The sequence below is a fragment of the Plantibacter cousiniae (nom. nud.) genome (assembly GCF_977070315.1).
In genome coordinates this window covers 1-57,671 of record NZ_CDRVEU010000003.1, presented here as the reverse complement: position 1 = coordinate 57,671, position 57,671 = coordinate 1, and the positions used below count along the sequence as shown (strand labels likewise).

General features: G+C 59.5%; 49 protein-coding genes (1 of these 49 running past the window's edge). 28 read left to right on the top strand and 21 right to left on the bottom strand.

Going from position 1 to position 57,671, the window contains the following annotated elements; all coding sequences use genetic code 11:
* The 3 genes from ACW55A_RS07040 to mnmC all read right to left on the bottom strand — a co-directional run.
* On the bottom strand, positions 1-478 hold the beginning of the coding sequence (locus ACW55A_RS07040; RefSeq protein WP_498810951.1) for an FtsX-like permease family protein. Its footprint begins 1,994 nt before the window's first position; only the first 478 of its 2,472 coding nucleotides appear in the window; its start codon is at positions 476-478; its stop codon lies off the left edge, out of view.
* A complete protein-coding gene (locus tag ACW55A_RS07035) occupies positions 478-1,146 on the bottom strand; it encodes an ABC transporter ATP-binding protein (RefSeq protein ID WP_044309787.1) in 669 nt (222 codons plus the stop codon). The genes ACW55A_RS07040 and ACW55A_RS07035 overlap by 1 nt, the downstream gene beginning before the upstream one ends.
* Before the next feature lie 174 nt (positions 1,147-1,320).
* Positions 1,321-3,303 carry a bifunctional tRNA (5-methylaminomethyl-2-thiouridine)(34)-methyltransferase MnmC2/FAD-dependent 5-carboxymethylaminomethyl-2-thiouridine(34) oxidoreductase MnmC1 gene (gene mnmC / locus ACW55A_RS07030; protein WP_455809500.1) on the bottom strand — a complete coding sequence of 661 codons (1,983 nt, stop codon included), beginning with the start codon at positions 3,301-3,303 and terminating at the stop codon, positions 1,321-1,323.
* Between the two features lie 148 nt (positions 3,304-3,451).
* Here mnmC and pap point away from each other — a divergent pair, with 148 nt between their 5' ends.
* Positions 3,452-4,948 carry a polyphosphate:AMP phosphotransferase gene (gene pap / locus ACW55A_RS07025; RefSeq protein WP_003434319.1) on the top strand — a complete coding sequence of 499 codons (1,497 nt, stop codon included), beginning with the start codon at positions 3,452-3,454 and terminating at the stop codon, positions 4,946-4,948.
* A 38-nt stretch (positions 4,949-4,986) separates the two neighbouring features.
* Here the strand turns inward: pap and ACW55A_RS07020 are convergent, their stop codons facing one another.
* Both ACW55A_RS07020 and ACW55A_RS07015 read right to left on the bottom strand, forming a co-directional pair.
* The gene (locus ACW55A_RS07020) at positions 4,987-5,400 is read right to left on the bottom strand and encodes a YbaN family protein (RefSeq protein WP_455809499.1); all 414 of its coding nucleotides are present in this window, start codon (positions 5,398-5,400) and stop codon (positions 4,987-4,989) included.
* Between the two features lie 10 nt (positions 5,401-5,410).
* Positions 5,411-5,998 carry a UPF0149 family protein gene (locus ACW55A_RS07015; RefSeq protein WP_003314545.1) on the bottom strand — a complete coding sequence of 196 codons (588 nt, stop codon included), beginning with the start codon at positions 5,996-5,998 and terminating at the stop codon, positions 5,411-5,413.
* A gap of 177 nt (positions 5,999-6,175) precedes the next feature.
* Between ACW55A_RS07015 and recQ the strand changes: the two genes are divergently transcribed.
* The 3 genes from recQ (at position 6,176) to ACW55A_RS07000 (ending at position 11,139) form a co-directional block, all read left to right on the top strand.
* Entirely contained in the window at positions 6,176-8,305 is a 2,130-nt protein-coding gene (gene recQ, locus ACW55A_RS07010) for a DNA helicase RecQ (protein ID WP_003363290.1), read from the top strand.
* A 93-nt stretch (positions 8,306-8,398) separates the two neighbouring features.
* The gene (locus tag ACW55A_RS07005; protein WP_003363288.1) at positions 8,399-8,833 is read left to right on the top strand and encodes a MarR family transcriptional regulator; all 435 of its coding nucleotides are present in this window, start codon (positions 8,399-8,401) and stop codon (positions 8,831-8,833) included.
* 95 nt (positions 8,834-8,928) lie between these two features.
* The gene (locus ACW55A_RS07000) at positions 8,929-11,139 is read left to right on the top strand and encodes a motility hub landmark protein FimV (RefSeq protein ID WP_455809497.1); all 2,211 of its coding nucleotides are present in this window, start codon (positions 8,929-8,931) and stop codon (positions 11,137-11,139) included.
* A 32-nt stretch (positions 11,140-11,171) separates the two neighbouring features.
* Here the strand turns inward: ACW55A_RS07000 and ACW55A_RS06995 are convergent, their stop codons facing one another.
* Positions 11,172-11,519 carry a topoisomerase DNA-binding C4 zinc finger domain-containing protein gene (locus ACW55A_RS06995; RefSeq protein WP_003434325.1) on the bottom strand — a complete coding sequence of 116 codons (348 nt, stop codon included), beginning with the start codon at positions 11,517-11,519 and terminating at the stop codon, positions 11,172-11,174.
* 255 nt (positions 11,520-11,774) lie between these two features.
* Between ACW55A_RS06995 and ACW55A_RS06990 the strand changes: the two genes are divergently transcribed.
* The 9 genes from ACW55A_RS06990 (at position 11,775) to ACW55A_RS06950 (ending at position 24,948) form a co-directional block, all read left to right on the top strand.
* Positions 11,775-13,328, top strand: coding sequence for a methyl-accepting chemotaxis protein (locus tag ACW55A_RS06990; protein WP_498810952.1), 1,554 nt, complete (start codon positions 11,775-11,777; stop codon positions 13,326-13,328).
* Positions 13,329-13,868: 540 nt separating this feature from the next.
* A complete protein-coding gene (eprS, locus tag ACW55A_RS06985; protein WP_498810953.1) occupies positions 13,869-16,874 on the top strand; it encodes an autotransporter serine peptidase EprS in 3,006 nt (1,001 codons plus the stop codon).
* 90 nt (positions 16,875-16,964) lie between these two features.
* Positions 16,965-20,081 carry an autotransporter domain-containing protein gene (locus ACW55A_RS06980; RefSeq protein ID WP_455809493.1) on the top strand — a complete coding sequence of 1,039 codons (3,117 nt, stop codon included), beginning with the start codon at positions 16,965-16,967 and terminating at the stop codon, positions 20,079-20,081.
* A gap of 566 nt (positions 20,082-20,647) precedes the next feature.
* Complete coding sequence (locus ACW55A_RS06975) at positions 20,648-21,967, top strand: DUF6861 domain-containing protein (RefSeq protein WP_255301149.1); 1,320 nt, start codon at positions 20,648-20,650, stop codon at positions 21,965-21,967.
* Positions 21,967-22,647 carry a hypothetical protein gene (locus ACW55A_RS06970; RefSeq protein WP_032703092.1) on the top strand — a complete coding sequence of 227 codons (681 nt, stop codon included), beginning with the start codon at positions 21,967-21,969 and terminating at the stop codon, positions 22,645-22,647. Before ACW55A_RS06975 ends, ACW55A_RS06970 begins: the two co-directional genes overlap by 1 nt.
* Before the next feature lie 3 nt (positions 22,648-22,650).
* Positions 22,651-22,980, top strand: a complete 330-nt coding sequence (locus ACW55A_RS06965) for a hypothetical protein (RefSeq protein WP_032703091.1) — start codon at positions 22,651-22,653, stop codon at positions 22,978-22,980.
* Between the two features lie 117 nt (positions 22,981-23,097).
* Positions 23,098-23,388, top strand: coding sequence for a hypothetical protein (locus ACW55A_RS06960; protein WP_410110746.1), 291 nt, complete (start codon positions 23,098-23,100; stop codon positions 23,386-23,388).
* A 526-nt stretch (positions 23,389-23,914) separates the two neighbouring features.
* Positions 23,915-24,235: a hypothetical protein gene (locus ACW55A_RS06955; protein WP_080052612.1), complete on the top strand. Its 321-nt coding sequence runs from the start codon at positions 23,915-23,917 to the stop codon at positions 24,233-24,235.
* Positions 24,236-24,657: 422 nt separating this feature from the next.
* Positions 24,658-24,948, top strand: a complete 291-nt coding sequence (locus ACW55A_RS06950; protein WP_003418233.1) for a hypothetical protein — start codon at positions 24,658-24,660, stop codon at positions 24,946-24,948.
* A gap of 52 nt (positions 24,949-25,000) precedes the next feature.
* On the opposite strand, the gene ACW55A_RS06945 is transcribed toward ACW55A_RS06950, so the two are convergent.
* From ACW55A_RS06945 to ACW55A_RS06930, 4 genes are all read right to left on the bottom strand, one after another.
* Positions 25,001-25,576 (bottom strand): BRO-N domain-containing protein, encoded by a 576-nt coding sequence (locus ACW55A_RS06945; RefSeq protein ID WP_455809491.1) that lies wholly within the window; start codon positions 25,574-25,576, stop codon positions 25,001-25,003.
* A 417-nt stretch (positions 25,577-25,993) separates the two neighbouring features.
* Positions 25,994-27,112 carry an HNH endonuclease gene (locus ACW55A_RS06940; protein WP_498810954.1) on the bottom strand — a complete coding sequence of 373 codons (1,119 nt, stop codon included), beginning with the start codon at positions 27,110-27,112 and terminating at the stop codon, positions 25,994-25,996.
* Between the two features lie 166 nt (positions 27,113-27,278).
* A complete protein-coding gene (locus ACW55A_RS06935; RefSeq protein ID WP_002554639.1) occupies positions 27,279-28,526 on the bottom strand; it encodes a ribonucleotide-diphosphate reductase subunit beta in 1,248 nt (415 codons plus the stop codon).
* Between the two features lie 225 nt (positions 28,527-28,751).
* On the bottom strand, positions 28,752-31,664 hold the full coding sequence (locus ACW55A_RS06930) for a ribonucleoside-diphosphate reductase subunit alpha (protein WP_003363268.1): 2,913 nt from the start codon (positions 31,662-31,664) through the stop codon (positions 28,752-28,754).
* Positions 31,665-32,378: 714 nt separating this feature from the next.
* On the opposite strand from ACW55A_RS06930, the gene ACW55A_RS06925 reads away from it, so the two are divergent.
* The 3 genes from ACW55A_RS06925 to fhuF are packed head-to-tail and all read left to right on the top strand — an operon-like array spanning position 32,379 to position 35,435.
* Positions 32,379-33,116 (top strand): response regulator, encoded by a 738-nt coding sequence (locus ACW55A_RS06925; protein WP_498810955.1) that lies wholly within the window; start codon positions 32,379-32,381, stop codon positions 33,114-33,116.
* A gap of 4 nt (positions 33,117-33,120) precedes the next feature.
* Positions 33,121-34,731, top strand: coding sequence for an ATP-binding protein (locus ACW55A_RS06920; protein WP_498810956.1), 1,611 nt, complete (start codon positions 33,121-33,123; stop codon positions 34,729-34,731).
* Positions 34,689-35,435: a siderophore-iron reductase FhuF gene (gene fhuF, locus ACW55A_RS06915; RefSeq protein ID WP_455809488.1), complete on the top strand. Its 747-nt coding sequence runs from the start codon at positions 34,689-34,691 to the stop codon at positions 35,433-35,435. The genes ACW55A_RS06920 and fhuF overlap by 43 nt, the downstream gene beginning before the upstream one ends.
* On the opposite strand, the gene ACW55A_RS06910 is transcribed toward fhuF, so the two are convergent.
* Positions 35,436-36,161, bottom strand: coding sequence for a 4'-phosphopantetheinyl transferase family protein (locus ACW55A_RS06910; RefSeq protein ID WP_198288192.1), 726 nt, complete (start codon positions 36,159-36,161; stop codon positions 35,436-35,438). It lies immediately after the preceding gene.
* An 837-nt stretch (positions 36,162-36,998) separates the two neighbouring features.
* On the opposite strand from ACW55A_RS06910, the gene ACW55A_RS06905 reads away from it, so the two are divergent.
* Positions 36,999-37,532: an REP-associated tyrosine transposase gene (locus tag ACW55A_RS06905; protein WP_058417403.1), complete on the top strand. Its 534-nt coding sequence runs from the start codon at positions 36,999-37,001 to the stop codon at positions 37,530-37,532.
* Positions 37,533-37,646: 114 nt separating this feature from the next.
* Here ACW55A_RS06905 and ACW55A_RS06900 read toward each other — a convergent pair whose 3' ends face one another.
* Positions 37,647-38,435, bottom strand: a complete 789-nt coding sequence (locus tag ACW55A_RS06900) for a dienelactone hydrolase family protein (RefSeq protein WP_003363262.1) — start codon at positions 38,433-38,435, stop codon at positions 37,647-37,649.
* A 173-nt stretch (positions 38,436-38,608) separates the two neighbouring features.
* On the opposite strand from ACW55A_RS06900, the gene ACW55A_RS06895 reads away from it, so the two are divergent.
* The 3 genes from ACW55A_RS06895 to ACW55A_RS06885 are packed head-to-tail and all read left to right on the top strand — an operon-like array spanning position 38,609 to position 41,007.
* Complete coding sequence (locus ACW55A_RS06895) at positions 38,609-38,959, top strand: hypothetical protein (RefSeq protein ID WP_455809486.1); 351 nt, start codon at positions 38,609-38,611, stop codon at positions 38,957-38,959.
* A 27-nt stretch (positions 38,960-38,986) separates the two neighbouring features.
* Entirely contained in the window at positions 38,987-39,664 is a 678-nt protein-coding gene (locus tag ACW55A_RS06890) for a response regulator (RefSeq protein WP_003407750.1), read from the top strand.
* The gene (locus ACW55A_RS06885) at positions 39,661-41,007 is read left to right on the top strand and encodes an ATP-binding protein (protein WP_003434355.1); all 1,347 of its coding nucleotides are present in this window, start codon (positions 39,661-39,663) and stop codon (positions 41,005-41,007) included. Before ACW55A_RS06890 ends, ACW55A_RS06885 begins: the two co-directional genes overlap by 4 nt.
* An 80-nt stretch (positions 41,008-41,087) precedes the next feature.
* Here ACW55A_RS06885 and ACW55A_RS06880 read toward each other — a convergent pair whose 3' ends face one another.
* Entirely contained in the window at positions 41,088-41,219 is a 132-nt protein-coding gene (locus tag ACW55A_RS06880) for a hypothetical protein (protein WP_269458020.1), read from the bottom strand.
* 249 nt (positions 41,220-41,468) lie between these two features.
* Between ACW55A_RS06880 and ACW55A_RS06875 the strand changes: the two genes are divergently transcribed.
* Positions 41,469-42,821, top strand: a complete 1,353-nt coding sequence (locus ACW55A_RS06875; protein ID WP_455809484.1) for a dicarboxylate/amino acid:cation symporter — start codon at positions 41,469-41,471, stop codon at positions 42,819-42,821.
* Between the two features lie 66 nt (positions 42,822-42,887).
* Here ACW55A_RS06875 and ACW55A_RS06870 read toward each other — a convergent pair whose 3' ends face one another.
* Positions 42,888-43,382: a SprT family zinc-dependent metalloprotease gene (locus tag ACW55A_RS06870; protein WP_003434357.1), complete on the bottom strand. Its 495-nt coding sequence runs from the start codon at positions 43,380-43,382 to the stop codon at positions 42,888-42,890.
* A gap of 194 nt (positions 43,383-43,576) precedes the next feature.
* Here ACW55A_RS06870 and ttcA point away from each other — a divergent pair, with 194 nt between their 5' ends.
* The gene (gene ttcA / locus ACW55A_RS06865) at positions 43,577-44,401 is read left to right on the top strand and encodes a tRNA 2-thiocytidine(32) synthetase TtcA (protein ID WP_003363253.1); all 825 of its coding nucleotides are present in this window, start codon (positions 43,577-43,579) and stop codon (positions 44,399-44,401) included.
* A 6-nt stretch (positions 44,402-44,407) separates the two neighbouring features.
* On the opposite strand, the gene ACW55A_RS06860 is transcribed toward ttcA, so the two are convergent.
* From ACW55A_RS06860 to arsC, 3 genes are all read right to left on the bottom strand, one after another.
* The gene (locus ACW55A_RS06860) at positions 44,408-45,079 is read right to left on the bottom strand and encodes a DNA-3-methyladenine glycosylase I (RefSeq protein WP_455809483.1); all 672 of its coding nucleotides are present in this window, start codon (positions 45,077-45,079) and stop codon (positions 44,408-44,410) included.
* Between the two features lie 99 nt (positions 45,080-45,178).
* Positions 45,179-45,784, bottom strand: a complete 606-nt coding sequence (wrbA, locus tag ACW55A_RS06855; protein ID WP_003434363.1) for an NAD(P)H:quinone oxidoreductase — start codon at positions 45,782-45,784, stop codon at positions 45,179-45,181.
* Complete coding sequence (gene arsC, locus ACW55A_RS06850) at positions 45,781-46,134, bottom strand: arsenate reductase (glutaredoxin) (protein ID WP_003314592.1); 354 nt, start codon at positions 46,132-46,134, stop codon at positions 45,781-45,783. Before arsC ends, wrbA begins: the two co-directional genes overlap by 4 nt.
* A gap of 192 nt (positions 46,135-46,326) precedes the next feature.
* Between arsC and ACW55A_RS06845 the strand changes: the two genes are divergently transcribed.
* Positions 46,327-46,731, top strand: coding sequence for a TlpA disulfide reductase family protein (locus ACW55A_RS06845; protein WP_003434365.1), 405 nt, complete (start codon positions 46,327-46,329; stop codon positions 46,729-46,731).
* Positions 46,732-46,899: 168 nt separating this feature from the next.
* Here ACW55A_RS06845 and ACW55A_RS06840 read toward each other — a convergent pair whose 3' ends face one another.
* The 3 genes from ACW55A_RS06840 to ACW55A_RS06830 form a co-directional block, all read right to left on the bottom strand.
* Positions 46,900-47,307 (bottom strand): META domain-containing protein, encoded by a 408-nt coding sequence (locus tag ACW55A_RS06840; RefSeq protein ID WP_003363249.1) that lies wholly within the window; start codon positions 47,305-47,307, stop codon positions 46,900-46,902.
* Positions 47,304-47,741 carry a hypothetical protein gene (locus tag ACW55A_RS06835; protein WP_024661367.1) on the bottom strand — a complete coding sequence of 146 codons (438 nt, stop codon included), beginning with the start codon at positions 47,739-47,741 and terminating at the stop codon, positions 47,304-47,306. Before ACW55A_RS06835 ends, ACW55A_RS06840 begins: the two co-directional genes overlap by 4 nt.
* 80 nt (positions 47,742-47,821) lie before the next feature.
* On the bottom strand, positions 47,822-50,575 hold the full coding sequence (locus ACW55A_RS06830; RefSeq protein ID WP_498810957.1) for a response regulator: 2,754 nt from the start codon (positions 50,573-50,575) through the stop codon (positions 47,822-47,824).
* Positions 50,576-50,786: 211 nt separating this feature from the next.
* Here ACW55A_RS06830 and cysM point away from each other — a divergent pair, with 211 nt between their 5' ends.
* The 5 genes from cysM to ACW55A_RS06805 all read left to right on the top strand — a co-directional run bounded on the left by cysM (position 50,787) and on the right by ACW55A_RS06805 (position 56,914).
* On the top strand, positions 50,787-51,728 hold the full coding sequence (gene cysM / locus ACW55A_RS06825; RefSeq protein ID WP_499140261.1) for a cysteine synthase CysM: 942 nt from the start codon (positions 50,787-50,789) through the stop codon (positions 51,726-51,728).
* Positions 51,728-53,083: a 23S rRNA (uracil(1939)-C(5))-methyltransferase RlmD gene (gene rlmD / locus ACW55A_RS06820; RefSeq protein WP_054080840.1), complete on the top strand. Its 1,356-nt coding sequence runs from the start codon at positions 51,728-51,730 to the stop codon at positions 53,081-53,083. The genes cysM and rlmD overlap by 1 nt, the downstream gene beginning before the upstream one ends.
* A 156-nt stretch (positions 53,084-53,239) precedes the next feature.
* On the top strand, positions 53,240-55,483 hold the full coding sequence (relA, locus tag ACW55A_RS06815) for a GTP diphosphokinase (RefSeq protein WP_248680919.1): 2,244 nt from the start codon (positions 53,240-53,242) through the stop codon (positions 55,481-55,483).
* Positions 55,484-55,510: 27 nt separating this feature from the next.
* Positions 55,511-56,344, top strand: a complete 834-nt coding sequence (mazG, locus tag ACW55A_RS06810; RefSeq protein WP_003349676.1) for a nucleoside triphosphate pyrophosphohydrolase — start codon at positions 55,511-55,513, stop codon at positions 56,342-56,344.
* 30 nt (positions 56,345-56,374) lie between these two features.
* Positions 56,375-56,914 (top strand): DUF2058 domain-containing protein, encoded by a 540-nt coding sequence (locus ACW55A_RS06805; RefSeq protein WP_003349677.1) that lies wholly within the window; start codon positions 56,375-56,377, stop codon positions 56,912-56,914.
* 78 nt (positions 56,915-56,992) lie between these two features.
* On the opposite strand, the gene ACW55A_RS06800 is transcribed toward ACW55A_RS06805, so the two are convergent.
* Complete coding sequence (locus tag ACW55A_RS06800; RefSeq protein ID WP_002554613.1) at positions 56,993-57,172, bottom strand: hypothetical protein; 180 nt, start codon at positions 57,170-57,172, stop codon at positions 56,993-56,995.
* Between the last annotated feature and the right edge of the window lie 499 nt (positions 57,173-57,671).

Sequence of the window (57,671 nt, the reverse complement as noted above, 5' to 3'; positions counted from 1 at the left end):
GCTGCTGGCCTTCTTCGAGCCCCAGCGCTTGCAGGGTCTGCGGTGCAATCCAGGTCATGCCCGGCGGCGTGAGGAAGTCCACGACCTGTTCGGCGTTCAGCGTCTGCCCGGCCAGTGCCGAGCCGGTCGGCAAGGTCACCGGCTCGATACCCATCAGTTGCAGGCGACGGTCTTCGCGCCCTTGAAGCACGATACGGCCTTGCAGCATGGGCGATACGGGCCAGCCTTCGCGGCGCAACTCGATAAACAATGCCTGCGGGAACAGTCCGCCGCTGCTGGCGGCGATACGGGTCTGCGGCTCGCCGCCAATCAGCTGGCTGGCGCGCTGGTAGCTTTCCCGAGCCTGGCTATTGAGCGCCTGCACACCGGTAAGCAGCGCGGTGGCCAGCCACAAGCCGGTCAGCACACTGAAAAACTGCACCGGATGACGGCGCCAATGGCTCAGTAGGGCGCGCAGCGTCCAATAGAAAACCCGCATCAGCGTTCGCCTTCGTCAGCCAGACGCCCCATATGCAGTACCACTTTACGCGACAGGCGCTGCGCGACGCGCGGGCTGTGGGTGACCATCAGCAGGCTGGTGGGGCTGTCGGCGAGAATATCCAGCAGCAGTTGCAGCACCTCGTCGCTGGTGGCTTCGTCGAGATTGCCGGTGGGTTCGTCAGCCAGCAGCAGGCCGGGTCGAGAGGCGAGGGCGCGGCCTATTGCCACTCGTTGCTGCTGTCCGCCGGAGAGCTGTTCGGGATAGCGATCCAGCAGTGCGGCCAGACCCAGGCGCTCGATCAAATGCGCCTGCCAAGCTGCATCTACGCGCCCGGCCAGTCGTGCCTGAAACGCCAGGTTGTCGGCTATCTTCAGGCTGCCGATCAGGTTGAACTGCTGAAACACCAGACCGATCTCGGTACGCCGCCAGTTGGCCAGCTGGCTTTCGTTCATCAGGTCCAGACGCTGGCCTGTTACCTCGATGCTGCCATCGTCGACCTGATCCAGGCCCGCGACCAAATGCAGCAAGGTGCTCTTGCCACTGCCGGACTCCCCCATCAACGCCAGGCTTTCGCCCTGTGCCAGATGCAGATCGACACCACGCAAGACATCCAGCGGCCCCTGTGCCGTGGTGTAGCGCTTGAATACGTTTCGCACTTGCAGCATGAGCGGCTCTATATGCTTGACTGAGTTCAAAGAGTAGCGCCTGAGCGCAAGCGCGTCGCGACCAGATATCAGCTATCGTGCGACGCTCCGCGTCGTCATGCCGTTCAGGACGCTCTGCGTCCTCTTTGCTACGCAGAGCGTCGCGACCAGCATTCCCGAACGACAATCATAAAGCTACTTCCCGCCGCCGCGAATCAGCCCGCGCAGGGCAAAGCGGTTGGGGTGACAGGCCTCGGCCACGCTGCGTGGCAAAGGCAGTGGTTCGTTGTCGAGCCAGGCGGCGATCAGTTCGCCACACAGCGGCGCGGTGATCAGCCCGCGCGAACCGTGGCCGCTGTTGACGTACAGGCCGTCCAGCCACGGGCAGGCGATGTCCGGCACCTGACGTGCGTCCTTGCCCAGCGCGGCATAGGCCTGCATGAACGCCTTGCGGTCGGCCAGTGGGCCGACGATGGGCAGGTAATCCGGGCTGGTGCAGCGAAACGCCGCGCGCCCCTGCAATTGCTCGTGCGCCAAATCGGCGGCCCCAAGGCGCGAACTGAGGTCTTCCGAGATCTCCCGCAACAGCCCCAGATTGTCCAGATGATCGGCCAGGTTCGGCGTCAGGTCAGTGCTGTTGAAATCGAAACTGGCCCCCAGCGTATGTTCGCCCAGACGCGCCGGAGCCACATAACCCTCGGCGCACACCACGCTGCGCAATGCCGTGCTGGCCTGAGTCTGCGGCAAACGGGTGATCTGCCCGCGGATGCGTTTGAGCGGTAAGTCGGCACTCTGCGAAAACTGCTGGATATCAGCTGCCCCGGCCAGCACCACGACCGGAGCACTGTCGATCAACTGTTCGTCACTCCAGACCTGCCACTGATCATCGACGCGTCTCAGCTCCAATGCCTGCTGATGAGCGATCAGACGGATATTGGCGTGCGAGGCCTGTGCGTGACACAGCGCAGGCGGATGAACCCAGCCGCCTTCGGGGTAAAACAGCCCGCCACTGTTCAGCGCAACGCCGCTCTGCGCTTCGGCCGCAGGCTGGTCCAGCAGGTGCAGGAGTGATTCGGGGAAGGCATCGGCCAGCTGTTTCTGACGCAGCGCTTCCTTGTCATCGAAGGTCAGTTGCAGCACCCCGCAAGCGTCCCAGTCGACTCCGCGCTGCAAGCGTTCAAGCAGCCTTCGCGTATGACCGAAACCACTGAGGATCAACTGTGACAGCGCTGTACCGTGCGCCGACAGTTTCAGGTACAGCACGCCCTGCGGGTTGCCGGATGCTTCCAGTGCCGGTGCGGCGTGGCGCTCCAGCAGGCTGACCTGCCAACCGCGTTGCGCCAGACTCTGAGCCGTAGCGCAGCCGGCCAGCCCCGCGCCGATCACCAGCGCTTTGCGCTCGCCGTCAATCGGCGCGGGGCGGGCGAACCAGGGCTTGGCGGCAGGCGGGTGCGCCACGTCCTCTGGCCAGGCGATAAAAGTGCCGCGCAGCACTTCCCATTTATGGCCGATGCCCGGCACGCGCTTCATCTTGAAACCTGCCGCATTCAGCGAGCGGCGCACCCAGCCGGTGCTGGTGAAGGTGCCAATTGTGGTGCTCGATGTGGACAGGCGCGCCAGTTCGGCAAACAGCTCGGGGGTCCACATTTCCGGGTTTTTCGCTGGCGCAAAACCGTCGAGAAACCAGGCGTCGATCTGCCCGTCCAGTTGCGGCAACATCTGCAGCGCATCGCCAATCAGCAGCGTCAGGGTTACACGGCCGCCAGCGAACACCAGACGCTGAAAGCCTTCATGCACAGCCACATATTGATCGAGCAATTGACCCGCGAACGGCGACAGCTCTGGCCATAACGCCAGGGCACGCTGCAGGTCGGCGCGGCTCAGCGGGTATTTCTCGACGCTGACGAACTGTAGGCGCGCATTGGCGGGCGCGCACTCGTCGAACAACTGCCAGGCACAGAGGAAATTCAGCCCGGTGCCGAAGCCGGTTTCACCAATGATCAGCCTGCCGTCGTCCGGCAATTCGGTGAAGCGTCGGCGCAGGTCGTTCTGCACCAGAAACACGTGGCGCGTCTCGTCCAGACCGGACTCGGTGGAAAAGTACACGTCGGAAAATTCGCGGGAACGCGGGTTGCCGTGTTCGTCCCAGTCGATCTGGGCGTGGCGGGTAATGGTCATGTCGGGCTCGGCAGAGGCAGTGGCGGCATTTTAGCCGTCTGCGCAGAGAAAAGTGCTATCAAGGGCGTGCGGATTGACCGATGCCTGCAATCAATGGTCACAATCTCCATCAGGCGTTCTCTGAGCCAACATCAATCAGGAGCTGTGCATGTTTGAATCCGCTGAAATCGGTCATGCCATTGACGATGAGACGTACGAGGCAGCGTTGCCGCAACTGCGTGAAGCGTTGCTGGAAGCGCAGATAGACCTGCACGAGCAGGCCGGTCGACAGATCATCGTATTGATCAACGGCATAGAGGGCGCAGGCAAGGGCGAGACCGTCAAACTGCTCAGCGAATGGATGGACCCGCGCCTGATCGAGGTGCGCACCTTCGATCAGCAGACCGACGAAGAACTCGCTCACCCGCCCGTCTGGCGTTACTGGCGGCAATTGCCGGCCAAGGGCCGCATGGGTATTTTCTTCGGCAACTGGTACAGCCAGATGCTCCAGGACCGGGTTCACGGTCGCTTCAAGGACGCGGTACTCGATCAGGCCATCAGCGGTGCCGAGCGATTGGAAAAGATGCTCTGCGATGAAGGCGCGCTGATCTTCAAGTTCTGGTTTCACCTGTCCAAAAAACAGATGAAGCTGCGCCTCAAGACCCTCAAGGATGATCCGCTGCACAGCTGGCGCATCAGCCCGCTGGACTGGCAGCAGTCCAAGACCTACGACAAGTTCGTGCGCTTCGGCGAACGGGTCCTGCGTCGCACCAGCCGCGAATACGCCCCTTGGCATGTGATCGAGGGTGTGGACGCCAACTACCGTAGCCTGACCGTCGGCCGCCTGTTGCTGGAAGGCATGCAGGCCGCGCTGAACAAGGCCGAGCCCGAGACCGCTGCGCTGACGGTCGGGCCGCTCGCGATTCATAGTAACGAGCTGACGCTGCTCGACAGCCTCGACCTGAGCCTGAACCTGAGCAAGGACGACTATCAGCAGCAGTTGATTGCCGAGCAGGCGCGGCTGTCCGGCAACATGCGCGACAAGCGCATGAAAAGCCACGCGCTGCTGGCAGTGTTCGAAGGCAACGATGCGGCAGGCAAGGGCGGTGCGATCCGTCGCGTTGCGGCGGCACTGGACCCGCGCCAATACGCCATCGTACCGATCGCCGCGCCGACCCAGGACGAGCGCGCGCAACCGTATCTGTGGCGTTTCTGGCGGCAGATACCGGCGCGCGGCAAATTCACTATTTTTGACCGTTCATGGTACGGCCGTGTGCTGGTCGAGCGCGTCGAGGGCTTTTGCAGCGAGTCGGACTGGAAGCGCGCCTACTCGGAAATCAATGACTTCGAAGAGCAGCTCACCGACGCAGGCGTTGTGGTGGTCAAGTTCTGGTTGGCCATCGATCAGCAGACCCAGCTGGAACGCTTCAAGGAGCGCGAAAAGATCCCTTTCAAGCGCTACAAGATCACCGAGGACGACTGGCGCAACCGCAAGAAATGGCCTGACTACCGCCAGGCAGTCGGCGACATGGTGGATCGCACCAGCACCGAAATCGCGCCGTGGACATTGATTGAGGCCAACGACAAGCGCTGGGCCAGGGTCAAGGTGTTACGCACCCTCAACGAAGCGCTGGAAGCGGCCTTCGACAAGGACAAGAAGAAGTGATGGTCTGAGTGTTGCGGTGGCGTCGGCTTTGCTCGGCGCTACCTCTTGCAACTGCCCGGTGCTCGCGTCTTCTGCCTGAGGATATAGATCGTCACCAGCACTGCGCTGGTCAGCATGAAGACTCGTGCCCAGGGTGATGGAACCAGGTAGCAGGACAGGCTGATGCTGAGCCACATCAGACCGATGGCGTACACCTTGCCCTTGAGCGGGATGCCGTTGCCTTCGAGGTAATCACGAATCCACGGACCGAGCTGCGGGTGGTTGACCAGCCAGTCGTAGACGCGCGGAGAGCTGCGCGCGAAGCAGGCAGCTGCCAGCAGCAGAAAGGGCGTGGTGGGCAGCACCGGCAGGAAAATACCGACGACGCCCAGTACCACGCTCAGCCAGCCTACCGCTACAAGCAGATAGCGCACCGCTCTGTGACGGCTGGTGCGCGGTGAGCCTTGCGCCATAGGCGCCGACTCAGTGATGGCGGGGCTTGAGGATCGCCGGCTTTTCGTCGGGTGCCTGGCAGAGCAGGTACAGGGCGGTCAGCGCTTCGGGGATCTGCACGATCATGTCGTCCATCAGGTTGGCGTCCTGGGCGATGTCGGCGAACTCCGGCTGCTCGTCGAACAGACCCGAACCGACCATGATCGGCAGGAGCATTTCGCTGACTTCTTCCTCAGCACTTTCGAACCAAGCGTTTTCACGCAGGAACACGCCTTCCATGAAGCCGATGCACCAGCCGCGCAGATCGGAATCATCCGGGTCGTCGCCCAGATCCAGATCGCACGGCAGCTCGAACTCTTCGTCCGAAGCCAGCTGGCGGGCAATGTGTGCCTTGAGGGCAATCAGCGTCGCTTCGACTTCTGTCTGTTGCGCTTCGCTGGAGTACTGCGGCGGCTCGGAGAACAGTGCGTCGATCCACTCGCGCTCCGGCACCTCTTCAGCGCAGATGGACAAGGCGGTCAGGTAGCCATGCGCGGCCACGTAGTCCAGTGCTTCTTCGTGCAGTTCATCTGCATCGAGGAAGACTTGCAGGCGGGTTAATTGCTCAGCGAAGGACATGGAAGCGCTACCTTGAAAATAAACGATGCTGGATTCTAGGCCCTGAGCGTCCGTGGCGCCAGCGCGCAGGCCAATTGCAGTTAATTTCGACCGCTCATGTCCCAGTCATCCATTGCTCCCGAGCGCTCGGGTATACTCCTCCGTTTTGCAGTGCAGCAGGATATTCCGGGGTTTTTTATGCTTGAGCAGGCACAACGCGTACTTAAAGACATCTTCGGTTACGACAGCTTTCGTGGTCGCCAGGGTGCCATTATTGAGCGTGTAGCCAGCGGTGGTGATGCGCTGGTGCTGATGCCCACCGGTGGCGGCAAGTCCCTGTGTTTTCAGGTGCCGGGGCTGTTGCGTGACGGGCTGTGCGTGGTCGTGTCGCCACTCATCGCGCTGATGGACGACCAGGTTGCGACGCTGGATGAACTGGGCGTTTCAGCCGCTGCACTCAACTCGACCCTCAGCGCCGAGCAGCAGCGTGACCTGGCCAATCGCATTCGTCTGGGCGAAGTCAAAATGCTGTACCTCGCCCCGGAGCGTCTGGTCCAGCCACGCATGCTGTCATTCCTGCAAAACCTCAAGATCGCCCTGTTTGCCATCGACGAAGCGCACTGCGTTTCGCAATGGGGCCATGACTTCCGCCCTGAGTACCTGCAACTGGGGCAACTGGCCGAGCTGTTTCCGGATGTACCGCGCATCGCGCTGACCGCCACCGCCGACAAGCGCACCCGGGAGGAAATCGTCACGCGTCTGCACCTGCAGAACGCCGAGCGCTTTCTGTCCAGCTTCGACCGGCCCAACATCTTCTATCGCATCGTGCCCAAGGAACAGCCGCGCAAACAGCTGCTGGCTTTCCTTTCCGAGCGCCGCAGCGATGCCGGTATCGTCTATTGCCTGTCGCGCAAGAAAGTCGATGAGGTCGCCGTCTTCCTCAGTGAAAACGGCTACCCTGCGTTGCCTTATCACGCCGGTCTGCCGTCCGAAACCCGGGCGGCCAACCAGAAGCGCTTCCTTAACGAGGAAGGGCTGATCATGGTCGCCACCATCGCGTTCGGCATGGGCATCGACAAGCCCAACGTGCGCTTCGTGGCGCACATGGACCTGCCCAAATCGCTTGAGGCTTATTACCAGGAAACCGGTCGGGCAGGGCGTGACGGTCTGCCCGCCGATGCCTGGATGGCCTACGGTCTGCAAGACGTGCTGATGCTCAAGCAGATGCTGCAGAACTCCGAAGGCGACGAGCGCCACAAGCGATTGGAGCAGCACAAGCTCGATGCCATGCTGGCCCTGTGCGAAGAAACCCGTTGCCGTCGACAGACCCTGCTGGCCTATTTCGACGAAGACATGCCCAACCCGTGCGGCCATTGCGACAACTGCGTCGATGGCGTGCAGACCTGGGATGCTACCGAACCTGCGCGTCAGGCGCTGTCGGCCATCTACCGGACCGGCCAGCGTTATGGCGTCGGTCATCTGGTCGACGTGCTGCTCGGCAAGTCCAACGACAAGGTAGAGAGCTTCGGCCATCAGCACCTGTCGGTATTCGGGGTGGGCAAGGCGCGCACCGAGGCCGAGTGGCGCTCGCTGTTCCGCCAGCTGGTTGCACGTGGTCTGGCGGACATCGACCTTGAAGGCTATGGCGGCCTGCGCCTCAGCGAGACGTGCCGTCCTCTGCTGCGTGGCGAAGTTTCTCTGGAACTGCGCAAGGACCTCAAACCACAAACCACGTCGCGAAGCAGCTCCGGCAGCCCGGCCAGTCAACTGGTGCGTGGCGAAGAGCGCGAGCAGTGGGAAGCCCTGCGTGCCTTGCGCCGCAAGCTGGCCGAAGAGCACGGCGTCCCGCCTTACGTTATTTTCCCGGACTCGACCCTGCTGGAAATGCTGCGCAGCAAGCCCGGATCAATGGCCGAGATGGCCAAGGTCAGCGGCGTCGGTGCGCGCAAGCTGGAGCGTTATGGCGAAGCCTTTCTTGAAGTGCTCAGTGGCAAGGCCGAGGCTCCACGCGTGGTCGCCGATGTGCGTCACGAACTGATCAGCCTGGCGCGCGCGGGCATGACCCCGACGCAGATCGCCGGTCAGTTGCAGTGCTCGGAAAAGAATGTCTACACCCTGCTGGCCGAGGCCATCGGCAAGCAGCAGTTATCCATCGAGCAGGCGCTGGACTTGCCGGAGGACCTGCTGGGTGAGGTGCAGGACGCTTTTCTCGATGGCGAAGGAGAACTGCCGCCGGTGTCGGCGATTGCCGAGCAGTTCGCCGGGCGGGTGCCCGAGGGCGTGCTGTATTGCGTGCGTGCAGCGCTGCAATCGGAGTTTGAGGTATAACAGCGTGCGGCGGAGCGTCACCGTCCCGTGCTTGCTTGAACATAAGGACCATGCTTAGCTCGCTAATAATTAGTTTGAATCACGAGTTTCCTTATGCCAATGACTGATGAACATCGTTTCGGGATGCAACTCGGACACCTCACGCGAGGCTGGCGTGCCGAGCTGGATCGCAGGCTGGCCGATCTTGGCCTGTCTCAGGCTCGCTGGCTGGTCCTGCTGCACCTCGCGCGCTTCACCGAGCCGCCCACCCAGCGCGAGCTGGCGCAAAGCGTAGGCGTAGAAGGCCCCACCCTGGCGCGTTTGCTCGACAGTCTTGAAAAACAGGGCCTGGTTCAGCGTCAGGCGGTGCTCGAGGATCGACGTGCGAAGAAGATCCTGCTCAGTGACACGGCATTGCCCCTGATCGAAAAAATTGAAAACATCGCCAATGTCTTGCGCATCGAGCTGTTCGAGGGTGTGAGCGAAGAGGATTTGCGCGTCAGCATGCGCGTGCATTCGCAGATTCTCGCCAATCTGGAAAGATCCTGAGACGAAGCTGCGCATTCTCAACCATAATCGTTCAACGGATACTGACGTCCATCTGATTACGTGAGAAGCCTGCCGTGGTTTCCATAAGGGTTCGCATGCTGAAGAGTTCACTGGCTGCTGTCGAAGGTGCAGGTCGCAGGGCGCGCATGGCGTTGGGCAAGGGCGTGCTGGCGGTCTCGTTGCTGACCTGCTCTACGCTGGCGTCTGCGTTGGGCCTGGGTGAAATCACCTTGCACTCGGCGCTCAACCAGCCATTGAATGCCGAGATCCAGTTGCTGGAAACCGGCGGTCTGAGCAATGAAGACGTGATCGCCCGGCTTGCATCGCCTGAAGCGTTCGCCAAGGCGGGTATAGAACGTGTGTTCTTTCTCAATGACCTGCGCTTCACGCCGGTACTGCGCGGTGACCGCGGCGTGATCCGGGTGGTTTCCAGCAAGCCGGTTACCGAACCCTACTTGAGTTTTCTCGTCCAGTTGGCGCGGCCGAATGGCGATTTGCTGCACGAATATACGGTGTTGCTTGATCCTGCCACTTCGGCACAAGGTCTGGCCGCCACGCGCAGTCGCAACCAGCAGCGCTCGGCCACCTCCGCTTCGGAAAGCCGCATGCCGGTCGCGCCGCCGGCGGCCGTGCAGGGCAAACACTATACGGTCGCCAGTGGCGACACGCTCAATGGTATCGCCAGCCGCTTGCAGGGGCCGGGCAACAAAGTGTCGGCAAGCCAGCTGGCGGACGGTATTCGTTCGCTTAACCCACAGGTATTTGCCGCAGGCGCCGGTTCTGCGCTTAAAGTCGGTCAGGACCTGTTGTTGCCGGACGCAGCCGTATTGCCAAGCGCCGCAGCGCCTGCCGCAAGCGCTGCGGCGCCGTCGCCAAAACCTGCTGAATTGCAGCGTACCGCCGAGCAGTTGTCGGCTGCGGCCATCGAAAACCAGCAATTGGCTCAGTCGCTGGAGGCGCTCAAGGCTCAGACTCAGGAACTGCAAGAGCAGATGAGCGGCAAGGACAAACAGATCATCGCCTTGCGCAGCGATCTGGCCGCCGCGCAATCCGCTGCCACGCCATCTGCACCTGCAACAGCCACGCCTGCACCTGCAACACCTGCGGCTGCACTGGCCACTCCTGCTCAGCCTGTTGCTGCATCGGGTGACGACTCATTCCTGAGCCTGCCGATACTGCTCGCTGCCGTATTGATCGTGCTTCTGCTGGTGGCGTTTGCTTATTCGAAACGACGTCAGCAGCGCAAGGACTCAGCAGCGCCCGCCGTTACCCCGGATGACCCGTTGATCAAGCCCGCGCAGGCCGCCATGCTTCCTGTGTTCGAAGTTCCTGCGGTGGCGCCGCAACCCGTGGTGCAGACCCCGTCACCGGCACCGGCCAAACCGTCGCCAGCGCAACGCTCGCCAGGCTCTGCTCCGGATGCGCTGGATGGCGTGAGCATTTACATTGCCTACGGACGCTTCACCGAGGCGATGGGTATTCTGCGCAGCGCCCTGGAAACCCAGCCCGAGCGTGATGACATTCGCATCCGCCTGCTGGAGTTGCTGGCGGAGCAGGGCGATGGCAGCGGTTTCGTTCGCGAAGAACAGGCCGCGCTGGAGCATGGTGTCGACCCGCAGACCATTCAGGATATTCGTGATCGCTTCCCACAGCTCAAGGCTGCCGAGGTCGCTACCGTGGCGGCGGTCGTCCCGGCTGTCACAGTGGCGGCCAGCACATTGTCGTTCGACAAATCCGAACCCGAGCCTGCGCTCTACCTGCAGCCCGAGCCTGAGCCAAAACCCGCCGCGCAGCTGGATGAAAGCGCCGCTGCGGCGCTGAATCCACAGCATACCGACGAGTTTCAGTTGAACCTGGATGACCTGTCGATGGACGCCGACTGGGATCTGGTCGACCCGTTCGACAGCCCGCCGCCGCGTGCCAAGCCTGCCGCTGCGCCAGCGCCCGCTGAAGTCGACCCCGGTTTTTCATCGGACCTGACCCAGCTGCCGGAAGTCTTCGAACTCTCGGACGAACAGTTCCTCAGTGATTTTTCCGAGCCCGAAATCGTGGAGCCTGTCGAGGTCATTGCGCCTTCTGCCGCCGACGGCCTGAGCGACGATTTCCTCGACAGCTTCATGAACGATGACGCCGATTTCGACCTGCTGGATCTGGAAGAACCGCCCCTCAGCCAGATCAATCAGGCGCAGGTGCTGATTGAGGACGGCGATCTCGAATCGGCCCGTGAAATCCTCCAGCAAGTCATTGACGAGTCCGACGAAGAGCATCAGCGCATGGCGCGCGAGCTGCTGGCGAGCATTACCTGAGCGACGCTGTCGAGGCGCGACCGGTCTGGCGTTTAGCGAAAGATCGGTCGGATCCCCCGACATTTCGGATAGGCCACACAACCCCAGAATTCTCCGGCGTTCTTGCCGGTGCGGGCCACCTTGATCACCATGGTTTTCCGGCAATGCGGACACGCAGGCGCCGCCGGCTTTGCCGTGGGTGTTGGCGGCGCAGGTGTGCGGGGCTGTTTGCCGGGTTTGGCACGGCGGGTTTTGACAGGCACTTGCGGTTCAGGCGGGAGCGCTTCAGGCGCAGCGGGCTCCGGGTGCTGTCGCTGCGGCGTGCCTCCTGCAACCCGGCTCAATAACCCGCGCAGTGTCTTGATCAGTGCGTTCAGCGCAGAGGCTGCGTTGCGTGCCATTGGGGTGCCTTGGGTCGGGTCGCGATCAGGGCAGCATGGTGCAGGCATCCTCGTCGTGGCGCAAACACTTGATTTCGCCATCATGCCTGACGTTTCTTGAACAGCGTATTCCCGCTAGCTGTTAAATCCCTGAGTCGTGTGGGCGATAACAGTGCATCATGACGATCGGTTGTCACTTTGAAAGGCAGTGCTACACCTTCAACAGCTGCCCGGAGTATCATCATCATCACGGAGCGATTCTCAATGCGCGTCAACATGCCTATCACGCAGACTGAACGGACTTTCCCTGCCTCTGAACGCCTCATTTCCACCACCGACCTCAACAGCCACATTACTTATTGCAACGATGCCTTCGTCACGCTGAGCGGCTTCACTCGCGAAGAGCTGGTCGGGCAGCCGCATAACCTCGTGCGCCACCCGGACATGCCAGCCTCGGTGTTCGCGCATATGTGGGAAACCATCAAGCAGGGCAAGCCGTGGATGGGCGTGGTCAAAAACCGCTCCAAGCAGGGCGATTACTACTGGGTCAGCGCTTATGTGACGGCGGTGTACGAAAACGGCCGGATCGTCGGGTACGAGTCGGTGCGCTCGCTGCCGACCCGCGATCAGGTGCGGCGCGCCGAAGCGCTGTATGCGCGGTTGCGGGCGGGCAAGTCGGCAGTTTCCGCCAGCAGCTCAGCGACCTATCACCTGATTCGTCAGTTACCGATGATCCTCTGCGCGCTTGCGCTGGCTGTGGGTGTCTACATGCTCGACGATTTGCCGTCGATCATCATGATCCCGATTGTGATGGTTGTACTGGGCGTTTTTCTTGAAGTGCGCCAGCGCAGCAGCATCCGCAAAACCCTTGAAGAACACCCCAAGGCCTTCACCAGTGCACTGATTGCGTTGACCTACAGCGACAATCGCGGCCCGCAGGCGCAGCTCGACCTGGCCATGCTCAGCGAAGAGGCGCGCCTGCAAACGGCCCTGACGCGTCTGGCGGATACCGGGGAAAGCGTGCGCCAGCATGCCGGGCGGTCAGCGCAATTGTCCCTGCGCCAGGCCGAGTCGCTGGATCAGCAGCGCAGTGAGGCCGATCAGTCAGCCACGGCCATCAATCAGATGGCGGCGACCATTCAGGAAGTCACCCACAACGTGCAGAACACTGCCCATGCTGCCGAAGAAGCCGACAAGCTGGCACAGCAAGGGCGTGGTCTGGCCGATGAAAGCCTGTTGGCGATTCGACACATGGCCACCTCGGTGACCGACATTGGCAACGCTGTGGGGGAACTGGCTGACGCGACCCAATCGATCGGCAGTGTGGTCGATGTGATCACCTCGATCGCTCAGCAAACCAATTTACTGGCGCTCAACGCGGCCATCGAAGCGGCGCGTGCCGGTGAACAGGGACGTGGTTTTGCAGTGGTGGCTGATGAGGTGCGCTCACTGGCGTCTCGCACGCAGTCGTCGACCGAGCAGATCCAGCAAATCATCACCTCGCTGCGCGATGGCGCCGATCGAGCGGTACAGACCGCCAGCAAGGGCGAGCAGATCTCTCAGGAGAGTGTCGCCAGTGTTGAAGCCGTGCAGAAGGCGCTGGATGGCATCAGCCAGTCGGTGACCCGCATTACCGGCATGAGCCAGCAGATGGCGTCGGCGTCTGAAGAACAGAGCCACGTTGCGGAAACCATCAGCCAGCAAATCACCCGCATCGCGCAACTCTGCGACGAAAGCGCCAGCCAGGCGCAGCAAGGCTCGCAGATCAGCAGCGAGCTGGAAGAAATGGCGCATTACCTGCACAGCCTGGCGGAACGGTTCAGTCGTTAAACGCCATTCAACTCCCGCGGAAAGGACGCAGAGCGTCCTGAACGGCATGCCCACGCGGAACGTGGGACGATAGTGAACCCACCGCTTATCGCGCCCATCGCTTCGAGTACTCGCGGGGCCTGAGGCAACCCACCACCTATCGTGCCCATCGCTCCGCGTGGGCATGCCGTTCATGACGCGCTGCGTCATCCCTTTTCTGGAACATCTGAATGGACTGTAGTTATTGCCGGACAAGTTTTGGCAGCCTCAGACAAGTAACACATTTGGCACACTGTTACTGGAAACAGTGGATATAACCTGAGGAAAAACAAGTCGCGTGCAATTAAATAGCCACTACTCAATCATTCATCCGCATAATAAAAATTAAAACAAACTCAATAGATTCAAGCGCCTATCAGCGATATATATGCCCTGCGATGCGTTTTCCTTATGTTTTGGTGTTTGTAACAGATTTGAAATAAATAGGTTGCCAAGTTTCAAACTGCGGACTATGTTCTGGAATCGCTCAATCAAGAGCCAACCAGTATCAGGTGTGCAGGGATGCAAAAGTCGAAGTGCGTGGGTGTTGTCCGTTATTCGTTCAAGCCTGTAGCAACAGGCGCGCTTTGTGCGCTGTCTTTTACGTTTGGCTGCTCGGCTTATGCTGACTATGTCGAACAGGGCAAGCCGGGTGACGCGGCCAGTTGGCGGTCGGCAGAATTCCAGAGCGATTGGGGGCTGGGCCGTATCCAGGCTGATCAGGCTTACGCCGCTGGCATCACCGGGGCCGGTGTCAAGATCGGTGCGCTGGACTCGGGTTTCGACCCGTCCCACCCGGAAGCCACGCCATCCCGCTACCACGCAGTCACCGCTACCGGTACTTACGTTGACGGCTCGCCGTTCAGCATCACCGGTGCCATCAACCCGAACAACGACACCCACGGCACGCACGTCACCGGCACCATGGGCGCGGCGCGCGATGGCGTCGGCATGCACGGCGTGGCGTATAACGCTCAGATTTACGTCGGCAACACCAACCAGAATGACAGCTTCCTGTTCGGCCCCAACCCCGACCCGCAGTATTTCAAGGCGGTGTACGGCGCCCTGGCGGATGCCGGCGTGCGCGCCATCAACAACAGCTGGGGCAGCCAGCCGGCCGACGTGACCTACGCCACCGAAGCAGGTGTGCGCGCTGCCTACGCTCAGCACTACAACCGCGGCACCTGGCTGGACGAAGCGGCGAATGTCTCGCGTAAGGGCGTGATCAACGTGTTCAGCGCCGGCAACAGCGGTTACGCCAATGCCAGCGTGCGGGCGTCGCTGCCGTATTTCGAGCCGGACCTCGAAGGCCACTGGCTGGCCGTGTCGGGCCTCGACAGCAGCAACGGTCAACGCTACAACCAGTGCGGCCTGTCCAAATACTGGTGCATCACCATGCCCGGTCGGCTGGTCAACAGCACCGTGCCGGGCGGTGGCTACGGCATTAAATCCGGCACTTCCATGTCCGCGCCGCATGCCACTGGCGCGCTGGCGCTGGTGATGGAGCGCTTCCCGTACATGAACAACGAGCAGGCGCTGCAAGTGCTGCTGACCACCGCCACCCAGCTCGACGGTTCGATCACCCAGGCACCGACCAATAGCGTCGGCTGGGGTGTGGCGAATCTGGAACGGGCGATGCGCGGCCCCGGCCAATTGCTCGGCACCTTCGATGCCAATCTGGGCGCAGGTTTGACTGATGTGTGGAGCAACGATATTTCCGATCAGGCACTGATCCAGCGTCAGGCCGAGGACAGCGCCGAGCAGGCCACCTGGCAGCAAACCCTGATCAGCAAAGGCTGGCAGAACGGCGTTGCTAGCACCGCCAGCCAGCAGGATCAGGCCGACTACGCCACCGGCACCGCTCGCGCCGCTGCTGCTGCGCAACGCCAGTATCAGGGCAGCCTGATCAAATCCGGCGCAGGCCGCCTGATTCTCGACGGCGCCAACACCTATCGCGGTGACACGCTGGTCAATGGCGGCGTGCTGTCGGTCAATGGGTCGCTGGTGTCAGCCGTGCAGGTCAATGCCGGCGGCACACTGGGCGGCAATGGCCAGATCGGCGGGCTGACAGCGCGCAACGGCGGTATCGTCGCGCCGGGCAATTCCATCGGTACATTGCAGGTCAATGGTGATGTGACCCTCGAGCCGGGTTCGACCTACGCCGTGGAGCTTTCACCGACCGCCAGTGACCGCATCGTCGCCACTGGCAGCGCTACCGTGTCAGGCGCGAACATGACGCTGGCTCTGGAGAATACAACGCCAGTGGCCTTGAGTTCTGCACCGATCCAAAGCGTGGTAGGTCGCCAGTACAACGTGCTGCAAGCCGCCAACGGTATCAACGGCCAGTTTGGCAGCGTCTCTTCCAACTACGCCTTCCTCGGTGGCCGACTCGACTACTCAGCCACCGGCGTGGCACTGAACGTCGAGCAAACCGCCGCTTTCAACAGCGTGGCGCAAACTCCTAATCAGGCTGCCGTGGCGACTGCCGCCGAACAACTCGGCGCCGGTAACGCGGTGTACGAAAACCTGCTGCTTACCCAGAGCGCCGCCTCCGCACGCGACAGCTTCCAGCAATTGTCCGGCGAAATTTACCCGGCCATCGGCAGCATGCTGATCAACGACAGCCGCCAGGTCCGCGATGCGGTGGGTGAGCGCCTGGGCGCCAGCGTGTTTGGCACCGATGGCAACACTGCCGCACAAGATAACGTCTGGCTCAAAGCCCTGGGCGCATGGGGCAAGACCGACTCGCGCGACGACACCGCCGGTTACACCTCCTCGATTGGCGGGCTGCTCGCCGGTGTCGATGGCAACCTTGCCGATGACACCCGTCTGGGCGCTGTCGCAGGCTACAGCGACAGCTCGTTGAACATGGGCTCCGGCACGCATTCCCGGGCTTCGGTGGACAGCTACCATCTGGGCGCTTACCTCGGCCATGAAATCGGCGCACTGCGCCTGACCCTCGGCGCCGCACACAGCTGGCATCGCATCGATGCGCAACGCGACGTGCAGGTCGGCGGCGCAGCGGGCAAGGAGAAAACCAAACACGATGCACAGAGCACCCAAGTGTTCACCGAGGCGGCGTATCGCATTCATCTGCAACCTGCGACGCTTGAGCCGTTCGCCAATCTGGCCTATGTCCACCTGAACACCGATGGCTTCACCGAGAAGGGCGACGCTGCAGCGCTGTCTGCCGGTAGCGACAACCGTGATGCGGTACTCAGTACCCTGGGCCTGCGTGCCCTGAAGAGCATCGCGATTAGCGACCGTCAGAAGGTCGACCTGTCCGGCAGCCTCGGCTGGCAGCACAACCTGAGCAACACCGATTCCGAACAGCATCTGGCATTTGCCTCCGGTGGCAGCAGCTTCGCTATCGAAAGCTCGCCGCTGGTGCGTGACGCTGCGCTGGTGGGTGCTCATGCCACCCTGGCGTTGAGCAAAGAGGCGAGGATCAGCCTCGATTACAGCGGCCAACTGGCCAGTAGTGAGAAAAGTCACGGTGTGGGCCTGAGTCTGAACTGGCAGTTCTAAGCAGTACGCAACCCTAAAACCAAAAGAACGACGCGCATGCAAATGCATGCGCGCGGAGATTCGTGCGCGTTAACTAAGGACGGTAGCTTGATGAAAGATGCATTCAACACCCGACACACCTCTGTCAAACCCCTGGGCCACGCCATTCGGGCGATCAATCGCGCCTCCTGCGGCGCGCTCGCCTGCTACCTGGCGACACTGGGCGTGGCGCATGCCGCACCGTATGTGGAAGCGGGGCAGGCGGGCAATGCGGCCAGCTGGCGCAGTGCCGAATTCAATGCCGACTGGGGCCTTGGCGCGATCAATGCTGATCAGGCCTACGCTGCAGGCTACTCGGGCAAGGACATCAAACTGGGCATCTTCGACCAGCCGGTCTATGCCCCGCATCCGGAATTCGACAGCCCCAACAAGGTGGTCAATCTGGTCACCAGCGGCATCCGCGAATACACCGACCCGTATATCCCGGTGAAGGCGGGCGACGCTTTCCGCTACGACGGCGCACCGAGCCTGGACTCCGGCGGCAAACTCGGTAACCACGGCACCCACGTCGGCGGCATCGCCGGTGGCAATCGCGATGGCGGTCCGATGCATGGCGTGGCCTACAACGCGCAAATCATCAGCGCCGACAACGGCGACCCGGGCCCGGAAGATGGCATCGTGCTGGGCAACGACGGCGCGGTGTATCAGGCCGGCTGGAACGCGCTGGTCAACAGCGGCGCGCGGGTCATCAACAACAGCTGGGGCATCGGCATTACCGACCGTTTCAGCAAGGGCGGTCGCGATCCGGCGTTCCCGCACTTCACCGTGCAGGACGCACAAGTGCAGTTCGACCAGATCCGCCAGATCCTCGGCACGCGTCCGGGTGGCGCGTATCAGGGGGCCATCGACGCGGCACGCAGCGGCGTGGTGACCATCTTCGCCGCAGGCAACGACTACAACCTCAACAACCCCGACGCAATGGCCGGACTCGGCTATTTCGTACCGGAGATCGCCCCCAACTGGCTGACCGTCGCCGCCCTGCAACAAAACCCGGATGCCGCAGCGGCCGCCACCACGCCCTACACGCTGAGCACCTTCTCGTCGCGCTGCGGCTACACCGCCAGCTTCTGCGTCTCGGCACCGGGCACGCGCATCTACAGCTCGGTCCTTAACGGCACCAGCCTGGCAGACCTCACCGTCGGTTGGGCCAACAAGAACGGCACCTCAATGGCCGCACCTCATGTCGCAGGCAGTATGGCTGTGCTGATGGAGCGCTTCCCGTACATGACCGGCGCGCAGGTCGCCGACGTGCTGAAGACCACCGCCACCGACCTTGGCGCACCGGGCGTCGACGCGCTGTACGGCTGGGGCATGATCAACCTCGGCAAGGCTATCAACGGCCCGAGCATGTTCGTCACCGAGGCAGATATTCCTGCCGAATTCCGTATAGACGGCGCCTACGGCGACAGCCAGTTCGTGGCTGACCTGCCAGGCGTCGGCGCGATTGTCGACGCCGGCAAACCGACCCAACGCACCTGCACCGGGCCGCAATGCGGGCTGGATGTGTGGAGCAACAACATCTCCGGCCACGGCGGCCTGACCAAACAAGGCATCGGCACCCTGGTGTTGAGCGGGGCCAACAGCTACAGCGGCCCAACGCTGGTCAATCAAGGACGCCTGGCCATCAACGGCTCGCTGGCCTCTGCCGTCACCGTCAACAACGGCGGCATTCTGGGTGGCAACGGTGGCGTCGCGTCGCTGACCGCCAACCGTGGCAGCACAATTGCACCGGGCAACTCCATCGGCACCCTGCAGGTGGCGGGCAACCTCAACCTGGCACCGGGCTCGACCTACGCGGTTGAATTCTCGCCCACTGCCAGCGACCGCATCGTGGTCGGCGGCACCGCGACCGTCAGCGGCGCCAACATGGCCCTGTCCCTGGAAAACGACAACGCAGCACTGCTCAGCAGCAACCAGACCCGCAGCGTTCTGGGTCAGCAGTTCAACGTACTGCAAGCGGCTGGCGGCATTCAGGGTCAGTTCGGTTCGGTGACGGATAACTACGCATTCCTCGACGGCAACCTGGCTTACACCGGTACAGGCGTGACACTGGCCCTTGAGCGTAACGGCGACAGCTTCGCCAGCGCGGCGCAAACGTCCAATCAACGCAGCGTGGCCCAAGCCATTGAGCAACTGAGTGCGGGCAACTCCGTCTATGAGAGCATCATCCTCAGCCAGGACGCCGCCAGCGCACGCCGCGCATTCACCCAACTGTCCGGCGAAGTGCACCCGGCCATCGCCACGCAATTGATCAACGACAGCCGCCAACTGCGCGACGCCGTGGGTGACCGTCTGCGCGTGGAAGGCTTGTACGACCAGCCAGCACCGGGCACTGAAGATAACTCGGTGTGGGTCAAAGCGCTGGGTGCCTGGGGCAAAAACAGCGGCAGCAGTGACAGCGCCAGCTCGACCTCATCGCTGGGCGGCCTGCTGGCAGGCGTCGACGGCCTGATCAGCGAACACACCCGTCTGGGCGCGATGGCAGGTTACAGCGACACCTCGCTGAGCCTGGGCGACGACACCCACTCGCGGGCCTCGGCAGACAGCTACCACCTGGGCGCCTACATCGGCCACGAACAGGGCGCACTGCGCCTCACCGCAGGCGCGTCGCACAGCTGGCACCGCATCGACGTGAAACGCGATCTGCAATTCGGCGCGTTTTCCGACCGTCAGAAGGTCAAGCGTGACGCACAGTCGAGCCAGGTCTTCACCGAAGCCGCCTACCGCCTGAACCTGCAACCGCTGGCACTGGAGCCATTCGCCAACCTGGCTTACGTCCACTTCGACAGCGACAGCTTCACCGAAAAAGGCGGCGCCACGGCCCTCAAAGGCAGCGACGACACCCGCGACACCGTGCTCTCGACCCTGGGCATGCGCGCCGGAAACCGCTTCAACCTCAACGACACACAAAAACTCGACGTCTCCGCCACCCTCGGCTGGCAGCACAACCTGAGCGACACCTCGTCCGAACAACACCTGGCCTTCGCCAGCGCCGGCAACAGCTTCAACGTGCAAAGCGTCTCAATGGACCGCGACGCCGCCGTAGTCGGTGCCCGCGCCAGCCTGGCGTTGGGCAAGGACGCACGCATCAACCTGGACTACAACGGCTTGCTCGGTGCACGGGATAAAACCCACGGCGTGGGTCTGTCGCTGGATTGGCAGTTCTGATGGAGGATGCCTGCGGGGTGCAGTAGCCCCGCAGGCACTCGGTAATACCTATCGTGCCAATGCTCCGCGTTGGCACGCATTTCGTGACGCTCTGCGTCATATCCAAGCCATCACGCGAATGCTGGATCACTCATAAGTCCAGGCTTCTGCCCGCAGGGCGTGGGAGCAACCGGGGCGGCGATCCGCATTGCTCGCGATATGCCGGGAACCGGCAGCAAAACCTGTGCATGCGGTACATCAGGCACAACCGAGGTGACCTTTTCAGGGCCGCTTCGCAACCGTCGTAACTTCTTCCCAAAACTTCCTATTTTGAGGGGTAGAAGCCTGCTCTCCGGGCTTGCCAAGGCTCGTATCCAGACTGCGCGGAGATTCTGGCCAAGTTCGGCTTCACGCCTGCACCACACGCGGGAAACCGGAGTCATTCAACGGCTGCTTTTGAGCCGCCAAAGCGGTTGTACGAATTTTCCGAATTTTTGCGGGCTTCATGTACCCCTCGGATTTTTTTACACTTCTTCTGTTAAGTTGCTCAGGCAGAGCTGTATCAAGAGTTGTCAGGGAGACACTGAATGTTCTTTTTTCACATGCTGCCCTCATGGGATGACATACGGCGAAAGCTTGACCGTGATATCGCGCCCTACAGAGGGGGCCATTTTCGCACGCATCGAAATGAACCCGTCCCGTCGCCCGCGCTGATCATTCGCCGCTTCAATTGTGTCAGGTCCGCGTTCGACCGCGCCGAATCGGAGGCTTGTCGCATACTGGGACAACGTTTCGTTGACCTCGACATCTCCAGCATCATCAAGGACTTGATCGATGTAGTCACCCAGATGGCCATGATCGTCGTGGGCAGTGCTTTTGTCGGAGGGGTAGCCGGTGCAAGCGCGGGCGCGCTTTTTTTCGGGGTGGGCGCTGCTCCCGGTGGTTTAATGGGCGCTACATTAGGGGCGCAGGCCAGTACTTTCATACTGGGGATTCTTGGTCTGGAGTCCATCGCTGAATCCGTCATCGATGGCTTTCCGCGCATCATTCATTACTACACTCGCGGTATCAGCACAGCATGGCAAGGCCCCCGCGAACAAGGGTGGAGCTCCTTCATGGGAGACGACCCGGTCGCACAGAACAGCGCGGTTCAGGAAATCGCACAAGGGCACGTTGAAGTAGTGATTCTGCTATTGGGCGCGATGGTTCAGTACATCACACGCGGCCGCGGTAACGCTCGTGTTTTGGCAAATGAAATGCGGGCCAGCGCCAAAGGCGAGCGACTGGGCCAGTGGATGCTTGAGCATGAAGATGACCTGAAGAAGCGACCTGATTTGCAGAGGCCGGAGCCGCGTAGGGGGGCGCTTGATACGCAGGAGCCGCCGCAGTCGCCACCCCTCACTTCCAAAAATGTGGATAAGGCTAGCCCGGAAGCATCGGTTCCAATTAATAAACTTGATCTAGCAACTGTGGAGGTGCTCAGCATTAAAGATGCGCAGCGGCTTAAAGGCGAGAATCGGGGCTTGATTTTTGTTCAAGAGCCACAGGGTAACTTTGACAACGCGTTTGTGAAGTTTGAATCTGGGACTAAAGGTGCACTTTCTGACGTGCTTTCACAACGTAAAGCGGTCCCTGCCCTACGGTTTGACAACGCAAACCCTAGGGGTAATAATTTCGTAAAGTTTGACGGGATAGAAGATGATGGTCTGACATTAATTGATCGAAAAACATCGTTGACCACATTTGATAAACAAATCCAAAGTATTCAGCGCGCATCAACTGCTTTGAGGCAGAATCCTCAAATGAAAGGAGTCTTCGAGTTTCCGGACCAGAAAAATGCTGATAAAGCGCTCGATATATTAATTGAGCAGAATATTAAAAATATCAAAGTGAGGGTTGCTCAATAATGGCTAAATATAAACTGGAATTCCGCCACCGCGCGCAGCATGACGAGTCCATTGCTACTCGTCATGCGCAGTTTATTGAAGGCGTATCTGCATTAGGCAATGGTTGGGATTTTAAAGGGTTGGGCGAATTGCCCGATATAGATTCCGAGCTTCTGCTGTCCACGACTCTTGATAAAGTCCTTCCGGCAGGCATCACAGGGCGTTTGACTTATCAGTACAGAGATGAAGGTTATCTGGAAAATGATGCTCAGTATGACGACACTCTTTTCATAGAGTTCTCATCGGAGAGGGTTGATCTTTCGGATGTCGTGAAAAGACTATTTCCTTCATACGTCAAAGCTTTCGGCTGTTACCGTGCAACCCTGCATGACTGGACCGTAACACGGCGCGACTGGCCCAGGATTCTTGAAGCATGTGAGGCCACGGGTAAGGATGTGAATGGTAGAGATGGGATTTATCGAATAAATGCAGTTAATTATTTTGATGGTGCTCTGTGTCGCTCAGAGTTTAATTTGAATCCAAAGCAAATGGTCGAGCGCTTAAGTGGTAAAGTTGAAGCTGTTCGAGAGTTTGAAGGCGGTATTCTTTTAATCTATACCTCGCATGAGGTGGCTGGTTCGGAGCTTGAAAGTATAGACGCCGAAGTACGGGTTTCGTTGGGTCAGTCCAAGGAATTTTAGCTCATGAAATTCGATCATATGCTCATCGAGAATAATCTCGTTTTGCTGATAGATGAAATCAAAATCCAACCGGAAGTGGCTTCTTATATTTCACACGAATCGCTATCCTACAGTTATCAGATTGAGCAGTTGGCTGAGTGGCTGCATCGCGCTGGAGAGTGTGGGTTGGTTTACGAAAGTATTGTGTCTCTGCTTGAGGCGTTGCCATTTAAATTGTCTGGTGTGGCATCGGTGAAGTTATTAGAGGTTGGCTTGATCTTTGGATTCAAGACAGAGACGGAAGCAGATATGAAATTCGATAGGCGTGAGTATAGAGTGGATAAGTCCTTGTGAATGGCTTTTTTATTGTTCTTTGAGTAATGAGTTCAATGTGTCTGTAGGGCTACCGGCGAGTGTTATGTTTTGAATGATTTGCTTGTGTGCTCAGGCCCTGCTTTTTGGAAATGTCAAATGCCTATGAAGTACAAGAATATCCGGCACATACTAAAAACGGTTTTCTGCTCCGATTTTAATCTGACAGAAGACGTTGCTGTAGGTATATATGTTAATAATCTTAATTCTAGTGGCAAAATAGATGAGATGAGGTATGAGTTAGATGAATGCCTTCGTGATAAAAATGTTTCTTGGCGAGATATGTTAGTAAATGATGAGTACGAGGTCTTGGATTTTGAAACTGAGCAGGAAGCTAAGGATTATATTAAAATGATTCTTTGGCAGCCATTGGATAAAAAGACCAATTGAAATTTACGAGACGTTCGTAGGCACTTGAGTGGTCGTATGAAGAGGAGTTATCAGGCAGTTTTCATAGTTCCTACAGGCGCATGTAAGGTCCTAGGCGATTATGGATGGGAGTTTAATAGTCTTGAAAAGCTTCCTGAAAGTATCGGAGAGTATTTGGTTAGGTATTTAGGTATTTAGGTATTTAGGTCTTAAGTTTGAAGAGGAATACGCAGGCATCAAGAAATATACAAATGGTCAGATAAGTATGTCGATTTTTCTTGACGGCAATAATGAGGTTGAGAGTATCTATTTTCAAGCGTTCGAAAGTTTCTTGGCGGAAATTTATAAGGCATGCCAAAATGAAGCGGTTTTTTCAGGGGCGGAAATATTTATTCCCGAGGAAATGAAAAGCTTTTAGTGGTAAAGGGGTATGTGTTTCACTGAAGTTTTGCAATGGTGAAATCGATGGCTCAGCAAAAGCCAAGGCTCAGGATTTTAAATGTTTGTTAAATAGTGTGAATGGATCTCGAAAGATGCTCTGGAAGCAATGCTGACAATCGGTGATACTGAAACTCAGTGCGTAGCTTTTTGTCATCCATGTCATATGAATGTCGGGGACATGCTGCTAGAGCCTGTCCTTGCGATATCAATAAAAAATGTAGCCAAGATGGCGGCAGGCTCTCAGCCATACGTACTACGTATTGACGATGGATTCGTCCATGAAATTCTGGCTGAGGTGGCTAGTGTTGAAAAATCGCTGGTGGTTGCAGGTGAAATCACTATTGAATTGGATGATGTACTACCCGGAGACATCAACGTCGGAGATATGATTGGTTTCTGCTGTGGACGTCTTGATGTGATTTCCTGACTTTTAAAAGTGGTATTGTCAAGATGACGATGTGTATCACGAGTCTTCGTTGCACTGCACACTCTGAATTGTACACAGAACCTCTCCAAGCATCATCCCCACTTAGATCGCTCGTTGTTATACATAAGTCTGTTTTCGATTCTGGCAGAAGGTTTAGGTCACCCCTTTGGGGTTACATCTAGTCTGCTATGTCGTTTTTTGGCACTTTTCCGGACCCTCTCGGATTTTTGTATAGCGACAAGCGCATCCACTTGCTACCCATATAGCGACTCTCTGCGCTGTGACAAAAACTTCACACGTCTCAAAATTCCCTCCCGCGAAGTGAGAAGACGCGTAGAAGGACTTCACTAAAATTGCTGGCCTAGTGATGTCATGGTAAAACCTTGCAACAGACACTCGTCTGCACTCGCTAAGGAATAGCCATGAAAAAGACAAGGACAGGCTTCGTCGCCATACTCGCATTCCTCTGTGCCTTCTCCGCAAACGCCAGAGAAGCCCAGGTAACAGACGCCTCAATCGTCAAAGCCATCATCCAGGAATCCATCGACAGCTACCCCGGCAACTGCCCGTGCCCCTACAACTCTGCCCGTAATGGCAGCCAATGTGGCAAACGCAGCGCTTACAGCCGCAAAGGCGGCTACGCACCGATCTGCTACAAGGATGACGTCACCAAAGAAATGATCAACGACTACCGACGCCGCCTGAAAGACTGATCCCACGAGACACAATGGCCGTTACCCACACGGCACGGCCATCACCACGCATTCAACCCAGCCGAGAAGCAGGCAGCACCGCCCGCCACCAGGACCTGCCCAAACTACGTGGCCGCCCCTCAACCTGCATCTGCGGATGCGCCAACAGCATCGGCATATCCCGCAACCGTATCCACGGCTCGCTGTGCCAGTGCAACATACTCACCGACAACCCCGGCCACTGCAGCATGCTCAGGTGCGGCGTGCGGTCATCGAACGGAACCTGCCCATCCCGCAACGCAGGCACCACCTCGTTGGTAAGCCACTGCCGCAACCCACGATTCTCCGCATGGTAGTGATGCACCATCATCGCGTACGCCCCTGACTCACTGACCATCAGCTCTGACTGCGCTTCGCCGTGCAGATCGAGCGTGATCATCCGGTGCTGGTCAGCGTCCAGCTTGCGCAGCGTCCGCTCGTTCAACGGCCAGCCGATCATGCGACCGAGATCTCGGGCGCTGAACCAGGGTTGGTTTTCAAGGAGGAGGGCGAGGAGTTGACGGTTGTGGCGGTGGAAGGGGGTTGGGGTGAAACCGGTACACACCTCGCGCGGCTGACGAGCACTTGCCCGAAATAGATTGCTTAACATGCTGACCTCTACGTATGAGCTGAAATGACGTTAAAGACCAACGCAGAGCGGGCGTAAGAAACCCCAACTGAGCGGATCAGCAAAGCCGAGATTCCCCGTTCAATTAGAACGATTGGAATCTGAAGCTATGCGTGAACTCGCTGCATCTACGTTGGGTGTTTCTTAGGCACCGGCGCATACCATACCGGCGCTGGCAACGTGTCGATATCGGACTTAGGAGGGAGAGACTGTCAGGGGTTTCCGATTTTTTGGAGTGCATTGGGTCTCGGCAGCTTGGATTAAGCTTGAAGTTGTGCGAATAAGGATTGCTTGATAGTTACTTGGTTTTAGGAACTCACGACCACTACACCGCCACAGGCGGTTGGCTAAGCCGTCTGTGCTCGGATTCGGTGATATTGAAACTCTGGTTTAGCAAAGTTAATGCTTGTTTTTGTTAGCTAGCCAAAGAGATTCTTTTGATGAAATTACTTTCTTAAGTATCTCATTTTTCTGCTCGCCCATTTTTCCGTAGTGAATTTCTTTATGACATGCCGGGCAGAGAGCTGCTATAAATTGTGGGTGGTCTAAGCCGCCATCTGATAAGCGATTTATGTGATGAGGTTCTAAATAAGGCTGTTCCTTTTTTGTGACGAAAGGAGCCGATTTCTCACAGCTCTCACATGCCCCATTAGCTCTTCGTAGCACATAGTCTTTTACTGCTTGGCTTCTAGCATACACTGTACGAATTGCCGTCATCTTGCCTTTGCTAGGCAATGCAACTGTTGCTTCATATGCGCGATTGCGGAGTATATCTATGTCAATTTCTTGTTGGTCTTCTTGCAAGATTTCTCTCGGGCTTTCTTCGTTTGTTAGCAGATCTATTACAGGGATTAGGTGAAATATTAAAACTTTTCGTGTAGTGCCTTCTCGATCTGGTCCGTCGGTCCACGAAATATCTGCGCATGAAAACTCACCAACGTATTGCTGTCCTTTCCGCTCATCAAGCGCTTTGAAAAGGTGTAAACTTCGACCAGTTTCAGCGTGTTTTTGAATAGCTAGATTACCCCTGGTTAGAGTCATATCGCCAATTTGGCCTTCACCTGTGTACGAGTAAACACCACTCGCATCGATCTCATCCCGATACCCGTATTGTTCGCCTGACGAACCAGTGAATAAAAATACTGCAGGTGCTTTATCTGATGGTGCTATCCCACTTTGGAAACTGCCGCCGAACGGCGCATGAATCTCAGACCTTCGGTCATATATTTCTCCCTTTACAAATTCAAGTCTTGGTGATTTACGTAGATCTACGACGTCAAACCCGCGAGCACGAAGATATCCATTTGTAGGCCTACCTCCAGTATAGTCATAAACGGCAATACCGGTAGCTAGCGAAACGATTTTTTTCGCAGGGTACAGCTGTCCCTCAACTCGGATAGCAAACTTATGTGACCTATTCGATTCCCATGTAGCCCAATCAGGCTGCTTCCTGAGCTCTTTGTCGAATTTCTTCAGTGCCTTTTCAATGGCTTTTTGTTCAACCGCCGGAATCGCCACTTCGTCATCCTTGTAGGAAAAATCTCCTACAACTGTACGAAATGGATGAGCCTCTTGGCTACCTATACGATTACTAAAGACAGAAATTTCTTAGATGATTTTACGCAGTTAATAAAAAAGGCCGCCTATCGGCGACCTTCTTTGTGTAGGACTGGACGATTGCAAATCAATCCCAGCTCAACGCCCCACCCGTCTGATACTCAATAACCCGAGTCTCAAAGAAGTTCTTCTCTTTCTTCAGGTCCATGATTTCGCTCATCCAAGGGAACGGGTTGGTCGTCCCTGGATACTCTTCCTTCAAGCCAATCTGGCTCAAACGACGGTTAGCGATGAATTTCAGGTAGTCTTCCATCATCGCAGCGTTCATGCCCAGCACGCCGCGGGGCATGGTGTCGCGGGCGTATTCGATTTCCAGCTGGGTGCCTTGCAGGATCATCTGCGTGGCTTCTTCTTTCATCTCGGCATCCCACAGGTGCGGGTTTTCGATTTTGATCTGGTTGATCACGTCGATGCCGAAGTTCAGGTGCATGGACTCGTCGCGCAGGATGTACTGGAACTGCTCGGCGACGCCGGTCATTTTGTTGCGGCGGCCCATGGAGAGGATCTGGGTGAAGCCGCAATAGAAGAAGATGCCTTCCAGTACGCAGTAGTAGGCGATCAGGTTGCGCAGCAGCTCTTTGTCGGTTTCGACGGTGCCGGTTTCGAACTTCGGATCGGAGATCGAACGGGTGTACTTCAGGCCCCAGGCTGCTTTTTTAGCGACCGATGGGATCTCGTGGTACATGTTGAAGATCTCGCCTTCATCCATGGCCAGCGATTCGATGCAGTACTGGTAGGCGTGGGTGTGGATCGCCTCTTCGAAGGCTTGGCGCAGGATGTACTGGCGGCACTCCGGGTTGGTGATCAGGCGGTACACGGCCAGCACCAGGTTGTTGGCAACCAGCGAGTCGGCGGTGGAGAAGAAGCCCAGGTTGCGCATGACGATGCGGCGCTCGTCGTCGGTCAGGCCTTCCGGGTTTTTCCAGAGGGCGATGTCGGCGGTCATGTTGACTTCTTGCGGCATCCAGTGGTTTGCGCAACCGTCCAGGTACTTCTGCCAGGCCCAGTCGTACTTGAAAGGTACGAGCTGGTTGAGGTCGGCGCGGCAGTTGATCATCATTTTTTCGTCAACGGCGACGCGGGCGCTGGCGCCTTCGAGCTCGGCCAGGCCTTCAGCGACGTCCAGTGCGTCCAGCGCTTTCTTGGCGCGGATCAGGGCAGCGGAGTCGGCGGCGGTAACGGCGCGGGCTTCTTGTGCAGCCAGGCCACCGGCGCTGTCGAGGCGGTCCATGTTGGCTTCGTTGGCGTGGCCGGCGTTGGTCGCTTTGGCGACTACTTCGCCGTCTTCTTTATCGAATTCGTCCCAGCTCAGCATGGTGTACTTCTCCTGCTTGAGGGTCAGTCGGGCGGACTGGCCTGTTGGATCCAGAGGGGGTGTTGCTTGCTTTTAAGGTGTTGCGCGCAAGGAACATGAATTTTTGGCTTTTGAGGCCTTTGGGTGAGGAGGCGGGCGGTAAGGGTAGGTTTCCCTTACCGGCCTCTTCGCGAGCAAGCTCGCTCCCACAGTTCTAAACGCGCTGTGGGGGCGAGGTGGGTTGCCTTACTGGCAAGCCTCACAATCCGGCTCGTCGATTGCGCAAGCCTTTGGCACTGGGGCCGGGCCGGCCGGAGCTGCTTCGGTTGGACGCGGGGCGGTGATCGCCGAGTCGTCCGGGCCGTGGCCGCCGCTCGATACTGCGTTGAGCTTGCCGGTGTTGACGGTGGATTTCTCGGTGCTGGTCGCGGCCAGGGCACGGAGGTAGTAGGTGGTTTTCAGACCACGGTACCAGGCCATGCGGTAGGTCACGTCCAGCTTCTTGCCCGAAGCGCCAGCGATGTACAGGTTCAGCGACTGAGCCTGGTCGATCCACTTCTGACGACGGCTTGCCGCGTCGACGATCCACTTGGTGTCCACTTCGAAAGCAGTCGCGTAAAGCTCCTTGAGCTCCTGCGGGATGCGCTCGATCTGCTGTACCGAACCGTCGTAGTACTTCAGGTCGTTGATCATGACCGAGTCCCACAGGTCGCGGGCCTTGAGGTCGCGTACCAGGTACGGGTTGATCACGGTGAATTCGCCGGACAGGTTCGATTTCACGTAGAGGTTCTGATAGGTCGGTTCGATCGACTGCGACACGCCAGTGATGTTGGCGATGGTGGCGGTCGGTGCGATGGCCATGATGTTCGAGTTACGGATACCTTTCTGCACACGGGCACGAACCGGCGCCCAGTCCAGGGTTTCCTTCAGGTCGACATCGATGTACTTCTCGCCACGCTGCTCGATCAGGATCTGTTGCGAATCCAGCGGCAGGATGCCTTTGGACCACAGCGAACCCTGGAACGTCTCGTAGGCACCGCGCTCGTCGGCCAGGTCGCAGGACGCCTGGATGGCGTAGTAGCTGACCGCTTCCATGGACGTGTCGGCGAACTGCACGGCAGCATCGGAACCGTACGGGATGTGCTGCAGGTACAGCGCATCCTGGAAGCCCATGATACCGAGGCCGACCGGACGGTGGCGCAGGTTGGAGTTCTTGGCCTGCGGTACCGAGTAGTAGTTGATGTCGATCACGTTATCGAGCATGCGTACTGCTACATCGACGGTGCGCTTGAGCTTGTCGGTGTCCAGCTTGCCGTTGACGATGTGGTTCGGCAGGTTGATCGAGCCCAGGTTGCAGACCGCGATCTCGTCCTTGTTGGTGTTCAGGGTGATCTCGGTGCACAGGTTCGAGCTGTGAACCACGCCCACGTGCTGCTGCGGGCTGCGCAGGTTGCACGGGTCCTTGAAGGTCAGCCATGGGTGGCCGGTTTCGAACAGCATCGAGAGCATCTTGCGCCACAGATCCTTGGCCTGGATGGTCTTGAACAGTTTGATCTTGCCTGGGTATTCGGTCAGCGCTTCGTAGTACTCGTAACGCTCCTGGAAGGCCTTGCCGGTCAGGTCGTGCAGGTCCGGTACTTCGGATGGCGAGAACAGGGTCCACGGGCCGTCGTCGAAGACGCGCTTCATGAACAGGTCAGGGATCCAGTTGGCGGTGTTCATGTCGTGGGTACGACGACGATCATCACCGGTGTTCTTGCGCAGCTCGATGAACTCTTCGATGTCCATGTGCCAGGTTTCCAGGTAGGCACAGACAGCGCCCTTGCGCTTGCCGCCCTGGTTGACCGCAACGGCGGTGTCGTTGACCACTTTCAGGAACGGCACGACGCCTTGCGATTTGCCGTTGGTGCCCTTGATGTAAGAGCCCAGCGCACGAACCGGTGTCCAGTCGTTACCCAGGCCGCCTGCGAATTTGGACAGCATGGCGTTGTCGTGGATCGCGTGGTAGATGCCCGACAGGTCATCCGGCACGGTGGTCAGGTAGCAGCTGGACAGCTGTGGACGCAGGGTACCGGCGTTGAACAGCGTCGGGGTCGACGACATGTAGTCGAACGACGACAGCAGGTTGTAGAACTCGATGGCGCGGTCTTCACGGGCTTTCTCTTCGATTGCCAGGCCCATGGCCACGCGCATGAAGAAGATCTGCGGCAGTTCGAAACGCACGCCATCCTTGTGGATGAAGTAACGGTCGTACAGGGTTTGCAGGCCCAGGTAGGTGAACTGCTGATCACGCTCGTGGTTGATCGCCTTGCCGAGTTTTTCGAGGTCGAATTCGGCCAGCACAGGGTTGAGCAGTTCGAACTTGATACCGGTGGCGACGTAGGCAGGCAGCGCCTTGGCGTACAGGTCGGCCATTTCGTGGTGAGTGGCGCTGTCGGCGACACCGAGGAAACCCAGGCCTTCGGCACGCAGGGTGTCCATCAGCAGGCGGGCGGTGACGAACGAGTAGTTCGGCTCGCGCTCGACCAGGGTACGGGCGGTCATCACCAGCGCGGTGTTGACGTCTTTCAGGGCCACGCCGTCGTACAGGTTTTTCAGGGTTTCGGTCTGGATCAGGTCGGCGTCGACTTCAGCCAGGCCTTCGCACGCTTCGGTGACGATGGTGTTCAGGCGGCCCATGTCCAGCGGCGCAAAGCTGCCGTCGGCGCGGGTGATGCGGATCGACGGGTGAGCCTGGACCTGCTCTTCGGGGGCGCGAACGGCACGCTCCTTGGCGCGCGAGTCACGGTAGATGACGTAGTCGCGAGCCACTTTCTGCTCGCCGGCACGCATCAGTGCCAGTTCGACCTGATCCTGGATTTCTTCGATGTGGATGGTGCCGCCCGAAGGCATACGACGCTTGAACGTGGCGCTGACCTGTTCGGTCAGGCGTGCAACGGTGTCATGGATGCGCGACGAGGCAGCAGCATTGCCGCCTTCAACTGCAAGAAACGCCTTGGTGATGGCAACGGTGATCTTGTCGTCCGTGTAGGGAACGACAGTACCGTTACGCTTGATCACGCGCAGTTGACCGGGGGCAGTGGCAGACAGATCCTGCTGGGTCTGGCTTGCCTGCGGCGCGCCGGTCGGCGAGTTCTCGCGAGTTGTGTCTGTTTGCATGTGTGACTCCACGTTCTTTAAGTTTGTTCGGGCATTGCTGCCCACCATTTCGTTTAGAGCAGTCAGTCGCAAAAGGCGACCAAAGGGCTCCAAAACGAAGGTGAAAGCGGGGTGCTGTCGCCGCTTCCAGGTTTTGAAGCCAAAAAGGACCGGGCTATGCCCGATCCTTCGAAAATCTGATCAAGAGTGCGTGTTCGATGTTGCAAAACGTGTACGGGATGGCTCTGGTTCACGCGCGAGCGTCTTGGTGCCTAAACTGGCTTGAAGTTCAACCCCTCAGACGCAACAAAAATGCTTGAATTTCCCATTTGAGTTGTGCTGGCGTTTTTGTTCAAAACCCCACATGTAGGGTGTGTCTCGTCGCCGGGCTACAAGATAATGCGTTTTGGACATGAATTGCAACGCACCGCTTGTGGATAAAGTGTGTGTAGTTTGTGTATGAATCGCACACCTTGCGTGTAGGCCGCATAACTACTGGATCGTGACCGTTTGTCACCGTTTTCTGTAGGCCCTGGTGAGGCACTGCTGATTTTTAAGGGCGCGAACCCTATCACAAAAAAACACAGCTGAAAGGCCGTTCTGGCATGTCATGTGCTGTGCCGCGTGCGGTGTCGTGTGATCCGCGCAAGGGTTGCTACACTCGCCTGCGACGTGGTGCCGCAACCCCTGCATTTCAAAAACAAAAAGCGCTCGATAACGACAAGGAAGATTGCTGTGGAGCCACATACCTGGCACGTGCTGATCGTCGAGGATGACAAGCGCCTGGCCGAACTGACCAGCGATTACCTGCAGAGTCACGGTCTGCGCGTGAGCATAGAAGGCGACGGCGCGCTGGCGGCGGCGCGGATCATCGCCGAGCAGCCGGATCTGGTGATCCTCGACCTGATGCTGCCCGGCGAGGACGGTTTCAGCATCTGCCGCAGCGTACGTGACCGCTACGACGGGCCGATTCTGATGCTCACCGCGCGCACCGATGATACCGACCATATAGAAGGGCTCGACACCGGCGCCGACGATTTCGTCTGCAAACCGGTGCATCCGCGCGTGTTGTTGGCGCGTATCAAAGCCTTGCTGCGCCGCAGTGAAGCGCCGCAGGTGCCGGCTGCCGAGCTGCGCCGTCTGGTGTTCGGTCCGTTGGTGGTGGACAACGCACTGCGTGAGGCCTGGCTGCGCGAGCAGAGCATCGAACTGACCGGTGCCGAGTTCGACCTGCTGTGGCTGCTGGTGGCCAACGCCGGGCGCACGCTGTCCCGCGAAGAGATATTCACCGCGTGGCGCGGCGTGGGGTACGACGGGCAGGATCGCTCCATCGATGTGCGTATCTCGCGTATCCGCCCGAAAATCGGCGACGATCCCATTCATCCGCGTCTGATCAAGACCGTGCGCAGCAAGGGCTATCTGTTTGTGCCCGAAGCGGCGCAGGACATGAGCGGCCACGTGTTCAGCGGATGACCTGATGAATTCGATCTTTCTGCGCATCTACGGTGGCGTGCTTGGCGTGTTGGTACTGGTCGCGCTGCTTGGCGTGCTGGCCCTGCATGTGCTCAATCAGTCGCGCGGCGAGCAGTATCGCGAGCGCTTGGCTCACGGCACCTTTACGATCATGGCCGACAATCTGGTGCCGCTCGATGGCATCGAACGGCGCCGCGCCCTGGCGATCTGGGAGCGCCTGCTGGGGATTCCCCTGAGCCTGCAAAGCCTTGAGCAGGCCCACCTCGACAGCAGCGCACTGGGCCAACTGGCGCGCGGCAAGGTGGTGGTCGAACAGATCGGGCCGCACGCTGCCAGGGTTTATCGTCAGTTGAGCGACAAGGAGCCGCTGTTGCTGACCGGCGAAGTGCAGCAGATCACCGAACAATTGGCGAGAGCCACTATCTACCTGCTGATCGATGAACTGGTGCGCTTTCCGGTCGACGAGCAACCGGCGCGGCTGCTGGCCCTGCGCAGCGACAAGGGATTCGGTTTCGACCTGCACCTGCTGGCGCTGGATCAGGCGGATCTGGACGATGACCAGCGCCGCCGCGTCTATGAGGGCGATACGGTCATGGCGCTGGGCAAGGGCGGCGATTCGATCCGCGTGCTGGCCGGGATCGTCGACACCAACTGGGTGCTGGAAATCGGTCCGCTGTACCAGATGAACCCTTATCCGCTGCATTGGCTGTTGCTGATCGCCTTGATGGGCCTGTGTCTGATTGGTCTGGTGGTGTACTTGCTGGTGCGGCGTCTGGAGCGACGGGTGCTGGAGCTGGAGGCGGCCGCCACGCAGATTGCCCAGGGCAGCCTGCACACCCGCGTGCCGACCGAGGGCTCCGACTCGGTGGGGCGTGTGGCGGCGGCGTTCAACAGCATGGCCGAACACCTGCAACGCTCATTGATGATCCAGCGCGAACTGGTGCGCGCGGTGTCTCACGAACTGCGCACGCCGGTGGCGCGGCTGCGTTTCGGTCTGGAGATGGTCAGCGACGCCGCCACTCCCGAGGCGCGGCGCAAATACATGCGCGGCATGGACAGCGATATCCAGGACCTCGACAAGCTGGTCGATGAGATGCTCACCTACGCGCGTCTTGAGCAGGGCGCGCCGACCCTGAATTTCCAGCGTGTCGATCTGGATGCGCTGATCGATCAGGTGATCGCCGAACTGGCGCCATTGCGCGCCGACGTACGGGTTTCGCGCGGCGAATGCCTGAGGGCTGAAGAGGGAGAGGCGGCCTGGGTCGAGGGCGAGCCGCGCTACCTGCACCGCGCGGTGCAGAACCTGGTGAGCAATGCGCTGCGCCATGCCGAGAACGAGGTGCGCATCAGCTATCGGCTGGAGGCGCAGCAGTGCCGTATCGACGTGGACGACGATGGCCCTGGCGTTTCGGAACAGGCGTGGGAACAGATTTTCACACCGTTCATGCGCATCGATGACAGCCGCACCCGAGCCTCGGGCGGGCATGGGCTGGGTTTGTCGATCGTGCGGCGGATCATCCATTGGCATGAAGGGCGTGCGCTGATCGGGCATAGCGTCAGCCTGGGCGGGGCGTGCTTCAGCCTGTCCTGGCCGCGCACGCAGGTGCCGCGTTGAGCTTGCCGTCGTTTGTCGGGCCATTTGCGCAGTTCGGGCGGACGTTGCTGACGGCGGATGATGCGCGCCCGGTAGTGACGTTGCCTGATCTGCTGCAACCCGAGCGTCTTGATCAGCTGCTGCTGGCTGTTTATGGGCCGCAGCTGATGCCAGATCAATTGCCGGTGCTGGTGTCGCAGTGGGCCAAGTTTTACTTCATGCAACTGATTCCGCCGGTGCTGGTGGCCGGCCTGGTGCATGACTGGCATTGGCCGTTGCAGCTTGAGCAGGTAGCGCTGGCGTTGGATGAGCGCGGCGTGCCAAACGGCATCAGGCTGGCGGAGGAGGGACGCGTCTGGCGGGGTATGCCGGTTGATCCGTTTCAGCGCTTTGCCGGATTGCTCGATGACAATCTTCAGCCCTTCATTGCATCGCTGAGCGCTTATGGCGGACTGCCTGCCGCGGTGTTATGGAGCAGCGCCGGGGATTATCTGGAGGGCTGCCTTGCTCAACTGGCCACGTGCAGTGATGTGTCGCTGGCTGCGGGGCTGGCGCTGTTAAGCGAGAAGAAAAGGCCGGACGGGCGCGCCAATCCTCTGTTTCAGGCAGTGCGTTATGTGCCGCAGGCGCAGGGCGGCGAACCACGCAGGCAAAGGCGTGTGTGCTGTTTGAGTCATCGGGTCGAGTGGGTTGGGCGTTGCGAACATTGTCCGCTGCCCGGCTGATCAACCTTCGACGGCAACCAGGCTCAACAGGTGATCGTCCTGCACACTGAACTGACCGTCCAGCTCCTTGCCCGCATGCCACTCGCTGGACAGGTCGATCAGCAGCTGTAGCCGTGCGCGGCCGTCGGCGGACCATTCCAGCAGTTGCGCGTCTTCGAAGTAGAAGCGCTTGTGCACGATGGGGTAGAGCGCCTTGAACAGCGCTTCCTTGATCGAAAAGGTCAGGGTCACGCGCAGTGCGATCTGATCTTCTGGACCCGCCGCCATCTCTGCCAGCTCGGCCGCCGTCAGAATCTCCCCGGCCAGGCGTGAGGCGCGGTCGTGGCTCAGCAGGTTTTCCGTGTCCAGCCCCAACCCGCGCCACTGCTGCTTGTGCGCCACCACCGCGGCGGCCCAGCCGGTGCTGTGGGTGATCGAGCCACAGACATCAGCGGGCCAGATTGGCGCGCGGTCTTCCCCCACCACCGGAACATATAAGCGGCCATCCAGCTGACGCATGGCTTCGCGGGCGCAGAGACGACCGGCGAGGAATTCAGTCTGACGTTTGGCCACCGAACGCTGAATGCTCGCCGGCATTTGCAGCTCACAACGCTGAAAGTCGCCGTCGACCAGCTTGAGCGGATCAAAATGTCCACTCACCAGCACCGCTCCCGGCAAGGCTTGTGGCAACGGCCAATGCCGGATCAGTTCCGGGCAGCAGATGGGGAGGTCGGATAGTCGAGTCATGGGCGGCATTTTGCCGGGGGAATGGGTTGGAGGGAAGGGCACTGGTAACATCTGCGTCCTCTTGACGACGCAGAGCGTCGAGACCTGCATTCCCACGCTGGAGCGTGCGGAATGATCGTAACTATCGTGCGTCGCTCCGCGCCGCATGCCTTTCCGGACGCTCCGCGTCCTCTTGGCGACGCAGAGCGTCGAGAACGGCATTCCCACGCTGGAGCGTGAGGAACGATCATCGCAACTATCGTGCGTCGCTCCGCGTCGCATACCTTTCCGGACGCTCCGCGTCCTCTTGGCGACGCAGAGCGTCGAGAACGGCATTCCCACGCAGGAGCGTGAGGAACGATCACCACAACTATCGTGCGTCGCTCCGCGTCGCATGCCTTTCCGGACGCTCTGGGTCCTCTTGCGACGCAGAGCGTCGAGAACTGCATTCCCACGCAGGAGCGTGCGGAACGATCACCTCGACTATCGTGCGATGCTCCGCGTCGCATGACTTTCCTGACGCTCCGCGTCCTCTTGCGACGCAGAGCGTCGAGAACTGCATTCCCACGCAGGAGCGTGCGGAACGATCATCGCAACTATCGCGCGACGCTCTGCATCGCATGCCTTTCCGGACGCTCCGCGTCCTCTTGCGACGCAGAGCGTCGAGAACTGCATTCCCACGCTGGAGCGTGAGGAACGATCATCGCAACTATCGTGCGACGCTCTGCGTCGCATGCCTTTCCGGGCGCTCTGCGTCCTCTTGGCGGTGCATAGCAAAAAACTGGTCACACTTTCATTATTTCCACGTACTCGGTCGGAAGGTACTTTTCACGGCTCTGATGATTCAAGGATGAACACATGGGCCGGAGTAGATACACCATCACCGAACCTGAGAAGCCTCATTTCCTGACGTGCACGGTGGTGGAGTGGTTACCGCTTTTTACCCGGCCTGTTCTGGTAGACATTCTGTTCAACGCCTGGCGCTACCAACAGGCTCATCAAGGACTGCAGCTCTTCGGGTATGTCGTACTGGAAAACCATTTGCACTTCGTGGCCCAAGCGCCCGCCTTGGACAAATGTGTGAGTAGTTTCAAGTCATTTACGGCTCGACAGATAATCGAAGCACTTAAGAACGCCAACGCCGAGAGCACGCTGGAGCGTCTGCGATTCGTCAAGCGTCTGCACAAGAGTGACAGGGTTTATCAGGTCTGGCAGGAAGGGGCTCATGCGGAGCTGGTGTGGAATGAAGCGGTTATGCGGCAGAAGCTCGATTACATTCACCACAACCCGGTAAAGAGAGGCTATGTGGACATCGGTGAGCACTGGAGATACTCCAGCGCTCGCGATTATGAGGGGCAGCGCGGTTTGATCGATATTCAGCGCTGGTATTGACGCATAGCGTGCGGAGCGATGACCTCAACTATCGTGCGTCGCTCCGCGTCGCATGCCTTTCCGGACGCTCCGCGTCCTCCCCGTTTCGGGCGGACGCGGAGTTTCAGTTATCGCTCAACCAAATATCTTTTTGAAAAACACTTTCATGTCCGCCCAGGAGCTCTCATCGGCAGCCTTGTCGTAGCCGATGTCCGGGCCGCCGTGTTCGCCGTGGCTGAGGCGGTCGGCGTCGGGGTTGGTGAAGCCGTGTTTGGCGCCGTCGATGCTGACGAATTTGTAGTCAGCCTTGGCATCGTCCATTTCCTTCTTGAACGCGGTGACGTTTTCAGGGGTGACCATGCTGTCCTTGGCGCCGTGCTCGACCAGCATTGGCACCTTGATACCCGGTTTCGCCGGGGTGTTGGTGACCAGTGCGCCGTGGAAACTTACCACGCCCAGCAGCGGCTCATCGCGGCGTGCCGCGTCGAGCACGATCTTGCCGCCGAAGCAGTAACCGATCGCGGCGATCTTTTTCGGATCGGTCTGAGGCTGCTGCTTCAATTGCTCCAGCCCGGCGTCAAAACGCTTGTCTGCGGCATCGCTGTCCTTCAACGCGGCCTGCATGAAGGCCATCGCGTCCTTCGGGTGCTCGGTGTTCTTGCCTTCGCCGTACATATCGATGGCCATTGCGCTGTAACCCAGTGCAGCCAGATCGCGAGCGCGGCGCTTGGCGTAGTCGTTCAGGCCCCACCATTCATGAACCACCAGAACGCCAGGGCGCGGGCCTTTTACCGCGTCGTCGTAAGCGTAATAGCCCACCAGCTTGGTGCCGTCGGCACTTTTATAATCGATCTGCTCGGTCTTGATCGCCGCCTGGGCGAGGCCGGTCAGGCCCATCATGATCATTGCAATCCACACACGCATGGTCAGCTCCTTGTTGATGTTTTGAAGTGGCAAACAACGATAGCCGATTCTGCTGCACAGGGTGCGGATGACTGTTCAGCGCCGGTTCATGCAGTGTTCAGTCGGGGTTCAGCCCGGCGCGATTACTGTTGGCCCATACCTTGACAGCGTCCCCGAGCGCAAAAGGAGTCGATATGTTGAATCTCAACAAGTTTTTCCTGGCCCTGGCTTTTCTGGGCGGCAGTGCTGCGGTGCAGGCGGGTGATGGTCGGCTTGACGTGGCCCGTATCGAGTTCAGCAAGACCAGCGAAAGGCTTGACGATACCAACAGCTGGGGACACGCGCTCGGGGAGCAGGCGCATTCCAACGTCTCGGCGGGGACGCTTTATTCGCCACCGGTTTACGGCAGCCTGACGGGCACTCACAATGGTGCGCCTGCCAGCCGCGAAATCCTGCTGGGCAGCTATGATGTGACACAGCACGTGCCCGTCAGCGCCCGCCTGTTGAGTACTGATGCGACGATGTCGTTTCATTCTTTGTCTTGAGGCTGCGATTGTGCCTGGGAGAGCTGCATGAAGTTGTTGGTAGTTGAGGATGAAGCGCTGCTGCGCCACCACCTGCGAACCCGTCTGACCGAAGCCGGGCATGTGGTGGAAGCGGTGGCCAACGCTGAAGAGGCGTTGTATCAGGTCGCGCAATTCAATCATGACCTGGCGGTGATCGACCTGGGCCTGCCGGGCATCGGCGGCCTGGACCTGATTCGCCAGCTGCGCACATTGGGCAAGGCGTTTCCGATTCTGATCCTGACCGCGCGTGGCAACTGGCAGGACAAGGTCGAAGGCCTGGCTGCCGGTGCTGACGACTACGTGGTCAAACCTTTCCAGTTCGAAGAGCTGGAGGCACGGCTGAATGCCTTGTTACGGCGTTCCAGCGGCTTCATCCAGTCAACCATCACGGCTGGCCCGCTGTTGCTGGACCTCAATCGCAAGCACGCCGCCCTGGCCGAGCAGCCCTTGGCGCTGACGGCCTACGAATACCGAATTCTCGAGTACCTGATGCTCCATCATCAGCAAGTGGTGCCCAAGGAGCGCCTGATGGAGCAGCTGTACCCCGATGACGACGAGCGCGACCCGAACGTGATCGAAGTGCTGGTCGGTCGTCTGCGTCGCAAACTGGACAGCAGCGTGGCCTTCAAACCTATCGAAACCGTGCGCGGCATGGGCTATCTGTTCAATGAGCGCTGTACGTGATTCGTTCGCTTCGCCTGCGCCTGATGCTGGGCGCCGCCACGCTGGCGGTGATCTTCATGCTGCTGATGCTGCCTGCGCTGCAGGGGGCGTTCAGCCTGGCGCTGCGCGGAGCGATCGAGCAACGCCTGGCTTCTGATGTAACGACCATGATTTCGGCGGCTCGCGTCGAAAACGACCATCTGTTGATGCCCTCAGTATTGCCGGGCGAACAATTCAATCTGCCCGGCAGCCGACTGCTGGGTTACATCTATAACCGCCAGGGGCAGATGGTCTGGCGCTCGTTGTCGACCGAAGGCGAAAACATCGACTACCGCCCGCAATACGACGGGCAGGGCAGCGAGTTCACCAAGATCAAGGAAATCAATGGCGATGAGTATTTCGTCTATGACGTCGAGATCCGGCTGCTCGGCGGGCGCAATGCCGCGTTCAGTATCGTTGCCGTGCAGCCGTTGCGCGGCTATCAGGAAACCATCGACGGTTTGCGCCGCAAGCTCTATCTGGGCTTTGGCGCAGCACTGGCGGTGCTGCTCGGGTTGCTGTGGATGGGCCTGACCTGGGGGCTGCGGGCCTTGCGCGGCTTGAGCCAGGAACTGGATCAAGTGGAAGCCGGTGCGCGCGACAGCCTCAGCGAAGAACACCCCAGCGAACTGCTGCGCCTGACCGATTCGCTCAACCGCCTGTTGCGCAGCGAGCGGGAGCAACGGATCCGTTACCGCGATTCTCTGGATGACCTGGCGCATAGCCTGAAAACCCCGCTGGCGGTCTTGCAGGGCGTAAGCGAGAACATCGCCAAGCGTCCCGAGGATGTCGAGCAGGCGTGGGTGCTGCAATCGCAGATCGAACGCATGAGCCAGCAGATCGGCTATCAACTGCAGCGGGCCAGCCTGCGCAAAAGCGGTCTGGTGCGCCATCACGTGATGTTGCGGCCTGTGGTCGAAAGCCTGTGCAACACGCTGGACAAGGTGTATCGCGACAAACAGGTCAAGGCCACGCTGGACCTCCCCGAGCACTGCCAGGTGCACATGGAGGAGGGCGCGCTGCTGGAAATGCTCGGCAACCTGCTGGAAAACGCCTATCGGCTGTGCCTGAGCGAAGTGCGCGTGAGCTTTACCCGCTCAGCGGACGGCGATGAACTGTGCGTCGAAGACGACGGCCCCGGCGTCCCGCAGAGCCAGCGTGCCCGCATTCTCGAACGCGGCGAACGGCTGGACCGCCAGAACCCCGGGCAAGGCATCGGCCTGGCGGTGGTCAAGGACATCATCGAAAGCTACGGCGCGCAACTGACGCTGGGCGATTCCCCATTGGGTGGCGCGGCGTTCAGGATTCATTTTCTGGCGCAGTGAGGGTGTGTTCGCCCCAGTTTCAAGAGCGGACGCAGAGCGTCCATAACGGCGTGCCAACGCGGAGCATTGGCACGATAGTGTTAACACACCTGTCGCTCCTCATGCTCCAGCGTGGCAATGCCGTTGGTGACGCTCTGCGTCACACCTTTGCGCGTCACCGAGCACTCCAGTCGCCACAGAAAAAAGGCGGATACCCGCCACTGTGTGCGCATTTTTCCCACCATACGGCGGAAAACCGCCACCTCTCTTGTCGAATCCCTACTACCGTTACCAGTGTGCGCCTTGTATTGCGGGGTTTTGATATCAAAATGATTCTATGGCACGCGTATTGCTACCTACATGGCAGAGGCCTGCCTTGCGCAGCTCGACAAAACAAATCCCTCCAGTGCAGGAGGGTTAGCGCTTTATAGGCTCGCGTGCATCAGGTGAAGATGCCGACGACGCCCTTGAGGAAAACTGCAATGACGACTCGTCAGCCCATCTACAAATCCCTCTATTTTCAGGTAATCGTAGCGATTGTCATCGGTATCCTGATCGGTCACTTCTATCCGGACACCGGCAAGGCGTTAAAACCGCTGGGTGACGGGTTCATCAAACTGATCAAGATGGTCATTGCCCCGATCATCTTCTGTACCGTTGTCAGCGGCATCGCCGGCATGCAGAGCATGAAGTCGGTCGGCAAGACCGGCGGCTACGCGCTGCTGTACTTCGAGATCGTTTCGACCATCGCCCTGCTGATCGGTCTGATCGTGGTCAACGTGGTTCAGCCGGGTGTCGGCATGAACATTGACGTCAGCACGCTCGACGCTTCGAAGATCGCCGCCTACGTCACTGCCGGTCAGGATCAGAGCATCGTCGGCTTTATCCTTAACGTGATTCCGAACACCATCGTCGGTGCGTTTGCCAACGGCGATATCCTGCAAGTGCTGATGTTCTCGGTTATCTTCGGCTTCGCGCTGCATCGCCTGGGTGCCTACGGCAAGCCGGTTCTGGACTTCATTGATCGCTTCGCCCACGTGATGTTCAACATCATCAACATGATCATGAAACTGGCCCCGCTGGGTGCGTTCGGTGCCATGGCCTTCACCATCGGTGCCTATGGCGTCAGCTCGCTGGTGCAGCTGGGTCAGTTGATGATCTGCTTCTACATCACCTGCGTTCTGTTCATCGTGTTTGTACTGGGCGCGATCGCCCGCGCTCACGGCTTCAGCATCTTCAAGCTGATTCGCTACATCCGTGAAGAGCTGTTGATCGTACTGGGTACTTCTTCTTCGGAGTCGGCCTTGCCGCGTATGCTGATCAAGATGGAGCGCCTGGGTGCCAAGAAGTCTGTGGTTGGTCTGGTTATCCCGACGGGCTACTCGTTCAACCTGGACGGTACGTCGATCTACCTGACTATGGCTGCCGTGTTCATAGCTCAGGCGACCAACACGCACATGGACATCATGCACCAGATCACCCTGTTGCTGGTGTTGCTGCTGTCGTCCAAAGGTGCTGCCGGCGTAACCGGTAGCGGCTTCATCGTACTGGCTGCGACCCTGTCGGCAGTAGGCCACCTGCCGGTTGCCGGTCTGGCGCTGATTCTGGGTATCGACCGCTTCATGTCCGAAGCCCGCGCCCTGACCAACCTGGTCGGTAACGCCGTTGCTACCGTTGTGGTTGCCAAGTGGGTCGGCGAGCTGGACACCGACAAGCTGCAGTCCGAGCTGGCTTCCGGTGGCTCTGCCATTCTGGAAACCCGTCCTGAAGACGACCTCGGCGTTGCCGAAGGCCCGACTCCAGCGGCTGCGGTGAACACCACCAAGACCGTCTGATAACCTTCAGGCCATAAAAAACCCATCTTCGGATGGGTTTTTTTATGCCTGCAGTTTGCAGGAGGATTATTCCGTGCGCGTCTCGCCGCTGAACACCAGAGGCTCGCGGCAGCGACGGCACAGGTAGCGCCGGCCCTTGCGGACCATGCCGTGACGCTGCGCGGTGAACGGAAAGTCGCTGTCGGGGCACGGGCAGCGGTAGATGTAACGGATCACACTGCGCCGTTTGATCGCATAGGTATGGCAGCGATTGGGCGGCAGCTCATAGACGCCGCGCATGATCAATTGCCATTCTTCGCCGTGCGGCTGAATGCTGCCACCGAACAACTGGTGGGCAATCAGGTGCGCAACCTCGTGGGGCACGGTCTGGCGCAGGAAGTCTTCGGCGTTTTCCTTGTAGAGCTGCGGGTTGAAGCGCAACAGGTTTTCATGCAGATGAGCGACACCGGCCTTCTGACCGCGCAACTGGAAACTGACCACCGGGCGTTTGAAGGTGCGCTTGAAGAAGGCTTCGGCTTGTTGGTAACAGGTCTCGACGCGTGAATTGAGTTGTTCGGGCATGCTGTGGGGTTCTCCAGTGCGCCAAGTATGCCGCAATGTGGCTAAGCTCTGAACACGCCAGCCGCCCGGTGGTCATTTTTGATCCAGTGTGGTCGCCTGTCTGAACAGTACGAGCGCAGCATATTTAACCAATGGTCGGTTACGGGTAAAATGTCCGGCTTTTCTCAAGCTACCGTCAGCGGATATTTCCATACATGGGCACCCTTTCAGTCAATCAGAACAAACTGCAGAAACGTCTGCGTCGGCTGGCCGGCGAAGCGGTTGCCGACTTCAACATGATCGAAGAGGGTGACAAGGTCATGGTCTGCCTGTCCGGCGGCAAGGACAGTTACACCATGCTCGATGTGCTGATGCACTTGCAGAAGGTCGCGCCGATCAAGTTCGACATCGTGGCGGTCAACATGGACCAGAAGCAGCCCGGTTTCCCTGAGCACGTGCTGCCTGCCTACCTGAAAGAACTGGGTATCGAGTACCACATCGTCGAGAAAGACACGTATTCAGTGGTCAAGGAATTGATCCCCGAAGGCAAGACCACCTGCTCGCTGTGTTCACGGCTGCGTCGCGGCACGCTTTACACTTTCGCTGACGAGATCGGTGCCACCAAGATGGCGCTCGGGCACCACCGCGACGACATCGTCGAGACATTCTTTCTCAACATGTTCTTCAATGGCTCATTGAAGGCCATGCCGCCCAAGCTGCGGGCCGATGACGGCCGCAACGTGGTGATTCGTCCGTTGGCGTACTGCCATGAAAAGGACATTCAGGCCTATTCGGATTTCAAACAGTTTCCGATCATCCCGTGCAACCTGTGCGGCTCGCAGGAGAACCTGCAGCGTCAGGTGGTCAAGGAGATGCTCCAGGACTGGGAGCGCAAGACGCCAGGCCGGACGGAGAGCATCTTCCGCGCCCTGCAGAACGTGCAGCCCTCGCAGTTGGCCGACCGCAACCTGTTCGATTTCAGCAACCTGCGCATCGACGAAACCGCTGCGTCGCGGTTCGTCAATGTGGTCAATCTCTGACGGTACTCAGTGGTTGACGGTGAACGCCAGCATGGCTGACAGCTGGCACATCGGCCGACCGCTTTCTGTGTGCCACTGGTTGAAGACGTCCTGCACGATCGCCTGATCGCGTTTGCTGCTTGGTACACGGTCGACGATATCCTGCGCGTTCAGGGCGGCAACCACATCCCAGGTCGGAATGAAGGTGTCCTTGCCGATCATGCGCAGAAAGCGCGGCGCTGACAGGCCGCCCATCTGGTTACCGTGTTTGGCGATGTACTGCCACAGGCCTGTGATGTTATCGACTGGCCACTCAGCGATGAACTTGCCGAAACTGCCATGCTCCTGCTCGATGTCCAGAATCAGTTGTGCATTGCGCGGCACGCTCTTGAGCTTGCCCAGATGACGAATGATGCGCGCGTCCTGCATCAGCCGTTCCAGATGATCGGCGCCCATCAGCACGACTTTCTCCGGGTCGAAGCGAAAGAACACTTCTTCGAACGCTGGCCACTTGGCGTCCACCAGGCTGTGTTTCAGGCCTGCGCGGAAAACCCGCAGGGCCATGGTCGACAGATAGCGGTCGGCGCTGATGGCTTGCAGTTGTTTGGGGGTTTTGGGGGAGGGCAGATGAGCTTCCAGAGCTTTGGCGGAGCCGAATCGATTCAGGCAATACTCGTTCAGCCATTTGTAGTCGTGCATCGGTTCTCCAAAGAAATTCAACAGGCAGGACAAGGGGTCAGACCGACCCTTGCCCTGCAAGTTTACGATTTAACTGAAAGCATCCGGCGCTCTGCCGATTCAGCTGCGCGGCGCGTCCAGTTGCACTGCGGTCTTGGCCAGACGCTGGCCCAGCGCGCGGCACAGGTCGGTTTCATGACGGTCCAGCGCGCGCTTGCCATCGGCACCGGCGTGATGGCTGGGACCGTAGGGCGTGCCACCCCCGGTGGTTTCCAGCAGCGCCGATTCGCTGTAGGGCAGGCCCATGATCAGCATGCCGTGGTGCAGCAGCGGCAGCAGCATCGACATCAACGTGGTTTCCTGACCACCGTGCAGGCTGGCGGTGGAGGTAAAGACGCCAGCGGGTTTGCCGACCAGTGCGCCGGTCAGCCACAGGTTGCTGGTGGCGTCGAGGAAGTATTTCAGCGGTGCGGCCATGTTGCCGAAGCGTGTCGGGCTGCCCAGCGCCAGGCCGGAGCAGTTTTTCAGGTCGTCGAGGGTCGCGTACAGCGCACCGCTTTCCGGAATCTCGGGGGCGGTCGCTTCGCAGTCGGCGGAAACGGCAGGTACGGTGCGCAGCCGTGCTTCCATGCCGCCCAGTTCGATGCCGCGGGCAACCTGCCGGGCCATTTCGCTGGTGGAGCCGTTGCGGCTGTAATAAAGGACCAGAATGTAGGGTGTGCTCACGGCAGCAGCTCCAGAATGTTCTCGGGTGGGCGGCCAATGACAGCCTTGTCGCCAGCGACCAGAATCGGTCGTTCGATCAGTTTGGGGTGAGCGGCCATGGCGGCGATCAGTTGCTCGTCGCTCAGGCTCGGGTCGGCCAGATTGAGTTGCTTGTAATCGTCCTCGCCGGTACGCAGCAGTTGCCGGGCACCGATGCCCAGCTTGCCGAGCAGGTCGCGCACACGGTCGGCGTCGGGCGGGGTTTCCAGGTACAGGACGATGTCCGGCGTCAGGCCGCGGGCCTGAAGCAGTTCCAGCGCGCCGCGGGATTTGCTGCAGCGCGGGTTGTGATACAGCGTCAGATCGGTCATTTGCACGTCGCATCTTGTGTGGGGTGGCGTATTCTAACCAGCGATGGCACTGTCCGACATATCAGATGGTCAATAGTCGTGGCTTGGGTATAAGTAATTGCAGGTTGAACGGGGCGAGGAAACAGGCAAATGGCAAGGCGATTAACAGCAGCGGTAATACTTTTCGGCAGTTTGCTGCTCAGCGGATGTGGCGTGGACCTGGGCACAGATCAGAATGGCCAGAAGGTCGCCAGCGAACGCATCAAAGGGCACTGGCTGGTGGTCAACTACTGGGCCGAATGGTGTGGCCCTTGCCGTACCGAGGTTCCGGAGTTCAATGCATTGTCCGAGCAGCTCAAGGACAAGAAGGTCACCGTGCTGGGGGTCAACTTCGACAACCTGCAGGGCGACGAGCTGAAAAGCGCTGCCAATGCACTGGGCATCAAATTCACCGTGCTCGCCCAGGACCCGGCCGAGCAATACAGCCTGCCGCCCTCCGAGGCACTGCCGGTGACCTACATCATCGACGACAAGGGCAAGATGCGCGAACAACTGCTGGGCGAGCAGTCAGCCGCCACCGTGATCCAGAAGCTCAAGACGTTGCGCGGTGAGGGGTAATCGGATCGGTTCTGGGCGCTCTGCGTCTAAAGAGGACGCGGAGCGTCCAGAACGGCATGCGACGCGGAGCGTCGCACGATAGTGATCGTTCCCTGCGCTCCAGCGTGGGAATGCAGTTCTGGACGCTACGCGTCGCAAGTTACGCTGAGCTTCGGCACGATAGTTATATCAGCTGTCTTCCAGCCAGAAACGCAATGGCTTGCCCTGCGTTGGCCACAGACGCAACTGCTCGATGGGCGAGATATCCCAGCGCTGCACACTGCTGATCGCCTTGATAAAGCGCTGTTCCTGCTCCATCAACGCCGGCGCGCACATCTTGCGCGTCTTGCCCACCGGACCGAAACTGATGCTGTGATCGTTCAGCGTATAGGGCGCAAACCAGTGGTTGCAGCCCGCATTGCCATACGCACGGCCATCGGCACCCAGCGTCATGGTCAAGCGACTGTTATCGATCAGCGGGCGTTCGCCTATCCACTCCGTTACATAACTGTGATCCTGCTGGATCGGCAGCGTGTCAGCGGTACAACCGGCCAGCAGCGCGCCGCCGATCAGGCTCAGGAGCGCAAACTGTTTCATGCCGCTTTCTCCTGGCACTTCTTGCAGAAATGCTTCTCGCCCTCGGTTTTCCAGCCCAGCTCCGCGATGCGCGCGGTAGCGGCCGGTTTCTGCGCCTTGACGCCCAGTTTGCTCTCTACCATGAACTCGAAGTTCAGTTCGGCGGCGCAGCTGTCGCAATTCACTTTCCACTGATGAATCGCCAACTCGTCGAATACCGGGCCTTTGGCCACCGCAATCCACTGGCCGGGCGGGTTGATCAGGTGCCGGACTTTTTCGACGGTAAGGCGCATGTGCAGGCTTTTGCTGCCTTTGATGGTCACTAATAACTGGTCGTTATCGTGAATCGAGCCGCCGTTGCCGGTGACCTGGTAGCGACCGGGTGCCAGCGTGCGGCATTCGGTCAGCGTGTGCTGGGGGTTGAGCATGCTGTAGCGAAAATCGTGTTCGACCATGGGTCCTCCAAAATTGCGCGCATCCTAACATGCTCTGTCCACGCTGGAGTGTCAGGCACGACAGGCGTCCCGTCGCGCGCTCACGCCATGACCCGCGCCTCGGCTTCCAGGCGAATGATGGCCTTGTCCAGATCGTCCAGAGCCGCTTCGGTGTGCGGCGCATTTTGCTTGAGCAGGGTTTCGGCGCGCTGGCAGGCGCTGCGCAGCTGGGGAACACCGCAATAACGTGTTGCGCCGTGCAGACGGTGGATGCGCTCGATCAAGGCGTGTACATCCTGACTGGCGCGCGCCACACGAATGGCTTCGCGGTCGGCGTCCAGTGAAGCCAGCAGCATGGCCAGCATGTCGGCGGCGAGATCCGCCTTGCCCGCGGCCAGGCGCAACCCCTCCTCATGATCCAGCACCAGCGGCCCTACGTGGACCTCAGGCGCTTCATTCTGGCGTTCCGGCGCAGGATTGCGCAGCGCCAGCCCTGTCCACTTGAGGACCACCTGCGCCAGTTGCCGTTCGCTGATCGGCTTGGTCAGGTAGTCGTCCATACCGCTTTGCAGCAGCGAGCGTTTTTCGTTGGCCATCGCATGGGCGGTAAGGGCCACGATTGGCAGTGAGCTCTGGTTGCGTTCGGCCTCCCAGGTGCGGATCGCCTCGGTGGCCTGACGACCGTCCATGCCGGGCATTTGCACGTCCATCAACACCAGGTCGAACGCTTCTTGCTGTACGGCGTTGACCGCTGCGTAACCACCCTCGACAGCGACCACTTCAGCGCCCATGTCTTCGAGCAGGGTCTGTACCAGCAGCAGGTTGGCCGGGTTGTCATCCACGCACAGCATTCGCGGCGCGCGGCTCGACAATGGCGGACCGATGTCGGCACGCACCGCTCGCGGCGCGATCAGCTCGGACAGGGCTTTTTGCAGTTTGCGGGTGCAGGCGGGCTTGGCCTGCAGTTGCGTGTAGACATCGTGGACCGCCAGCTGGAACAGCGCATGCTCGGTGGTCGGGCACAACACCATGACCTTGCAGTTGAGGTTTTCCAGGTCCCAGATGTGCTGGCGCAGCCGTTCCGGAGAGATTTCCAGCGCCGTCACGCCAAGTACCGCCAGATCGATGGCCGCTGGCGTCTCGTGCGCTGCGGTCACGCCGTTGAGCAGGTTTTCCAGATTATTGAACACGATGGTCTGCAGGCCGCAGTCTTCCAGCTGATGCTCCAGCGCCTGGCGCGCCAGGTCATGATGTTCAAGCACTGCGGCGCGCAGGCCTCCGAGCGGAATATTGAGTGATTCTTCCTTGTCTTCGCGGGCCTTGGGCAGTTTCAGGCTGATCCAGAATTCCGAACCTTCGCCCGGTGTGCTGTCGACACCGATTTCGCCGCCCATCTGTTCGATCAGGCGTTTGGAGATCACCAGACCCAGTCCGGTACCGCCCGGTTGGCGCGAGAGCGAGTTGTCGGCCTGGCTGAAGGCCTGGAACAGTGCCCGCACATCCTGACTGGACAGGCCGATCCCGGTGTCCTGCACGCTGATGCGCAGTTGCGCGTGCTCTTCGGTTTCATCCTCGAGCATGGCGCGCGCGACTATCGTGCCTTCGCGGGTGAACTTGATCGCGTTGCTGACCAGGTTGGTCAGAATCTGCCGCAGACGCAGCGGGTCGCCGGACAGCGCCAATGGCGTATCGCGGTACACCAGACTGACCAGCTCCAGCTGTTTGGCGTGCGCCGCCGGGGCGAGGATGGTCAAGGTGTCCTGCAACAGGTCGCGCAGGTTGAACGGGATGTTATCGAGCACCAGCTTGCCGGCCTCGATTTTCGAGAAGTCGAGAATCTCGTTGATGATGCTCAGCAGGTTGTCGGCGGACTTCTCGATGGTGCCCAGGTAGTCGAACTGGCGCGGGGTCAGCTCGCTTTTCTGCAATAAATGTGTGAAGCCCAGAATGCCATTGAGCGGCGTGCGGATTTCATGGCTCATGTTGGCCAGGAATTCGGACTTGATCCGGCTTGCTTCAAGCGCTTCCTTGCGTGCCAGGTCGAGTTCGATGTTCTGGATTTCGATGGTCTCCAGATTCTGCCGGACATCCTCGGTTGCCTGATCGATGCTCAGTTGCAGTTCTTCCTGTGCGTTCTGCAGCGTTGCCGCCATGCGGTTGATGCCCGACGCCAGCTCATCCAGCTCCCGGCTGCCCAGCGGTGGCAGGCGGGTTTCCAGATTGCCGTCCTTGAGTTGCGACACGGCCTGCTTGATCTGGCTCATCGGCCCGTTGATGGTGCGGCTCATGCGTACCGCGAGGGTCGCGGTAAACGCCAGCCCGGTGAGGATCAGCAGCAGGCTGGCAAACAGGCTCCGGTAACCGCGCAGCAGCGTGCCGTTATGGGAGATTTCAAGTTCGACCCAGCCCAGCAGGGTGTCGGCTTCGGCAGGAATGATCGGACTGGTCAGATGCCGTTGACTGCCGAAGACCGGCAGCAGGTAGCGCGTGGCGTCGGTGCCGGTCGAGCTGAGCAATTGCGAGCCGCTGCCAATCGGCGACGGGCTGATCATGGTCGGCCCGGCGTGGGCCAACTCCGTGCGATCGGTGTCGAGAAACGACACGGCGCGCACGTCGGTCTGCTCCAGCGTCTGGGTGGCAATGCGACTGAGCAGCACTTTATCCTTGCGCCCCAGTGCATTGGCGGCAAGCGGCGTAAGGTCCTGGGCAATCATTTCGCCGCGTTGCAGCAACTGGCTTTGCAGTTCGCTCAACTGCATCCAGGTGAAATAACCACCGAGCATCGCCGCCATCAGGCTGGCAGGCAGAATAGTCAGTAGCAGCACACGGCCTTTTATACCCAGCTTGGTCAGCACGCTCTTCCTCCGGCAACACGTATCAGTCCGTCGATATCAGGCATCGGCTGCCTTGCTGTATCGGCACAAGGGGATGAGTTTAGCCATTTACCGTCGGCATGGGCACCTAACTCTCTGTGCTGAGCAGGGCAGCAGTGGAAAAATCAGCGTTTATTCTTTTTGGGAATAAGTAGCGCACTTTGCGTGATATGGGCTTTGGCCGTTTGCCGTTATGATAGGCACCCCCCGCAGTCTGGATTGCGAAGACGCCATGACCCTGCAGTATCAAACCATTGCCGATTGCGTCGGCAACACCCCGCTGGTGCGTCTGCAACGCATGGCGGGCAACACCAGCAATACCCTCCTGTTGAAACTCGAAGGTAACAACCCCGCTGGCTCGGTAAAAGACCGCCCAGCCTTGTCGATGATCACCCGAGCCGAGTTGCGCGGCCAGATCCATCCGGGTGACACGCTGATCGAAGCCACCTCCGGCAATACCGGAATCGCGCTGGCCATGGCCGCGGCGATCAAGGGCTACCGGATGATTCTGATCATGCCGGACAACTCCAGTGCCGAACGCAAGGCCGCCATGACTGCCTATGGCGCCGAGCTGATTTCGGTCAGCAAGGACCAGGGCATGGAAGGCGCCCGTGATCTGGCCGAGCGCATGCAGGCCGAAGGCCGCGGCAAAGTGCTCGATCAGTTCGCCAATGGCGACAATCCCGAGGCGCATTACACGTCCACCGGTCCGGAAATCTGGCGGCAGACGGGCGGTACCGTGACCCATTTCGTCAGCTCGATGGGCACCACCGGCACCATCATGGGCACCTCGCGCTACCTCAAGGAGCAGAATCCGGACGTGCAGATCGTCGGTCTGCAACCGATGGAGGGCGCTTCGATCCCCGGTATTCGCCGCTGGCCGCATGAATACCTGCCGAAAATCTATCAGTCGGACCGTGTCGACCGCATCATCGACATGGGCCAGACCGAAGCCGAAGACACCATGCGCCGACTGGCGCGCGAAGAAGGCATCTTCTGTGGCGTGTCGTCCGGTGGCTCGGTCGCCGGGGCGTTGCGTATTTCCCAGGAAGTCGAAAACGCCGTGATTGTGGCGATCATCTGTGACCGAGGCGACCGTTACCTGTCGACCGGCGTCTATGATTCGCCCAACTGATGGCCAAGCACGAAAGAGGTTTGCGCTTTCAGCCTGCGGGCGGCGTTAAAACCGTACAGATTCCTGCCGGTAAAAAGCAGCGGCTGACCATCGAGCGGCTGTCCGACGACGGTCGTGGTATCGCTTTTCTCGAGGGTAAAACCTGGTTTGTCGCGGGCAGTCTGGCCGGCGAAGAGGTCGAGGCGCGCGTGCTCAATGCGCGCGGCAAGGTCGTCGAGGCGCGCACCGAGCGGGTCTTCACCGCCAGCACCATGCGTCGCGCTCCGGCCTGTGAGTATTTCGGTCGCTGTGGCGGCTGCAGTGTTCAGCATGTGCCCCACGAAGAACAGCTTGCCCTGAAACAGCGCATGCTCGCCGAGCAATTGTTGCGCGTGGCGAATGCTGTGCCGGATGAATGGGCGGCACCTTTGAGCGGTGCCGAGCTGGCCTATCGCCGACGCGCGCGGGTCGCTGTTCGCTGGGATGCCAAGGCCAAAAGGCTGGACGTGGGGTTCCGCGCAGCCGCCAGTCAGGACATCGTCAGCATCGAACACTGTCCGGTGCTGGTACAGGCCTTGCAACCCATCATGAATGAGTTGCCTGGCATGCTGAAAAACTTCAGCAAACCGCAGGCGCTGGGTCACGTCGAGTTGTTCAGTGGGGTTGCGACTGCCGTGTTGTTGCGCCACACCGCGCCGCTTGCCGAGGTCGACCTGGCGCTGTTGCAGGCGTTTTGCTCCAAGCACGGCGCGCAGCTGTGGCTGCATGGCGAGGGCGAGCCCCAACCGGCCAGCCCCGGCGATACGCTGGGTTACCGGCTGGAGCCGTGGAACCTGCAACTGGCCTGGCGACCGGGAGATTTCATTCAGGTCAATGCGGCGGTCAACACCGCGATGATCGAGCAGGCCCTGCAATGGCTGGCGCCTGCAAAAGACGAACGTGTCATGGACCTGTTCTGTGGTCTGGGCAATTTCGCCTTGCCGCTGGCGGGTCTGGCCAGGGAAGTGGTGGCGGTCGAAGGCGTTGCGACCATGGTCGAGCGTGCAGCCGTCAACGCAATGAGTAATGATCTGCACAATGTGCAGTTTTTTCAGGCGGATCTTTCCCAGCCGCTGACACATGCCGACTGGGCGGCAGAAGGGTTTTCTGCGGTACTCTTGGACCCACCGCGTGACGGGGCCTTTGAAGTGGTCCGCCAGATCAGAAAGACGGGGGCCCGGCGACTGCTTTATGTTTCATGTAATCCGGCAACTTTGGCTCGTGACACGGTCGAACTGATCAGTCAGGGCTACCGATTAAAACGTGCCGGAATCCTCGATATGTTTCCTCAGACGGCGCATGTCGAGGCGATGGCTTTATTTGAAATGAGTAAGTGAGCGGCGTTCACTGGAACGAGTTCGTTGCTGACAGGGAATCTCATTTAATCCGACTGGCCCGCGAATGCCGGTCCTTGCTTGCCCGGCAAGTGGCATTCGCTCAGAAGGCTGGCGACTGATGGCGCTTTTCATCGCGCCTTAGGGAAGGTAAGCAGCATGGTACAGGTGAGAGCGAACCAGCCGATAAACACAGACGGCAGTATCAATCTCGACGCGTGGCTCGATCATATTGTCAGCGTCGACCTGGTCCTGGACCGGGAAGTCATGAAAAAGGCCTGTGAGTTTGCCCGGGAAGCCGAGCAGACCGACAAGGCCCACAAGAATCATTGGGCAGAGGGCACCTCCAGTTTCCAGACCGGTCTGGAGATCGCGGAGATTCTGGCTGACCTCAAGCTGGATCAGGACTCACTGGTCGCTGCGGTCATTTACCGTGGTGTGCGTGAAGGTCTCGTTGCGCTGTCGGACGTCGAGCAGCGCTTTGGCGCAACGGTCGCCAAACTCATCGACGGCGTGCTGCGCATGGCCGCGATCAGCGCCAGCCTCAGCCCTCGCCAGTCTCTGGTACTCGGCAGTCAGGCGCAGGTCGAAAACCTGCGCAAGATGCTGGTGGCGATGGTCGACGACGTTCGTGTTGCGCTGATCAAACTGGCCGAACGTACCTGCGCGATTCGTGCTGTGAAGAACGCCGACGACGAAAAACGCAACCGTGTGGCCCGCGAAGTCTTTGACATCTATGCACCGCTGGCCCACCGCCTGGGTATCGGGCACATCAAGTGGGAGCTGGAAGACCTGTCCTTCCGCTACCTGGAGCCCGATCAGTACAAGCAGATCGCCAAGCTGTTGCATGAGCGCAGGCTGGACCGCGAGCGCTTCATCAGCGACGTCATGTCCCAGCTCGACAACGAGCTGCAGGCTACCGGCGTGACCGCTGACATCAGTGGCCGTGCCAAGCATATCTATTCCATCTGGCGCAAAATGCAGCGCAAGGGCCTGGCGTTCAGCCAGATCTATGACGTGCGTGCGCTGCGTGTGCTGGTCCCGGAAATGCGCGATTGCTACACCGCGCTGGGTATCGTGCACACGTTATGGCGGCATATTCCCAAAGAGTTCGACGATTACATCGCCAACCCCAAGGAAAACGGCTATCGCTCGCTGCACACCGCCGTGATCGGGCCGGAAGGCAAGGTGCTGGAAGTGCAGATCCGCACCCACGCCATGCATGAAGAGGCCGAGTTGGGCGTTTGTGCGCACTGGCGCTATAAAGGCACCGACGTCAAATCCGGCTCCAATCATTACGAAGAGAAGATTTCCTGGCTGCGTCAGGTGCTCGAATGGCATGAAGAGCTGGGCGACATCGGCGGTCTGGCAGACCAACTGCGGGTTGATATCGAGCCTGACCGCGTCTACGTCTTCACCCCTGACGGCCATGCCATCGACCTGCCCAAGGGCGCGACACCACTGGACTTCGCCTATCGGGTGCACACCGAAATCGGCCATAACTGCCGGGGTGCAAAGATCAATGGCCGCATCGTCCCGCTCAACTACAGCCTGCAGACCGGCGAGCAGGTCGAGATCATCACCAGCAAGCACGGTACGCCGAGCCGCGACTGGCTGAACTCGAACCTGGGGTACATCACCACCTCGCGCGCGCGGGCCAAGATCGTTCACTGGTTCAAGTTGCAGGCCCGCGATCAGAACGTCGCCGCCGGCAGAACCCTGATCGAACGCGAACTGGCGCGCCTGGCGTTGCCGCAGGTCGATTTCGACAAGCTGGCGGAAAAGGCCAATCACAAGACCGCCGACGACATGTTCGCGGCCTTGGGCGCAGGCGACCTGCGTCTGGCGCAACTGGTCAATCTGGCCCAGCAGCAGGTCGAGCCTGATCGTGTCAATGAACAGCTGGAACTGATCCCGCGCAAGGCCACCGGCTACAAGCCCGGCAAGCGGGGGGATATTCAGATTCAGGGCGTTGGCAACCTGATGACGCAGATGGCCGGCTGCTGCCAGCCGCTGCCGGGCGATGCCATCGTCGGTTATATCACCCAGGGTCGTGGCGTCAGCATCCACCGTCAGGATTGCGCTTCGGTGCTGCAACTGGGCGGTCGCGAGCCTGAACGGATCATTCAGGTCAGCTGGGGACCGGTGCCGGTGCTCACCTATCCGGTGGACATCATCATTCGCGCCTACGACCGTTCCGGCTTGCTGCGGGATGTCACCCAGGTGCTGCTCAACGAGCGGATCAACGTGCTGGCGGTCAACACCCGTTCGAACAAGGAAGACAATACTGCGCTTATGTCCCTGACCATCGAGATTCCAGGTCTGGACGCGCTGGGGCGGTTGCTGGGGCGTATTTCCCAGTTGCCGAACATCATTGAAACGCGCAGGAACAGGACGCCATAAGCGTTGCCTGCGCTCACAGGGAGCCCCATGCATACAGTTCAAGACCTGCTGAACCTCATGGCCCGGCTGCGTGATCCGCAGTTCGGCTGCCCGTGGGACCTGAAGCAGACCTACGCCAGCATCGTGCCGCACACGCTGGAAGAAGCCTATGAAGTGGCCGACGCCATCGAACAGGGCGACCTCGACCATCTGAAGGGTGAGTTGGGTGACCTGCTGTTTCAGGTGGTCTTCTATGCGCAGTTGGCCAAAGAGGAAGGCCGGTTTGAGTTCGACGACGTCATCGACGGTATTACCCGCAAGTTGCTGCGTCGCCATCCGCACGTGTTTCCGACTGGCGAGCTGTACGCGCCGGCAGAAACGCCACGCCTGACCGACGAGCAGGTCAATCTTCGTTGGGACGAAATCAAGGCCGAGGAGCGTGCCGAGAAGGCCGGTGTGCCCGAGCAGTTGTCGCTGCTCGACGACGTGCCCCGGGCCTTGCCCGCGTTGAGTCGGGCAGCCAAACTGCAGAAGCGTGCGGCGCAGGTGGGTTTCGACTGGCCCGCGGCATTGCCGGTGGTCGACAAGGTGCGTGAAGAACTCGATGAAATTCTCGAGGCCATGGTCGACAATGACGCCGAGGGCATTGCCGAGGAAGTCGGCGACCTGCTGTTCAGCGTCGTCAACCTGGCCCGACACCTCAAGGTCGACCCGGAAACTGCGCTACGCTCGGCCAATAGCAAGTTCGACAGACGCTTCCGATTCATTGAACAGGCTTTGCGCCACCTGCAGCGTCCTATCGAAGCGTGCTCGCTCGAAGAAATGGATGCGTTGTGGGGCGAAGCCAAACGTCAGGAAAAGAGCACACCCGGCTGCGGCTGAGTGTGCGGTAACGGTATAAGTGAGTAGACAATGAGCCTTTCCCTTCGCGATCAGTTGCTCAAGGCAGGTCTGGTCAACCAAAAGCAGGCCAAGCAGGTCGGCAAAGAAAAGCAGAAAGAGCAGCGTCTGGTGCACAAGGGTCAGGCGCAGGCCGATGACTCGCAAAAGCGTGCGGCCCAGGAGGCCATGGCCGAGAAGGCCAAACGTGATCAGGAGCTGAACCGTCAGCAGCAGGAGAAGGTCGAGCAGAAGGCCCGCGCCGCTCAGGTCAAGCAACTGATCGAAGTGTCGCGCCTGCCCAAGCTGATCACCGAGGATTACTACAACTTCGTTGACGACAAGAAGGTAAAACGCATCCCGGTCAACGCCATGGTGCGCAACAAGCTCAGCAGCGGTTCACTGGCCATCGTTCACCACGGCGGCGGTTACGAGATCATTCCGCGGGAGGCTGCGCTGAAGATCCAGGAGCGTGACCCGCGTCGTATCGTGCTGCTCAACACCCCGACCGAAGCGCCGGATGCAGACGACCCGTATGCGGCGTATCAGGTGCCTGACGATCTGATGTGGTAAGCCCACAGCGCTGTCATTGAGTTATCAAAACAAAACCCGCATTCAGCGGGTTTTGTCTTTTCCTGTTCTTGGATTTGTTCAGTGGTTGCCCTGGCTTTCCAGCGCTTCCAGTTCTTCCTTATAGCGAAGGGCATCGGACTCAACGTGGAACATGCCTACCAGTTGGTCCTGTTGGTGCACGTCCCAGATCTGGATGCCGTCGGCAACGGCTTCGTGAGAGAGGTGGGCGTCGTCGCGTTCAGTAACTCTGACAGTCATAGTAGTAAGCTCCTGACTTTGATGGCCTGAATGGTTAGGCCTCTGGATACTGCGGCGATGTGTCGCAGGACTCTTTTATAGGATTTGTTAGCTGCCTAAGTAAATAGCCTGTTCAGGTTCCCCGGTGGTCATAAACTCATCGATCCTCTGCAGCCCTTGCATGACGCGGCTTACAGCGCAGTGGTGGCAAAATGAAGGATGTTTCATGTGCTTCTAGCCTGTCCGAACGCGCGTGTAAACGCCGTTCCAGACGCTCCGCGTCCTCTTGACGACGCAGAGCGTCGAGAACTGCATTCCCACGCTGGAGCGTGAGGAACGATCATCGCAACATCGTGCCGATGCTCCGCGCTTCTGCCCGTAGGGCGTGGGAGTGAGCTTGCTCACGAAGGGCAGGTGCAGGCGCGACTACCGTGCGGCGCTCTGCGTCCTCTTGACGACGCAGAGCGTCGAGAACTGCATTCCCACGCTGGAGCGTGAGGAACGATCATCGCAACATCGT

Coding starts and splice junctions, on each gene's coding strand:
- ACW55A_RS07035 (WP_044309787.1), bottom strand. CDS start 1,146: ATGCTGCAAGTGCGAAACGTATTCAAGCGCTACACCACGGCACAGGGG.
- mnmC (WP_455809500.1), bottom strand. CDS start 3,303: ATGACCATTACCCGCCACGCCCAGATCGACTGGGACGAACACGGCAAC.
- pap (WP_003434319.1), top strand. CDS start 3,452: ATGTTTGAATCCGCTGAAATCGGTCATGCCATTGACGATGAGACGTAC.
- ACW55A_RS07020 (WP_455809499.1), bottom strand. CDS start 5,400: ATGGCGCAAGGCTCACCGCGCACCAGCCGTCACAGAGCGGTGCGCTAT.
- ACW55A_RS07015 (WP_003314545.1), bottom strand. CDS start 5,998: ATGTCCTTCGCTGAGCAATTAACCCGCCTGCAAGTCTTCCTCGATGCA.
- recQ (WP_003363290.1), top strand. CDS start 6,176: ATGCTTGAGCAGGCACAACGCGTACTTAAAGACATCTTCGGTTACGAC.
- ACW55A_RS07005 (WP_003363288.1), top strand. CDS start 8,399: ATGCCAATGACTGATGAACATCGTTTCGGGATGCAACTCGGACACCTC.
- ACW55A_RS07000 (WP_455809497.1), top strand. CDS start 8,929: ATGCTGAAGAGTTCACTGGCTGCTGTCGAAGGTGCAGGTCGCAGGGCG.
- ACW55A_RS06995 (WP_003434325.1), bottom strand. CDS start 11,519: ATGGCACGCAACGCAGCCTCTGCGCTGAACGCACTGATCAAGACACTG.
- ACW55A_RS06990 (WP_498810952.1), top strand. CDS start 11,775: ATGCCTATCACGCAGACTGAACGGACTTTCCCTGCCTCTGAACGCCTC.
- eprS (WP_498810953.1), top strand. CDS start 13,869: ATGCAAAAGTCGAAGTGCGTGGGTGTTGTCCGTTATTCGTTCAAGCCT.
- ACW55A_RS06980 (WP_455809493.1), top strand. CDS start 16,965: ATGAAAGATGCATTCAACACCCGACACACCTCTGTCAAACCCCTGGGC.
- ACW55A_RS06975 (WP_255301149.1), top strand. CDS start 20,648: ATGTTCTTTTTTCACATGCTGCCCTCATGGGATGACATACGGCGAAAG.
- ACW55A_RS06970 (WP_032703092.1), top strand. CDS start 21,967: ATGGCTAAATATAAACTGGAATTCCGCCACCGCGCGCAGCATGACGAG.
- ACW55A_RS06965 (WP_032703091.1), top strand. CDS start 22,651: ATGAAATTCGATCATATGCTCATCGAGAATAATCTCGTTTTGCTGATA.
- ACW55A_RS06960 (WP_410110746.1), top strand. CDS start 23,098: ATGCCTATGAAGTACAAGAATATCCGGCACATACTAAAAACGGTTTTC.
- ACW55A_RS06955 (WP_080052612.1), top strand. CDS start 23,915: ATGCTGACAATCGGTGATACTGAAACTCAGTGCGTAGCTTTTTGTCAT.
- ACW55A_RS06950 (WP_003418233.1), top strand. CDS start 24,658: ATGAAAAAGACAAGGACAGGCTTCGTCGCCATACTCGCATTCCTCTGT.
- ACW55A_RS06945 (WP_455809491.1), bottom strand. CDS start 25,576: ATGTTAAGCAATCTATTTCGGGCAAGTGCTCGTCAGCCGCGCGAGGTG.
- ACW55A_RS06935 (WP_002554639.1), bottom strand. CDS start 28,526: ATGCTGAGCTGGGACGAATTCGATAAAGAAGACGGCGAAGTAGTCGCC.
- ACW55A_RS06930 (WP_003363268.1), bottom strand. CDS start 31,664: ATGCAAACAGACACAACTCGCGAGAACTCGCCGACCGGCGCGCCGCAG.
- ACW55A_RS06920 (WP_498810956.1), top strand. CDS start 33,121: ATGAATTCGATCTTTCTGCGCATCTACGGTGGCGTGCTTGGCGTGTTG.
- ACW55A_RS06910 (WP_198288192.1), bottom strand. CDS start 36,161: ATGACTCGACTATCCGACCTCCCCATCTGCTGCCCGGAACTGATCCGG.
- ACW55A_RS06905 (WP_058417403.1), top strand. CDS start 36,999: ATGGGCCGGAGTAGATACACCATCACCGAACCTGAGAAGCCTCATTTC.
- ACW55A_RS06900 (WP_003363262.1), bottom strand. CDS start 38,435: ATGCGTGTGTGGATTGCAATGATCATGATGGGCCTGACCGGCCTCGCC.
- ACW55A_RS06895 (WP_455809486.1), top strand. CDS start 38,609: ATGTTGAATCTCAACAAGTTTTTCCTGGCCCTGGCTTTTCTGGGCGGC.
- ACW55A_RS06890 (WP_003407750.1), top strand. CDS start 38,987: ATGAAGTTGTTGGTAGTTGAGGATGAAGCGCTGCTGCGCCACCACCTG.
- ACW55A_RS06880 (WP_269458020.1), bottom strand. CDS start 41,219: ATGCGCACACAGTGGCGGGTATCCGCCTTTTTTCTGTGGCGACTGGAG.
- ACW55A_RS06875 (WP_455809484.1), top strand. CDS start 41,469: ATGACGACTCGTCAGCCCATCTACAAATCCCTCTATTTTCAGGTAATC.
- ACW55A_RS06870 (WP_003434357.1), bottom strand. CDS start 43,382: ATGCCCGAACAACTCAATTCACGCGTCGAGACCTGTTACCAACAAGCC.
- ttcA (WP_003363253.1), top strand. CDS start 43,577: ATGGGCACCCTTTCAGTCAATCAGAACAAACTGCAGAAACGTCTGCGT.
- ACW55A_RS06860 (WP_455809483.1), bottom strand. CDS start 45,079: ATGCACGACTACAAATGGCTGAACGAGTATTGCCTGAATCGATTCGGC.
- arsC (WP_003314592.1), bottom strand. CDS start 46,134: ATGACCGATCTGACGCTGTATCACAACCCGCGCTGCAGCAAATCCCGC.
- ACW55A_RS06840 (WP_003363249.1), bottom strand. CDS start 47,307: ATGAAACAGTTTGCGCTCCTGAGCCTGATCGGCGGCGCGCTGCTGGCC.
- ACW55A_RS06835 (WP_024661367.1), bottom strand. CDS start 47,741: ATGGTCGAACACGATTTTCGCTACAGCATGCTCAACCCCCAGCACACG.
- cysM (WP_499140261.1), top strand. CDS start 50,787: ATGATAGGCACCCCCCGCAGTCTGGATTGCGAAGACGCCATGACCCTG.
- rlmD (WP_054080840.1), top strand. CDS start 51,728: ATGGCCAAGCACGAAAGAGGTTTGCGCTTTCAGCCTGCGGGCGGCGTT.
- relA (WP_248680919.1), top strand. CDS start 53,240: ATGGTACAGGTGAGAGCGAACCAGCCGATAAACACAGACGGCAGTATC.
- mazG (WP_003349676.1), top strand. CDS start 55,511: ATGCATACAGTTCAAGACCTGCTGAACCTCATGGCCCGGCTGCGTGAT.
- ACW55A_RS06805 (WP_003349677.1), top strand. CDS start 56,375: ATGAGCCTTTCCCTTCGCGATCAGTTGCTCAAGGCAGGTCTGGTCAAC.
- ACW55A_RS06800 (WP_002554613.1), bottom strand. CDS start 57,172: ATGACTGTCAGAGTTACTGAACGCGACGACGCCCACCTCTCTCACGAA.